52 protein-coding genes (2 of these 52 cut by a window edge) are annotated in these 56,743 nt (G+C 63.4%); 35 read left to right on the top strand and 17 right to left on the bottom strand.

The features are described from left to right. A protein-coding gene (locus MKD49_RS00935) for a helix-turn-helix domain-containing protein (RefSeq protein ID WP_039785071.1) crosses the window boundary here: on the top strand, positions 1–282 show its 3' portion. 54 nt of this gene lie to the left of the window's left edge; the window shows 282 of its 336 coding nt (coding positions 55–336); its start codon lies beyond the left edge, outside the window; the stop codon is at positions 280–282. 46 nt (positions 283–328) lie between these two features. Here the strand turns inward: MKD49_RS00935 and MKD49_RS00930 are convergent, their stop codons facing one another. Beyond that, positions 329–1,630: an MFS transporter gene (locus tag MKD49_RS00930; protein ID WP_252695184.1), complete on the bottom strand. Its 1,302-nt coding sequence runs from the start codon at positions 1,628–1,630 to the stop codon at positions 329–331. 281 nt (positions 1,631–1,911) lie between these two features. Between MKD49_RS00930 and MKD49_RS26395 the strand changes: the two genes are divergently transcribed. Next, entirely contained in the window at positions 1,912–2,037 is a 126-nt protein-coding gene (locus MKD49_RS26395; RefSeq protein ID WP_256497396.1) for a hypothetical protein, read from the top strand. Here MKD49_RS26395 and MKD49_RS00925 read toward each other — a convergent pair. Both MKD49_RS00925 and MKD49_RS00920 read right to left on the bottom strand, forming a co-directional pair. Further along, positions 2,027–3,241: an ABC transporter substrate-binding protein gene (locus MKD49_RS00925; RefSeq protein ID WP_252695183.1), complete on the bottom strand. Its 1,215-nt coding sequence runs from the start codon at positions 3,239–3,241 to the stop codon at positions 2,027–2,029. The genes MKD49_RS26395 and MKD49_RS00925 overlap by 11 nt on opposite strands. Positions 3,242–3,302: 61 nt before the next feature. After that, positions 3,303–4,604: a hydroxymethylglutaryl-CoA reductase, degradative gene (locus MKD49_RS00920; RefSeq protein ID WP_252695182.1), complete on the bottom strand. Its 1,302-nt coding sequence runs from the start codon at positions 4,602–4,604 to the stop codon at positions 3,303–3,305. 226 nt (positions 4,605–4,830) lie between these two features. Between MKD49_RS00920 and MKD49_RS00915 the strand changes: the two genes are divergently transcribed. Together MKD49_RS00915 and MKD49_RS00910 are read left to right on the top strand one after the other, a co-directional pair. Further along, positions 4,831–6,222 (top strand): PLP-dependent aminotransferase family protein, encoded by a 1,392-nt coding sequence (locus MKD49_RS00915; RefSeq protein ID WP_371925417.1) that lies wholly within the window; start codon positions 4,831–4,833, stop codon positions 6,220–6,222. 215 nt (positions 6,223–6,437) lie between these two features. Further along, entirely contained in the window at positions 6,438–8,048 is a 1,611-nt protein-coding gene (locus tag MKD49_RS00910; protein ID WP_204726672.1) for a methyl-accepting chemotaxis protein, read from the top strand. A 66-nt stretch (positions 8,049–8,114) separates the two neighbouring features. On the opposite strand, the gene MKD49_RS00905 is transcribed toward MKD49_RS00910, so the two are convergent. Both MKD49_RS00905 and MKD49_RS00900 read right to left on the bottom strand, forming a co-directional pair. Then, the gene (locus tag MKD49_RS00905; protein ID WP_252695181.1) at positions 8,115–9,746 is read right to left on the bottom strand and encodes an NAD(P)/FAD-dependent oxidoreductase; all 1,632 of its coding nucleotides are present in this window, start codon (positions 9,744–9,746) and stop codon (positions 8,115–8,117) included. Next, complete coding sequence (locus MKD49_RS00900; RefSeq protein ID WP_252695180.1) at positions 9,746–11,257, bottom strand: polyamine aminopropyltransferase; 1,512 nt, start codon at positions 11,255–11,257, stop codon at positions 9,746–9,748. The genes MKD49_RS00905 and MKD49_RS00900 overlap by 1 nt, the downstream gene beginning before the upstream one ends. Before the next feature lie 54 nt (positions 11,258–11,311). Here MKD49_RS00900 and MKD49_RS00895 point away from each other — a divergent pair, with 54 nt between their 5' ends. From MKD49_RS00895 to MKD49_RS00875, 5 genes are all read left to right on the top strand, one after another. After that, positions 11,312–11,698, top strand: coding sequence for a DUF350 domain-containing protein (locus MKD49_RS00895; RefSeq protein WP_039785084.1), 387 nt, complete (start codon positions 11,312–11,314; stop codon positions 11,696–11,698). Positions 11,699–11,737: 39 nt separating this feature from the next. After that, positions 11,738–12,775, top strand: a complete 1,038-nt coding sequence (locus MKD49_RS00890) for an SPFH domain-containing protein (RefSeq protein ID WP_204726669.1) — start codon at positions 11,738–11,740, stop codon at positions 12,773–12,775. A gap of 77 nt (positions 12,776–12,852) precedes the next feature. Next, complete coding sequence (locus MKD49_RS00885; protein ID WP_252695179.1) at positions 12,853–14,292, top strand: DUF4178 domain-containing protein; 1,440 nt, start codon at positions 12,853–12,855, stop codon at positions 14,290–14,292. Positions 14,293–14,449: 157 nt separating this feature from the next. Further along, on the top strand, positions 14,450–14,836 hold the full coding sequence (speD, locus tag MKD49_RS00880) for an adenosylmethionine decarboxylase (protein ID WP_121041987.1): 387 nt from the start codon (positions 14,450–14,452) through the stop codon (positions 14,834–14,836). Between the two features lie 151 nt (positions 14,837–14,987). Further along, entirely contained in the window at positions 14,988–15,989 is a 1,002-nt protein-coding gene (locus MKD49_RS00875; RefSeq protein ID WP_252695178.1) for a DUF4178 domain-containing protein, read from the top strand. Positions 15,990–16,000: 11 nt separating this feature from the next. On the opposite strand, the gene MKD49_RS00870 is transcribed toward MKD49_RS00875, so the two are convergent. Continuing rightward, entirely contained in the window at positions 16,001–16,909 is a 909-nt protein-coding gene (locus MKD49_RS00870; protein WP_204726667.1) for a LysR family transcriptional regulator, read from the bottom strand. A 252-nt stretch (positions 16,910–17,161) separates the two neighbouring features. On the opposite strand from MKD49_RS00870, the gene aceB reads away from it, so the two are divergent. Next, positions 17,162–18,748 (top strand): malate synthase A, encoded by a 1,587-nt coding sequence (gene aceB / locus MKD49_RS00865; RefSeq protein WP_039785093.1) that lies wholly within the window; start codon positions 17,162–17,164, stop codon positions 18,746–18,748. Positions 18,749–18,891: 143 nt separating this feature from the next. On the opposite strand, the gene MKD49_RS00860 is transcribed toward aceB, so the two are convergent. The 3 genes from MKD49_RS00860 to ispD all read right to left on the bottom strand — a co-directional run bounded on the left by MKD49_RS00860 (position 18,892) and on the right by ispD (position 20,655). Next, a complete protein-coding gene (locus MKD49_RS00860; RefSeq protein ID WP_006464465.1) occupies positions 18,892–19,098 on the bottom strand; it encodes a cold-shock protein in 207 nt (68 codons plus the stop codon). A gap of 316 nt (positions 19,099–19,414) precedes the next feature. Further along, the gene (ispF, locus tag MKD49_RS00855; protein ID WP_252695177.1) at positions 19,415–19,918 is read right to left on the bottom strand and encodes a 2-C-methyl-D-erythritol 2,4-cyclodiphosphate synthase; all 504 of its coding nucleotides are present in this window, start codon (positions 19,916–19,918) and stop codon (positions 19,415–19,417) included. After that, on the bottom strand, positions 19,915–20,655 hold the full coding sequence (ispD, locus tag MKD49_RS00850) for a 2-C-methyl-D-erythritol 4-phosphate cytidylyltransferase (protein ID WP_252695176.1): 741 nt from the start codon (positions 20,653–20,655) through the stop codon (positions 19,915–19,917). Before ispD ends, ispF begins: the two co-directional genes overlap by 4 nt. Before the next feature lie 197 nt (positions 20,656–20,852). On the opposite strand from ispD, the gene mfd reads away from it, so the two are divergent. The 12 genes from mfd to MKD49_RS00790 all read left to right on the top strand — a co-directional run bounded on the left by mfd (position 20,853) and on the right by MKD49_RS00790 (position 36,898). Then, entirely contained in the window at positions 20,853–24,290 is a 3,438-nt protein-coding gene (gene mfd / locus MKD49_RS00845) for a transcription-repair coupling factor (RefSeq protein ID WP_252695175.1), read from the top strand. A 40-nt stretch (positions 24,291–24,330) separates the two neighbouring features. After that, a complete protein-coding gene (serB, locus tag MKD49_RS00840) occupies positions 24,331–25,215 on the top strand; it encodes a phosphoserine phosphatase SerB (protein ID WP_134136032.1) in 885 nt (294 codons plus the stop codon). A gap of 37 nt (positions 25,216–25,252) precedes the next feature. Then, positions 25,253–25,615 carry a membrane protein gene (locus tag MKD49_RS00835; protein ID WP_034337781.1) on the top strand — a complete coding sequence of 121 codons (363 nt, stop codon included), beginning with the start codon at positions 25,253–25,255 and terminating at the stop codon, positions 25,613–25,615. A 257-nt stretch (positions 25,616–25,872) separates the two neighbouring features. Continuing rightward, positions 25,873–27,498, top strand: a complete 1,626-nt coding sequence (locus tag MKD49_RS00830; RefSeq protein WP_121041977.1) for a methyl-accepting chemotaxis protein — start codon at positions 25,873–25,875, stop codon at positions 27,496–27,498. 29 nt (positions 27,499–27,527) lie between these two features. After that, positions 27,528–27,995: a chemotaxis protein CheW gene (locus MKD49_RS00825; protein WP_039785106.1), complete on the top strand. Its 468-nt coding sequence runs from the start codon at positions 27,528–27,530 to the stop codon at positions 27,993–27,995. Then, positions 27,992–29,272 carry a protein-glutamate O-methyltransferase CheR gene (locus MKD49_RS00820; RefSeq protein ID WP_252695174.1) on the top strand — a complete coding sequence of 427 codons (1,281 nt, stop codon included), beginning with the start codon at positions 27,992–27,994 and terminating at the stop codon, positions 29,270–29,272. Before MKD49_RS00825 ends, MKD49_RS00820 begins: the two co-directional genes overlap by 4 nt. Further along, on the top strand, positions 29,265–29,933 hold the full coding sequence (locus MKD49_RS00815) for a chemotaxis protein CheW (protein WP_252695173.1): 669 nt from the start codon (positions 29,265–29,267) through the stop codon (positions 29,931–29,933). The genes MKD49_RS00820 and MKD49_RS00815 overlap by 8 nt, the downstream gene beginning before the upstream one ends. Beyond that, positions 29,930–32,242 (top strand): hybrid sensor histidine kinase/response regulator, encoded by a 2,313-nt coding sequence (locus tag MKD49_RS00810; RefSeq protein WP_252695172.1) that lies wholly within the window; start codon positions 29,930–29,932, stop codon positions 32,240–32,242. The genes MKD49_RS00815 and MKD49_RS00810 overlap by 4 nt, the downstream gene beginning before the upstream one ends. Further along, complete coding sequence (locus tag MKD49_RS00805; RefSeq protein ID WP_034331531.1) at positions 32,239–33,261, top strand: chemotaxis response regulator protein-glutamate methylesterase; 1,023 nt, start codon at positions 32,239–32,241, stop codon at positions 33,259–33,261. The genes MKD49_RS00810 and MKD49_RS00805 overlap by 4 nt, the downstream gene beginning before the upstream one ends. 25 nt (positions 33,262–33,286) lie before the next feature. After that, a complete protein-coding gene (locus MKD49_RS00800; RefSeq protein ID WP_305882113.1) occupies positions 33,287–34,315 on the top strand; it encodes a diguanylate cyclase in 1,029 nt (342 codons plus the stop codon). A 75-nt stretch (positions 34,316–34,390) separates the two neighbouring features. Continuing rightward, positions 34,391–34,846 (top strand): MaoC family dehydratase, encoded by a 456-nt coding sequence (locus tag MKD49_RS00795; RefSeq protein WP_252695171.1) that lies wholly within the window; start codon positions 34,391–34,393, stop codon positions 34,844–34,846. A gap of 213 nt (positions 34,847–35,059) precedes the next feature. Further along, positions 35,060–36,898 carry a sensor domain-containing diguanylate cyclase gene (locus MKD49_RS00790; RefSeq protein ID WP_199725072.1) on the top strand — a complete coding sequence of 613 codons (1,839 nt, stop codon included), beginning with the start codon at positions 35,060–35,062 and terminating at the stop codon, positions 36,896–36,898. A 47-nt stretch (positions 36,899–36,945) separates the two neighbouring features. On the opposite strand, the gene MKD49_RS00785 is transcribed toward MKD49_RS00790, so the two are convergent. The 5 genes from MKD49_RS00785 to MKD49_RS00765 form a co-directional block, all read right to left on the bottom strand. Continuing rightward, on the bottom strand, positions 36,946–37,638 hold the full coding sequence (locus tag MKD49_RS00785) for a glutathione binding-like protein (protein ID WP_252695170.1): 693 nt from the start codon (positions 37,636–37,638) through the stop codon (positions 36,946–36,948). Positions 37,639–37,718: 80 nt separating this feature from the next. Further along, the gene (locus tag MKD49_RS00780) at positions 37,719–38,876 is read right to left on the bottom strand and encodes a pyridoxal phosphate-dependent aminotransferase (RefSeq protein WP_252695169.1); all 1,158 of its coding nucleotides are present in this window, start codon (positions 38,874–38,876) and stop codon (positions 37,719–37,721) included. A 63-nt stretch (positions 38,877–38,939) separates the two neighbouring features. Next, positions 38,940–39,461, bottom strand: coding sequence for a putative toxin-antitoxin system toxin component, PIN family (locus MKD49_RS00775; protein WP_252695168.1), 522 nt, complete (start codon positions 39,459–39,461; stop codon positions 38,940–38,942). 11 nt (positions 39,462–39,472) lie between these two features. Then, the gene (locus MKD49_RS00770; RefSeq protein WP_039785276.1) at positions 39,473–39,757 is read right to left on the bottom strand and encodes a hypothetical protein; all 285 of its coding nucleotides are present in this window, start codon (positions 39,755–39,757) and stop codon (positions 39,473–39,475) included. A gap of 227 nt (positions 39,758–39,984) precedes the next feature. Continuing rightward, positions 39,985–41,736 (bottom strand): methyl-accepting chemotaxis protein, encoded by a 1,752-nt coding sequence (locus MKD49_RS00765; RefSeq protein WP_252695167.1) that lies wholly within the window; start codon positions 41,734–41,736, stop codon positions 39,985–39,987. A gap of 267 nt (positions 41,737–42,003) precedes the next feature. Here MKD49_RS00765 and yaaA point away from each other — a divergent pair, with 267 nt between their 5' ends. Beyond that, positions 42,004–42,780, top strand: a complete 777-nt coding sequence (yaaA, locus tag MKD49_RS00760) for a peroxide stress protein YaaA (RefSeq protein ID WP_121041951.1) — start codon at positions 42,004–42,006, stop codon at positions 42,778–42,780. A gap of 109 nt (positions 42,781–42,889) precedes the next feature. Here yaaA and MKD49_RS00755 read toward each other — a convergent pair whose 3' ends face one another. Next, positions 42,890–43,690: an outer membrane protein assembly factor BamD gene (locus MKD49_RS00755; RefSeq protein WP_134222791.1), complete on the bottom strand. Its 801-nt coding sequence runs from the start codon at positions 43,688–43,690 to the stop codon at positions 42,890–42,892. Between the two features lie 112 nt (positions 43,691–43,802). Between MKD49_RS00755 and MKD49_RS00750 the strand changes: the two genes are divergently transcribed. After that, on the top strand, positions 43,803–44,921 hold the full coding sequence (locus tag MKD49_RS00750; protein WP_252695166.1) for an RluA family pseudouridine synthase: 1,119 nt from the start codon (positions 43,803–43,805) through the stop codon (positions 44,919–44,921). Between the two features lie 12 nt (positions 44,922–44,933). After that, positions 44,934–45,680 (top strand): peptidoglycan editing factor PgeF, encoded by a 747-nt coding sequence (gene pgeF / locus MKD49_RS00745; RefSeq protein ID WP_252695165.1) that lies wholly within the window; start codon positions 44,934–44,936, stop codon positions 45,678–45,680. A 39-nt stretch (positions 45,681–45,719) separates the two neighbouring features. Here pgeF and MKD49_RS00740 read toward each other — a convergent pair whose 3' ends face one another. Beyond that, positions 45,720–46,613, bottom strand: a complete 894-nt coding sequence (locus MKD49_RS00740) for a LysR substrate-binding domain-containing protein (protein WP_121041943.1) — start codon at positions 46,611–46,613, stop codon at positions 45,720–45,722. A gap of 159 nt (positions 46,614–46,772) precedes the next feature. Here MKD49_RS00740 and MKD49_RS00735 point away from each other — a divergent pair, with 159 nt between their 5' ends. Continuing rightward, positions 46,773–47,558, top strand: coding sequence for a sulfite exporter TauE/SafE family protein (locus MKD49_RS00735; RefSeq protein ID WP_252695164.1), 786 nt, complete (start codon positions 46,773–46,775; stop codon positions 47,556–47,558). Continuing rightward, entirely contained in the window at positions 47,555–47,818 is a 264-nt protein-coding gene (locus MKD49_RS00730; protein ID WP_039785286.1) for a hypothetical protein, read from the top strand. The genes MKD49_RS00735 and MKD49_RS00730 overlap by 4 nt, the downstream gene beginning before the upstream one ends. A gap of 155 nt (positions 47,819–47,973) precedes the next feature. On the opposite strand, the gene MKD49_RS00725 is transcribed toward MKD49_RS00730, so the two are convergent. Further along, positions 47,974–48,243 carry a hypothetical protein gene (locus MKD49_RS00725; protein WP_252695163.1) on the bottom strand — a complete coding sequence of 90 codons (270 nt, stop codon included), beginning with the start codon at positions 48,241–48,243 and terminating at the stop codon, positions 47,974–47,976. A gap of 56 nt (positions 48,244–48,299) precedes the next feature. On the opposite strand from MKD49_RS00725, the gene phaC reads away from it, so the two are divergent. The 8 genes from phaC to flhC form a co-directional block, all read left to right on the top strand. Continuing rightward, positions 48,300–50,150, top strand: a complete 1,851-nt coding sequence (phaC, locus tag MKD49_RS00720; protein WP_252695162.1) for a class I poly(R)-hydroxyalkanoic acid synthase — start codon at positions 48,300–48,302, stop codon at positions 50,148–50,150. Positions 50,151–50,398: 248 nt separating this feature from the next. Continuing rightward, on the top strand, positions 50,399–51,139 hold the full coding sequence (locus tag MKD49_RS00715; protein WP_252695161.1) for a 3-ketoacyl-ACP reductase: 741 nt from the start codon (positions 50,399–50,401) through the stop codon (positions 51,137–51,139). A gap of 303 nt (positions 51,140–51,442) precedes the next feature. Further along, on the top strand, positions 51,443–52,009 hold the full coding sequence (gene phaR, locus MKD49_RS00710; RefSeq protein WP_008329998.1) for a polyhydroxyalkanoate synthesis repressor PhaR: 567 nt from the start codon (positions 51,443–51,445) through the stop codon (positions 52,007–52,009). A gap of 194 nt (positions 52,010–52,203) precedes the next feature. Further along, a complete protein-coding gene (rimO, locus tag MKD49_RS00705) occupies positions 52,204–53,580 on the top strand; it encodes a 30S ribosomal protein S12 methylthiotransferase RimO (protein ID WP_034334006.1) in 1,377 nt (458 codons plus the stop codon). Continuing rightward, the gene (locus MKD49_RS00700) at positions 53,580–53,990 is read left to right on the top strand and encodes a hypothetical protein (RefSeq protein ID WP_039785299.1); all 411 of its coding nucleotides are present in this window, start codon (positions 53,580–53,582) and stop codon (positions 53,988–53,990) included. The genes rimO and MKD49_RS00700 overlap by 1 nt, the downstream gene beginning before the upstream one ends. Before the next feature lie 193 nt (positions 53,991–54,183). Next, positions 54,184–55,380 (top strand): cystathionine beta-lyase, encoded by a 1,197-nt coding sequence (locus tag MKD49_RS00695; RefSeq protein WP_252695160.1) that lies wholly within the window; start codon positions 54,184–54,186, stop codon positions 55,378–55,380. Between the two features lie 672 nt (positions 55,381–56,052). Beyond that, entirely contained in the window at positions 56,053–56,370 is a 318-nt protein-coding gene (gene flhD / locus MKD49_RS00690; RefSeq protein WP_034334003.1) for a flagellar transcriptional regulator FlhD, read from the top strand. 177 nt (positions 56,371–56,547) lie between these two features. Next, positions 56,548–56,743 carry the start of a flagellar transcriptional regulator FlhC gene (gene flhC, locus MKD49_RS00685; RefSeq protein ID WP_034334002.1) on the top strand. The gene runs 419 nt beyond the window's last position, so 196 of the gene's 615 nt are visible here — the first part of the coding sequence; its start codon is at positions 56,548–56,550; the stop codon falls past the right edge of the window.

The raw sequence follows: 56,743 nt of genomic DNA, 5'->3' as shown, positions 1-56,743 counted from the left end.
CTGAGCCAGCGCGAGCTGGGTCAGCGCCTCAATACATCGACCGGCCACATCAGCTGGCTGGAAGCCGGCAAGGCCATGCCGGGCGGGGAGCTGCTGTTGCAGCTCTACCGCGAATTTGCGGTCGATCTCAACTGGCTGCTGACCGGCAGCGAGCCGGACGTCCTGCCGCAGGAAAGCGATTCGGACGTCAGGCTACTGGTCGACCATTACTGCCGCACGGATGTGCAAGGCCGCGAGATCATCCGCACACTGGCCAGTTACGCCGGCCGCACTGCAGCCTGAGCGATCTGCATGGCCGCTGCGCAGATACCCCCGCTCGGAGGGGCGGTCAGCGTCCCGCAGCGCTGGCCGGCGACGCCTGAGCTGCGGCCGCAAGGATGGCGGCGCGCGCCTGCACGTCGCGGTTGAGCCGCCAGACCAGTACCGAGGCCAGCAGCGTGGTACCGACAATGACGTAACCGACGACGTCGAAATGCTGCAACTGGCCATCCGCCCCCAGCGTGACGATATGTCCGGCCACGATCGAGGCCACACCCCCCGAGAGCTGCTGGATGGAGGCGCTGATGGCATTGAAGGAACCGCGCTGGGTAGTCGCCGGGACCGAAGAGACCAGGGCCTGGAATGGAATCATGCGCGAGAAGATGCCCAGGAACAGCACTGCATTGACCAGCACGATCATCGGTACCGTCACCGGTCCCAGATGCGTGTAGATCAGCACCATGATGATGGACAGTACGGCACCGAAGACGAAGACCCGGAACTTGCCCACCTTGTCGGCCGCGCGTCCGATCAGCGGACCGAAGGCGATGGTGCACAGGCCGGTGACCAGATAGACCGTCGGCAGGTGATGCAGGTCGATGCCCAGGTTGCCGACCAGATAGGCGCTGCTGAACGGCATGAGCATGAAGCCGCCCGTCATCAGCAGGGCCGTGGTGGCAAACGCGGTCAGGTAGCGCGGCTCCGCAATGGTGTGGTAGAGGTGCATCCACGCCGTGTGTTCCTGCTTGAGCTTGAGGTGGCCGTCCACCGGCTGCATCTTGAAGCTGACCACGATCCCGCCCACTGCGCCCAGCGCGGCCATGGCCAGGAAGGGGACATGCCAGTTCCAGGTATTGGAGAGATAAAGCCCGATCGGAATGCCCAGCACCTGGCTGGCCGCGAAGGCCGTCTGGATGATGCCCATGACGCGTCCCCGCAGCTGCGGCGCGAACAGATCGGTGGCGATGGCCAGCGTGATGGAACCGATCACGCCCCCGAACAGCCCCGTGACGATACGCGCGATCAGCAGACTTTCAAAACTCTGCGCCAGACCGCACCACACGGTCCCCAGCACGAAGCCGGAATAGAAGAACAGCAAGAGCCGCTTGCGGTCGAAGCGGTCGGCAAAACCGGCCGTGAGCAAGCCCGAGGCCCCGGCGCTGAAGGCATAGGCCGAGACCACCAGCCCGAACTGCTGCGGCGTGATCCGCATGGCGGGCATGATCACGGCACCCAGCGGCGACATCAGCATGAAATCGAGAATGACCGCAAATTGCAGGAAGGCGAGCAGACCGACGACGGTCTTCTGGTAGCGCGTGAATCCCGCCGGGGCGGGCGGACTGGCAGGCTGGCGGGGAGGATGCTGACTCAAAGGGACTCCTTGGCGGATGGTCTTGTTGGCTTGTTAAAATCTTGGCCGGCGAACCGGCTGCTGCGTCGCGCCCCGCCAGCGATGGCAGGGGAGCGTGTCTGCGCTGACGAATGCGTGGCCGCGATATTGTGCCATTCCCCGACGGGCTTACGGTTGAGCAATGCAGCGCTCCGGGCGGGCTGGGTTGCAAGAGTAGGCGCAAGACCCGGCCAAGGCAAGCCGGTGATGTGAAGACCGCACAACGGGTCAAGCGGGTGATCAGCTTTCCTGGCGGAGCCTCAATGAAGAAGGGCGAGACCCGCTCCGCCGGCCCCGCCCTCAAACTGCTCAATCTGCTGGCCGACAAGGGCCTGCAGGGGGTGCTCTGGACTTCAGGCCAGAAACTTCACCTGTCCCTTACTGCTTGAGCAGGCTGCACCGGGAATCCGCCACACTGGTGAAGGCTTGTTCACCTGGGATGGTTTCCAGCAGCTTAAGGTAATCCCAAGGCTTCTTCGACTCGGCCGGCGACTTGACCTGGTACAGATACATGTCGTGGATGTTGCGCCCGTCGGCGCGGATGTAACCCTTGTTGTAGAAGTCATCGATGCGCGTCTTCTTCAGTTGCGCCATCACCTTGGTGGCATCATCGGTGCCGATGGCCTCCACCGCCTTCAGGTAGGTCATGGTGGCCGAGTAGGCGGCCGCCTGGTGCGTGCTGGGCATTTTCTTCATCTTCTGGAAGAAGCGCTCGGCAAACTTGCGCGAGGGCTCGTCCTTGTCCCAGTACCAGCTGTCGGTCATCATCAGGCCCTCGGCATTGGCCAGTCCCAGCGCATGGATGTCGTTGATCACCATCAGCAGACCTACCAGTTTCATGGTCTTGGTCACCCCGAATTCCTTGGCGGCCTTGATCGAATTGACGGTATCTTCGCCCGCGTTGGCCAATCCCAGGATCTGCGCCTTGGACGCCTGCGCCTGCAGCAGGAAGGACGACAGGTCCGAGGATTGCGGCGGATGCTTGATCGACCCGACGACCGTGCCGCCATTGGCCTTGACCACGGCACTGGTGTCATTGGCCAGCGAATGGCCGAACGCATAGTCCGCCACCAGGAAGAACCAGGATTTGCCGCCCTGCTTGATCACCGCACTGGCCGTGCCCTTGGCCAGCGCCACCGTGTCGTACTCATAGTGCACGGTGTAGGGCGTGCATTCCTCGTTGGTCAGGCGGGCGGTCCCGGCGCCGATGTTGATGTAGACGCGCTTCTTCTCGGCCATCACCTTGTTCATCGACAAGGCCGTGGCCGAATTGACGCCGCCGATCAACATGTCCAGCCCGCGTTCGTCAGCCCATTCACGGGCGCGGGTGGCGGCGATGTCGGCCTTGTTCTGGTGGTCCGCCGAGAGTATCTCGACGGGTTTGCCCAGCACCTTGCCGCCATAGTCGGCGACCGCCATGCGGATGGCTTCCAGCCCGCCCAGTCCATCCGTATCGGCATAGGGGCCGGACATGTCGGTGATGAAGCCGATGCGTACCGCGTCATTGGATACCTGGGCCATGGCCGGCCCTGCAAAAACGCCTGTAATGGCACAGGCGGCTGCCAGCCTGCGCAGCGTGGTCGATGGGACCATGTGCTTGTCTCCTCGTTGTGATCGGCCGCTGGGCGGCTCGGGTCGTTCTGTTTTCCGTGCTTCAGCGGCGGCGTTCGGCCAGCAGCGATCTGGCGTAGTCCACCCGGACGTCGTGGCCAGCCACCATCTGCTGCACCAGCCAGTCCATCTCATGCGGTTCGGCCCCGGCGGCCAATGCGATGTTGCGCGCGTGCAGGGCCATGTGGCCGCGTTGTATGCCTTCAGTCGCCAGCGCGCGCAGGGCGGCCATGTTCTGCGCCAGCCCCACCGCCACGGCGACCTCGGCCAGCTCCTGTGCCGATTGCACGCCCAGGATCTTCAAGGCCGCCCGTGCCGCCGGATGGGTCTTGGTGGCACCACCCACCAGGCCCACCGGCATGGGGATTTCCAGCGTACCGACGAGGTCGCCATCGGCGGCAATTTCCCAGTGCGTCAGCGAAGTGTAGCGGCCATGGCGGCAGGCGTAGGCGTGAGCCCCGGCCTCCACCGCGCGCCAGTCATTGCCGGTGGCGACGATGACCGGATCGATGCCGTTCATGATGCCCTTGTTGTGGGTGGCGGCGCGGTAGGGATCGACGGCGGCAAATTCATACGCATCGACGATGCCATCGATGACTTCCTCGCCACTGTAAGCGCTGGTGGCCAGTACATCGGCAGAAACCTTCACCCTGGCCCGCGCAAGCCGCAGATCGGCCAGATTGGAGAGGATGCGCAGCCGCACCTTGCCGCCGGTGATTTCCTCGATATGTCCGGCCACCGCTTCGGCCATGGTGTTGACGGTATTGGCGCCCATTGCATCGCGCACGTCGACGATCAGGTGCGTGACCACCATGGCACCGCGCCGGGTGTCCGGGAAGACATGCACTTCGATGTCGCGGCAGCCGCCGCCCAGCTGGTTGAGCAGCTGGTCGCGGCTGTTGGCGATGTCGATGATGGCCTGGCGGTCCTTGAGGATGGCCAGCCGCGCGCCGTGCGGATCGGTCACCCCGAGCAGCTGGATCTGCGCCCGCATGAGCGGCGTGCTGCTGGAAGTCTGGAAGCCGCCGCAGGCGCGCACCAGCTTGGCCATGAAGGACGCTGCCGCCACCACCGAGGGCTCTTCGACCGCCATCGGTACCAGTACATCGCGGCCATTGAGCTGAAAATACCCGGCCACACCCAGCGGCAGCTGGAAAGTGCCGACCACGTTTTCAATCATGCCGTCGGCCGTGGCCAGCGGCAGGCCGCCGGGCTGGCCCAGCAGGATCTGCTCGGAATCGTTCAGCCCGGCCAGGCGCGCGACCTCAGCCAAGCGTTGCGGCGGGGTCAGGCTGCGGAATCCGGGCAGGCGCGAATCGGTCGCGGAGTGCTTGTCACTGTGCATGCGCTGGTCTCTCTTTTCGTCGTTATATGAAGATATGGAAGGGGCGGCAGGCTGCGCGCCCCTGTCCAGCGCTGGCAGAATAGCAAGGGTGTACCATTGCGCATGGGTACAGTTGCCGCCAACAGTACGGCAACTGTACCCAGGACAATCCCTTTGCATTGCAGCAAGTCCCGACGACGCGGGCCGGGCGAGCGAGCACCTGCCTGCTTTTTGGAGAGTCTTATCCGTGACCATTCCCCAGACACTCACCCAGACCCTGGTGCAGCTGATCCGCCGCCAGATCGCCGAGGGTGCCCTTGCTCCCGGCGGCCGGTTGCCGTCGATCCGCGAGCTGGCCGCCCGGCATGGCTGTGCCAAGAACACCATCGTCAACGTGTTCGAGGAATTGACGGCGCAGGGCGTGGTGGAGCCCCGGCGCGGGTCCGGCTTTTTCGTCTGCGCCGCGCCGCCGCGGCCGAAGGAAGAAGAAGAGGGCAGCCTGAGCCGCGCCATGGACGTGGTCTGGCTCATGCGCGAGCAGTTGAAGCACGACCCCGGCCATCTGCGCCTGGGCGATGGCTTCCCGCCGGTGGAATGGCTGCACGATGTGCGGCTGGACAAATTCCATCAGAAGGTGGTGCGCACCGGCATGGGTGCGCTGTTCGGCTACGGCAGCCGCTTTGGTTACCTGCCGCTGCGCCAGCACCTGGTGCAGAAGCTGGCACAGCATGGCATTGAGGCCGCTACCAGCCAGATCGTGCTGACCCACGGGGCCAACCAGGCGCTCGATATCGTGATCCGCAATTTCATCCGCCCCGGCGATCGCGTGCTGGTCGATGAACCGGGCTACTACATGTTGTACGGCAAACTCAAGCTGTCCGGTGCGCGCATCGTCGGCATCCCTCGCCATGCGGACGGGCCGGATATCGAGGTCCTGGAACGCGAATTGAAGCTGCCCGGCAAGCCGCCGCTGTTCTTCACCCAGTCGCTGGCGCACAATCCCACGGCCTCGGACACCTCTCCGCACAAGGCACACAAGATCCTGCAACTGGCTGACCGCCACGATGCCCTGATTGTCGAGAACGATGCCTTCGCCGACTTCAAGCCGGCCACCGCGCCGCGCATCGCCACGCTGGACCAGTTGCGCCGCACGCTCTACATCGGCAGCTTTTCAAAGTCGGTGTCGGCGGCACTGCGTGTGGGCTTCATTGCCTGCCACCGCGATCTGGCCAGTGACCTGGCCGACATCAAGATGCTGGTGCACATGAGCAGTTCCGAATACTGCGAACGCACGCTGGACGTGATCTTGTCCGATGGCCACTTCAGCCGGCACACGGCGCGTCTGCGCGAGCGTCTGGCGCACGCGACCGACGCCGCCTGTCACCAGTTGCAGCAACTGGGGGCAGAGTTGTTTTGCGCGCCACAGCAATCCATGTACCTGTGGGCCAGATTTCCCGCTTTTGCGGATGCCCGGCCACTGGCGCAGGCCCTGATGGCGCATCACGTGGTGCTGGCTCCGGGCAGCATCTTCCATGTCGACCCGGAACACAGCGTGCCGTGGTCCCGCTTCAATGTCGGACTGCTGTCGGACCCGCGATTTGCCGCCGCCATGGCCAGGTTGCTGGATCAACAAGCTTGAATTCCCGCATGCTGGGGCAATGCCGGCATGGTGTCCGCGCCGTCGGGAAGAGAACCACCATTGCCCGTCTGTTCCGGGCTTAGTTGTCTTGTTCCGCTTGCGCTCGCGTGCCATAGTGCTGAAGGACGGCAGTCGGGGACTGCCGTGCTGACAACAATAATCAAGATGACATTGCGGAGTCCTCGCCCGGAGGCTTCGCTAGGGACGGAAAAGACATGAATATCCTTGGCAACATGAATATCGGCAAGCGCCTGACCTTGGGCTTTGCCGTGATCCTCGCGTTTTCCGCCATCGTGGCGGGTATCAGCCTGTGGCGGCTGGAGCAGGTGTCGGCGGCCACGCGCGAGATGATGAACGATCCGCTCAAGACCGAACGCCTCATGGGCGACTGGTACACCAACCTGACCGCCGGCATTCGCCGCACCCTGGCCATCGCCAAGAGCAGTGATCCGTCGCTGGCAGCGTATTTCGCGGAGGAAGCGGCGGCCTCCACCAAGAGTTCCTCGGAGTACCAGAAGCAGGTCGAGGGCTTGCTGGTCACCCCCGAAGAAAAGGCGCTGTTCCAGAAGATCGGCGAGCAGCGCAAGGTGTACCTGTCGTCGCGTGACCAGATCGTCAAACTGAAGGCGGCAGGCAACGTGGAAGAGGCCATGCGCCTGCTGGACACCGTCTTCGTGCCCGCCGCCGCGACCTACCAGAAACTGATGCGCGAGATGGTCGACATCCAGCGCAAGGATATCGACGATACCGCCAAGGAAATCGACAACATCGCGGCCCAGAGCCGGATCCTGATCGTGGTGCTGGAGGGCCTGATCCTGTTGCTGGGCATCGTGCTGGCGCGCACCCTGACGCTGGGCATCACCAAGCCGCTGCAGACGGCGGTGGTGGTGTCGCGCAAGGTGGCCGAGGGCGACCTGGCGACCCAGGTGCAGGTGACCTCGCGCGACGAAACCGGCCAGCTGCTGCAATCGCTCAAGGACATGAATGACAGCCTGCGCGGCATCGTCGCCAATGTGCGCACCGGCACCGATACCATCAGCACGGCCTCGGCCGAGATCGCTGCCGGCAACCTCGACCTGTCCGGCCGCACCGAACAGCAGGCCAGTTCGCTGGAAGAAACCGCCTCTGCCATGGAAGAACTGATCTCCACCGTGCGCCAGAACGCCGACAATGCACGCCAGGCCAGCCAGCTGGCGCAATCGGCCTCCAGCGTGGCCGAGCAGGGCGGCGGCGTGGTCAGTCAGGTGGTCGATACCATGGGGGCCATCAATGCCTCCTCGCGCAAGATCGTGGACATCATCAGCGTGATCGACGGCATCGCCTTCCAGACCAATATCCTGGCACTCAACGCTGCCGTGGAAGCGGCGCGCGCCGGGGAACAGGGACGCGGCTTTGCGGTGGTGGCGTCCGAAGTGCGCTCGCTGGCCCAGCGTTCGGCCTCGGCGGCCAAGGAGATCAAGGAACTGATCAACGATTCAGTGGAGAAGGTCGGCGACGGCAGCCGCCTGGTCGAGCAGGCCGGCGTCACCATGCAGGAAGTGGTCAGCAGCGTGCGCCACGTGACCGACATCGTGGCCGAGATCAGCGCCGCCAGCGCCGAGCAGACCAGTGGCATCGAGCAGATCAACCTGGCCATCACGCAGATGGACCAGGTAACCCAGCAGAATGCAGCGCTGGTCGAGCAGGCTGCGGCCGCAGCGGCCTCGATGCAGAACCAGGCGGGACGGCTGGCGCAGATGGTCAGCGTGTTCCGGATCAATGAGGGCGAGACGCTGGTGCGCCGCGAGATCGACGTCACGCCGGCCGGGCCGACGCTGCCGCACTGAGTGGCTGCGGACCCATGACAAACGGCCCCTCGCGGGCCGTTTGTCATTCCAGCGACGGCTGCAGCGTCAGGTCTTCAGCGCTTTGAGCGCGGCCTGATAGCCCCACCAGCTGGCTTCTTCAAACAGCGAAAAACCGGACAGGTCGGCATGCGCGAAGAGGATCTTGCCGTCTGCCTGCTGCAATTTTTTCAGTCCCGCATTGCTGCGGAAACCGGGCGTGGGGATCGCCATCGCATGTGCCCGCAGCGTGATATCCACGCGCTCCACCGCAGCACCGAATTGCCAGCCATATGCCTGCTGCAAGTCTTCCATGGCCAGTGCCAGCAACTGGGCCGGCGTGGCCTGGTCCATCCAGCGCCGGGCCTGATCCGGGGCCAGATGCGTCAGCGCCACATAGGAGGTGAATACCGTCTGTTGCGGCGGATGGACGCGGATATCCTGATGGGTCGAAACGACATAGCCCAGGCCCGGTTCACGCTGGACCACGTTATCCCAGGACAGCGGTGCCTCGGGTTTTTCCTTGGGGAAGCGCTTGAGCAGGAAGTTGGCCACCAGCCACGGCGCGCGGGCCGGCAGGTGCTGCGCGGGATCGAAGCCCAGCGTGGCCATGGCCGGTGTGATGCGCGCCGCGACAAACAGCGGCATGGCGCAGACGGCCTTGCGCGCGCGCAGCAGGAAGCTGGTGGCCTGGCCATCGCGCAGGACCATGCAAAGCGCTTCGATTCCACGCGAAGTTTCTTGCAGCTGCAGCACCGTGCCGGGGCGGCGGCGCGGGCCGATGCGGCGCGCCAGTCCCTCGGCCAGCGGCTGCAAGCCCCCCGGCCAGGTCAGCCAGGCGCCGTCGGCGGCATTGGCCGCCTGGCCGCTGCGGCTGCAGAAATAATGCAGGCCGGCCCAGGCCGAGACTTGGTCGTAGCGTGCGCCGTAGTCGTCACGGCAACCGTAGTTGGCCAGCCAGTGCAGGGCAGGGGAGCGATAGCCTTCCTGCTCCAGCCATTGCCGCATGGTGATGCGGTCCAGCGCCAGCCAGCGCGGGTCGTCCGAGGCCTGCGCGGACGGCAGCATGAACGCGCGCCGGCCCCGGGCATCGCGGCTGGCGCGCAGGCTGTCCATGCTGCGGTTGAAACGATCCAGCTCTTCCTGTTCGCCCGGCTGCAAGGGCGGCAGCAGGCCTTCGTACCAGTGCCCCTCGACCAGCAGCCGTTCATCCGGCGCGTGCAGCAGATAACGTTCGTCGTAATAGGGGCGCTCGGCCTGGGCGTCGCGCAGGATCACGCCCAGGTCGGCGAGAATTTCGCGCACGTGCAGGCATTCCTGCGAGGGCAGCGGCAGATAGTGGGCCCCGGTCGGGCAGGCGTATTCACCGGCCTGGCCGTAGCGGGCCCCGGCGGCATTGCCGTCGGCTTCCGGGCCGTCGATCACGAGAAAATCCTGATGGCCCGAGCGTTCCAGCTTCCAGGCTGCGGTCAGGCCGGCTACGCCGGAGCCGAGGATGGCGATGTCGGTCTCGATGATCTCCGAAGGGACCGGCAGGCGGCCGGGATGCCTGGCCAGATCGCGCAGGAAGTGGCCTTCCGCGCGGCCCGGTGTGCGAATGCCGGGATCGACTTCCCGCCATTTCTGCAGGACGCCACCCGCGCCCAGCGTGGCCGCGCCCGCCGCCACCGCTGCGCCCAGAATGAAGCTGCGCCGCTGCATCAGCGCACCACCTGATGCCAGTCCTGCTCGAAGTAGCGCACCAGCGACTGGTTGTTGAGCCGGTTGGACTCGACCTCCACACGCGGCATGTCGGGCGGGAAGCGGAACATCTCGGCCGTGGTGGCCCCGTTGAGATAGCGCATCGGCTGCGCATAGGTGGTGGGTGGAACGTAATCTCGCTGCGGCGAGGCCAGGATGAAGCCCCATTCACCGAAGGATGGTACGTAGAGGTGATAGGGATAGGTCTTCCATTGCGCCTCGCGCAGCGTGGCGTCGATGGACCAGTAGGCATGCGGGGCGAAATAGGGCGAAGTCGCCTGCACCACGATCAGGCCATTGGCCGAGATGTGCTTCTTGAGCACGCCGTAGAACGGCACCGAGAACAGTTTGCCCAGCGCAAAACTGGAAGGATCGGGGAAGTCGACGATGGCCAGGTCGAAGGTCTGCGTACTGTTCTGCAACCACACGGCCGCATCGGCATTGATGATCTTCACGCGCGGATCGGACAACGCGCCCCTGTTCAGCGCCACCAGTTCCGGACGTTGCCGGAAGGCTTGCGTCATCGCCGGATCGAGATCCACCAGCGTCACCTTGCGGATACCGGGATGGCGCAGGATTTCGCGCAGGGCCAGTCCGTCGCCTCCGCCCAGCACCAGCACTGACCGCGCCCAGGGCAGGGTGGCCAGGGCCGGATGCACCAGGGCTTCGTGATAGCGGTATTCGTCACGTGAAGAAAACTGCAGATTGCCATTGATGTAGAGCCGCAGATCATCCTTCCAGCGGGTGATCACCAGGCGCTGGTAGGGGGTGCTGGTGGAATAGATGACTTCATCGCCGTACATGCCATGTTCGCCCCATTGCACCAGCCGGTCCGAGGCGGCAAAGCCGGTTCCCAGCAGGAACAGCACCAGGCAGGCCCGCAGCAACTGCCGCTGTGCCTGCTTCAGTTCGGCGCGGAAGACGTAGATGGTCCACAAGCCCACGGCCACATTGCTCATCCCGAACAGGAAGCCGGTGCGCGTGAGGCCCAGATGCGGCGCCAGTACCAGCGGAAACAGCAGCGACACGGCCAGTGCACCCAGATAGTCGAAGGTCAGCACCGTGCTCACCAGTTCGCGGAAGGCGGTCTGGCGGGCATTGAGGGCGCGCATGACCAGCGGCACTTCCATGCCCACCAGTGCGCCGATCAGGAACACCACGCTGTAGAGCAGGATGCGAAAAGGCGCTGCCGACCACGAGAAGGAGAGAAACAGCAGCGCCGCCGAGAGGCCGCCGATCAGTCCCACCATGATCTCGATGTCCACGAAGCGCGCCAGCACGTCTTCATCCTTGACGTATTTGGAGACATGCGCGCCCACCCCCATGGCAAACAGATAGCAGCCGATGATGGTGGAGAACTGCAGCACCGAGTCCCCCAGCAGGTAGCTCGACAGTGCGCCTGCAATCAGTTCGTAGGCGAGGCCGCACGAGGCGACCACGAAAATCGACAACACCAGTATTCTGTTGATCATGAATTTTTTTATGGCTTAATATGCAGGTCTTGATGCCACCACGCGAGAATCGTTTTGCCTGCCATCCTCAACTACGCGCTTCATCTCTTGCTGGCCGCTATTCTATTGGCGGTCTTTTTCAAGGTATATACCTGGGTCACTCCTTATGATGAAGTCTTGTTGATCCGACAAGGCAACCGTGCTGCGGCGATGTCGCTGGGAGGTGCCATGGGCGGCTTCTCGCTCACCATCGCCTCCTCCATCTTGCATACCAACGATTACCAGCAATTCTTTGCCTGGGCAGCCGGTGCGCTGGTGGTGCAACTGCTGGCTTATCTGGTGACCACGCGCGGACTGCGCATTTCACGCGAACATATCGAAACCGACAATGTCGCGTTCGGTGGCCTGATGGGCACGATCTCACTGTGCATCGGGGCCATCAATGCGGCCTGCATTTCCTGACCTCTTCGTTGTTCATCCTTCATCCCCCCGGAGTACCGCATGAATCTCGGATCATTCATCAAGAAGCAATTCATCGATGTCCTGCAATGGAATGAGGACCAGGAAGGCGTGCTGGCCTGGCGCTATCCGATGCAGGACTTTGAAATCCAGAATGGTGCCACCCTGACGGTGCGCGAATCGCAGCTGGCGGTCTTCGTCAACGAGGGCCAGGTTGCCGATATCTTCACCCCCGGCAATTACACGCTCACCACCCGCACCCTGCCGGTGCTGACCAACCTGAAGAATTGGGACAAGCTGTTCGAGTCTCCCTTCAAGTCGGATGTCTATTTCTTCAGTACCCGCCTGCAGACCGGTCGCAAGTGGGGCACGCCGCAGCCGATCACGATCCGCGACAAGGATTTCGACATGATCCGCGTGCGTGCCTTTGGCATGTACTCGTATGCCCTGTCGGATCCGCGCGTGTTCTTCTCGCGCATCAGCGGCACCCGCGAGGTGTACACCCGCGAAGACTTTGAAGACCAGCTGCAGGGCATCCTGCTCTCCACGCTGGCCAATTCCCTGGGCAATGCGCAGAGCGCCTTCCTCGACCTGGCGGCCAACCAGACGCTCATGGCCAACACGGTGCGCGACGCCATGGCCCTGAGTTTTGCGCAATACGGCCTGACGCTGGACCAGTTCAACATCGCCAGCTTCAATCTGCCGGATGACCTGCAAGTGGCGCTGGACCAGCGCATCGCGGCCGGCATGAAGGGCGGGCTGGATGCCGCCAAGGCCGCCGGATATGCGCGCGTCCAGGCGGCCGAGGCAATTCCGATTGCGGCCGGCAATGAAGGTGGCCTGGCAGGACTGGGGGCTGGATTGGCCACGGGCGTCTCGATGGGGCAGGTCATGGCCGATGCCCTGGGGACTGGCGCAGCGGGTGCTCAGGGCCACGCCGCCGCCGCTCCTGCGGCCGCCGCCGGCCCGACACCCGCGGAGCGGCTGGGCCAGTTGAAGCAGTTGCTGGATCAAGGCCTGATCAGCGCCGCCGATTACGATGCCGCCAAAGCCGAGATCCTGAAGAAACTGATCGGCTGAAGGTGCGCCTGCATTTTCCCCACATGCTTCCCGCCGGCAGGCGGGCCTGCGCCTGCCGGCGCTTCTCTGGTTGACTCATGCAGACAGCAAGCTGCCCCAATTGCGGGGCACCCACTGAATTCAAGTCGCTGGCCTCGGTCATGGCGGTGTGCAGCTATTGCCGCACCACCGTCTACAAGGACGGCTCGGCTGCCCACACGCTGGGGCAGGTCTCCGAGGTGCTCGACGATTATTCGCCCATCCAGATCGGCACCAGCGGATTCATCGAGGGCCAGGCGTTCACCGTGGTCGGACGCATCCAGCTGCAATATGACGGCGGCTTGTGGAACGAATGGGCCCTGCAGGTCGGCGACGGCCAGCAGGAATGGTGGCTCTCGGATGCCTCAGGGCTCTATACCGTGACCCGGCGCACCGCCGCCACGCAAACCTGGCCGCGTTTCGACGAACTCAAGCCGCTGACCCGCGTGGAGATCGGCGGCATCCCCCATGTGGTGGGCGATGTGCGGACCGCCCGTTGTACCGGCGGCCAGGGCGAACTGCCGCTGGGGCTGCGCGACGGATGGCAGGCGCGCGTAGCGGACCTGCATGTGGCGGATCGCTTCGTCACGCTGGATTTCTCCGATGAGGAAGTGCCGGTGCTGTACCAGGGCAAGAGCGTCACGCTGGAATCGCTTAAATGTGAATTCCTGCGCGACGACGATACCGTGCGCGCCGGGAGCTATCGCTATCAGGGCAAGCTGGGGTCGATGACCTGCCCCTCATGCGGCACCGCCATTCGCTTCCTGCCGCGCCAGACCGAACACCTGGTGTGCCAGTCCTGTCACAGCCAGATCGCACTGACCGGCGTCAAGGCCGAGGTGGTGGCCGCACAAGAGAAGATCGCGGCGGCCGCGCTGACGCTGGAACTGGGTACGCAGGCCACCATTTCCGGTGCCAGGTTCGAAGTCATCGGCGCCATGCGGCGTACCGATGATGACGAGCAGTGGACCGAATACCTCCTGCACAACGAACGGCGCGGCTTTCTCTGGCTGGTCGAAGCCGACGAGGGCTGGAGTACCGCGTCGGTGCTCCAGATCTGGCCGGACATGTCGGGTGCGGATGGTGTCACGCAGGGCCGCTTGCGCCTGCCCTTGCAATACGAATTCGAGGCACGGGTCACTTATGCGGTCGGTGCCTTCAACTGGAAGGTATCCGTGGACGACGTCACGCGCGTGCTCCAGTACGGCAAAGGGAGCAAGAGCATGACGCTGGAAGTGACGGCAGAGGAAGCCACCTGGTCCGAAGCCAAGCCGGTCTCGCCCGACCAGCTCAAGGCCTGGCTAGGCAAGGAAGTCGCGTCCGAGACTGCGCGCGCTGCACCGGGCATGTCCTTCATGACCCTGGCGCACGTGATGGCGGTCCTCTTCGTGATCCTGAATTGCATTCCTATCCTTGGCTACGATCATTTCTGGAGTGGCCTCATTACCTTGACCCTGATCTACGCCCCGGCCTACAAGCTCGACGGGAATGATTTCTGATGAAGATCCTCTTCGTGCTCTACGCCTTGTTCATCATCGCGATATCGACGCTGTACAACTGGGGCTCGACCAGCTTCTCCAGTTCGCGCTCGTCCTCCGGCAGCAGCTGGTCGTCCTCCAGTTCGGGCGGATCCTGGGGCGGCGGAGGTGGGCACAAGTGAGCGCCAACGCCTTCCCCGCCCGTGGCCAGCATCTGCTGGCCGATCTGGATGGCATCGACGCTGCGCGTCTGTGCGATCCCGTGGCGATCGAATCCCTCTTGCGGCAGGCGGCGGCTCATGCCGGGGCGACCGTGCTGCAGGGCCATTTTCATCACTTCGGGCCGCAGCAGGGCGTCACCGGCGTGCTGTTGCTGGCCGAATCCCACCTTTCCATTCATACCTGGCCGGAAGCGCGCTTTGCTGCGCTCGACATTTTCCTTTGCGGCGCATTGCAGGTGGAACAGGCCCTGGAGATCATCGTGGCGGGGCTTCAACCTGAACAGCTGCATCGCCAGCTGATCGAGCGTCAGGTACGCCTGCTGCCGATGGCGACGTGCGCCTGACATATCACGGGTATTGATCAGGGTTGCAGTAGTCACGCTGCAAACCAGGCTGGGCGCGGTTCCGGCGATGATCGACAAGGCCGGAATTTCGTTGGTCAGGCCATTTTCTTTGTCTTAAGATGCGCGCTTTTCTTTCTGCCAAGCGTGAATCATGTGGACTGTCACTTGCCCGTCCTGCGAGAAGTTCGTCGGATTCCACAGCCTGGCCTCGACCATGGCGGTGTGCGTGTACTGCCGCGCCGTGGTCGACAGGCGCAATCAGAAGACCCGTGGCGTCTCCAGGATGCCGGCCTTGGCAAAGGGTGCCGCTCCGCTGCCGATCGGCCGAACGGGCTGCTTCGAAGGGCGCGCCTTCAGCATCGTGGGACAACGCCAGTGGCGAGCTGGCGCGCGTGTCTGGAACCAGTGGTGGCTGAAGATGCAGGGCGACTCGCTGGAATGGCGCTTGCTGGAAGCCGGGGGACGCTACGCCATCGTCTCCCGGGTCGATCTTGAGCAAGCCTTGCCGAGATTCGATCAACTCAAGCCACGCATGCGCGTGAAGTTATTCGACCGAAGCTGGGTGGTCAGTGCGGTGCGCGATGTTGCTTGCAGCGGTGGCGAGGGCGAATGGGCCATGACCCGGTCTGCTCGGCAGCGCGCGCGCATGGTCGATCTGGAGGCGGGCGATGGCGTCCTGATGCTGGACTATTCGCTCGGCGATACGCCCGTGCTTTATCTGGGAAAGCGGATGGCGCTGGAGGCGCTGATCAGTCTGCCTGAACCCGCCGCACAACAGGAACCCGTTCCCTCGCACGGTGTGGCCACACATCCGTCGATCGAGGACATCGAACTGAGTCCGATGGGATGGGCGTATACGTTGGTGGTGTGCTACCTGGTGATGACCCTGAGCTTTTACTGGGCCAGCGATTTCATCTGGAGCATGCGCCAGACCTGGGTATTCCTGCTGACCTTGGCCGCGATGTATCTGCCTGCGCGCTTGCTGAAGGCGATGGGAGAAAAAGGGCAGGCCCAATCCGTGCTGCGAGGCTACGCGATCTATGCGGTCATCGTCACGTGCGTGGCCCTCGTCCATCAAATGATTCAGGCAGAGGAAGAGGACTACTCAGTCTCCTCAGGCAGTAGCTGGGGCGGCAGCGCGGGACACAAGTGAGCCGTCAGGGATCAGGGGCGCTGCTTCCAGTAGTCCGGCTGCGCATAGGCGTGCCGCAGAAAATCCACGAAGGCGCGAATGCGCAGCGGCAGGTGCCGACGCTGCGCAAACACCGCGTAGATGGAGGGGGCCGGGGCGGCGAATTTGTCCAGCACGGTCACCAGTTCGCCGGCTTCGATGGCCGCGCCGACTTCCCACATCGAACGCCAGGCCAGGCCGCGTCCGGCCAGCGCCCAGTTGTGCAGCACCTCGCCATCATTGCAGACCATGTTGCCGCCGACCTTGTAGACGCTGACCTTGCCCGATTGCTTGAGCGTCCAGCCGCGCTGGCTGCCTTCGCTGCTCATGGCCAGGCAGTTGTGGCGCACCAGCTCATCAGGGCTGGCCGGCGTGCCGTGACGGCGCAGGTAGGAGGGCGCAGCGACGATCACCCGATGGTTCTCGGCCAGCTTCACGCTCACCAGGTTGGAGTCGGTCAGGGTGGCGATGCGGATGGCGACGTCGATGCCTTCCCCGATGACGTCGGCGATGCGGTCGTTCAGGTTGAGCGTGAGGGTGACATCGCGGTGCTCGGCCAGGAAGGAGGGGACCAGCGGTGCCACGTGCTGGCGGCCGAATCCGGCCGGGGCCGAGATCAGCAGTTGCCCGCTGGCGCGCGCGCTGCGTTCGGACACCGCCGATTCGGCATCTTCCAGGTCGGCCAGGATACGCTGGCAGTCTTCCAGGAAGGCCGCGCCTTCGTTGGTCAGCACGATCTTGCGCGTGGTCCGCTGCAGCAGTTTCACGCCCAGGCGCTCCTCCAGCGCATCCAGCCTCCGGCCTATCATGGCCGGGGCGATGCCCTCGGCGCGGGCGGCCGCCGACAGGCTGCCCCGGGCGGCCACCTCGGCAAAGGTCGAAATCTGCTTGAACTGGTCCATGCCTGCACTCTCCAAACGCCTGAAAACAGGCGGCAAAGCCGCGCCGGAACTGGTGCGGCGGGTTGCAGCCATTATCGGCTCACTTGTGACTAAAACGCAAAGATAAATTGATAAAAGCTTTCACTCATATCGATTTGGTTTAAATATACTGCGTACATAAAGTGTCTGATGCGATGCAAAAAGCTGCACGGTCTCAGGCACAATCATGAAAACAAGATCACCCAGTCCATTTTTCTTTTTGAGGAGTCCAGCATGACGCAACTGAAGCTGCCCACCGGCATGGAAATCTCCGGCGAGATCAAGCCGGGTTACGAGAACGTCCTGACCTTTGAAGCCCTGTCGCTGGTCGCCAAGCTCTCGCGCGCCTTCGAAGGCCGTCGCCAGGAACTGCTGGCCGCCCGTGCCGAGCGCGTCAAGCGCCTGGACGCCGGCGAGCGCCCCGACTTCCTGAAGGAAACCGAATCCATCCGCAGCGGCGACTGGAAGATCGCCCCCATCCCCGAGGCCCTGAAGTGCCGCCGTGTGGAAATCACCGGCCCGGTCGAACGCAAAATGGTCATCAACGCCTTCAACTCGGGCGCCGACAGCTACATGACCGACTTCGAGGATTCCAACTCCCCGGTGTGGGACAACCAGATCAGCGGCCAGATCAATCTGTATGACGCGATCCGCCGCACCATCTCGCTGGAATCGAACGGCAAGAGCTACAAGCTCAACGACAAGATCGCCACCCTGGTGGTGCGTCCGCGCGGCTGGCACCTGGATGAAAAGCACGTCACCCTGGACGGCAAGCGCATTTCCGGCGGCATCTTCGACTTCGCCCTGTTCCTGTTCCACAACGCCAAGGAACAGCTGGCACGCGGTGCCGGCCCGTACTTCTACCTGCCCAAGATGGAGTCGCACCTGGAAGCGCGGCTGTGGAACGACATCTTCGTGATGGCGCAGAATGAAGTCGGCCTGCCGCAAGGCACCATCAAGGCCACCGTGCTGATCGAGACCATCACTGCCGCCTTCGAGATGGAAGAAATCCTGTACGAGCTGCGCGAGCACAGCGCGGGCCTGAACGCCGGCCGTTGGGACTACATCTTCTCCTGCATCAAGAAGTTCAAGAACGACAAGGACTTCTGCCTGGCCGATCGCGCCAAGGTCACCATGACTTCGCCCTTCATGCGCGCCTACGCCCTGCTGCTGCTGAAGACCTGCCACAAGCGCGGTGCCCCGGCCATCGGCGGCATGAGCGCGCTGATCCCGATCAAGAACGATCCGGAAAAGAACGCCATCGCCATGCAAGGCATCATCAACGACAAGCGCCGCGACGCCACCGACGGTTACGACGGCGGCTGGGTGGCGCACCCGGGCCTGGTCGAAGCTTCCATGAAGGAATTCGTGGCCGTGCTGGGCGACAAGCCCAACCAGTTCGAAAAGCAGCGTCCGGACGTCGAGGTCAAGGCGGCCGACCTGCTGAACTTCCAGCCCGAAACCCCGATCACCGAAGCCGGCCTGCGCTACAACATCAACGTCGGCATCCACTACCTGGGTGCCTGGCTGGCCGGCAACGGTTGCGTGCCCATCCACAACCTGATGGAAGATGCGGCCACCGCCGAAATCAGCCGTGCCCAGGTGTGGCAGTGGATCCGCAGCGCCAAGGGCAACCTGGAAGACGGCCGCAAGGTCACCGCCGACATGGTGCGCGCGATGATTCCGGAAGAGCTGGCCAAGGTGAAGCAAGTGGCAGGCGATGGTCCGACCTACGACCGCGCGGCCAAGATCTTTGAAGAAATGTCCACTTCCGAGACCTTCGCCGAGTTCCTGACGCTGCCGCTGTACGAAGAAATCTGATTCAGATCCGCTTCAGCGCAAATGAAAATCCCCGCCACTCGCAAGAGGGCGGGGATTTTTTTGATGCGCATCGCTTCACTTCATCAAAGTGAAGGACGAAAAAAATCCCCGACGAGTCGGGGATTTTTTATCAGCTTGAAAGCTTAAGCAGCCGGAACGATGTTCGAAGCTTGCTTGCCCTTCGGGCCGGTGGTCACTTCGAAGGAAACGCGTTGGTTTTCCTTCAGGGACTTGAAGCCATTCGACTGAATAGCCGAGAAGTGAGCGAACAGATCTTCGCCACCTTCATCGGGAGTGATGAAACCAAAACCCTTTGCATCGTTGAACCACTTGACGGTACCAGTTGCCATTACGGACTCCTAAATTTAATTGATTGGGGCTTGCGCCCGGCTCTTTATCGTTACTCGGGAGGAATGACAGCGAAGAACCGCACTACCAGCTCGAATCCTAACGACGCGACGATTATACTCATTAAATCGAGAATGCAAGCCATTTTCGGTACGAAACTTCCATTAAAAGTTTTAATGGCTGATTCTGGTGCTTTAGATTTCTTTCAGTGCCGGGAAATGGTGCGCAGAACCGGCTTCAATCCCTTGTCTGGTGCGGGTTTCGGCGTGTCAGTGAATGTCCTACGCGCGCCTGTCGGGAACTTTCTGACGCCGCTTTTCAGCCGTTTTGCCGGTGGATCAGCACAACCGCTTCGGTCGCAATCCCTTCTTCACGCCCCAAAAAGCCCATTTTTTCATTGGTTTTGGCCTTGATATTCACTTGCCCTTCAGAAATCCCGAGGTCGGCGGCGACGTTGGCCACCATGGACGGGATGTGCGGGGCCATCTTGGGCGCCTGGGCAATGATGGTGGCATCCACGTTGCCCACGGCATAGCCGGCGGTGGCGAGGCGCTTGGCGGCTTCGCGCAGCAGCACGCGCGAGTCGGCTCCCTTGAATTGCGGATCGGTATCGGGGAAATGGCGCCCGATGTCGCCCAGCGCCGCCGCACCGAAGAGCGCGTCGGTGATGGCGTGCAGCAGGGCGTCGGCATCCGAATGGCCCAGCAGGCCCTTTTTGTGCGGGATGGTGACGCCGCCCAGGATCAGCGGGCGGCCTTCCACCAGCGCGTGGCAGTCATAGCCCTGGCCGATGCGGAAAGGGAAGGGGGAAGAAGCGTTCATGCGTGCGGACCTTTCAGGAAGAATTCAGCCAGCGCGGCGTCCTGCGCCAGCGTGACCTTCAGATTGCGGGGGCTGCCCTCCACCAGGCGCGGACGCAAGCCCAGCATCTCGATGGCGCTGGCGTCGTCGGTGATCTCGCCCAAGCGGCCTTGTGCCTGCGCCTGCTGCAAGGCGCGCTGCAGCAGGGCATAGGGAAACATCTGCGGGGTCTGTGCCGCCCACAGGCCGGCGCGCGGCACAGTCTCCTGCGAGCGGGCAGGGGCGCCGCCATCGCCGCGCTTCAAGGTGTCGACGACCGGCACGGCCAGCAGGCCCCCGACTTCGTCGTCTGCCAGGGCATCCAGCAGGCGATCCAGCAGCGGCGCGTCCAAACCGGGGCGGGCGGCATCATGAACCAGCACCCGGTCGGCATCGGCCACCCGGTCACGGATGGCGTTGAGGCCATTGAAGACGCTGTCCTGGCGCGTCGGCCCGCCTACCCGCAGAATGCTCACGCGTTGCAACAAATCTGGCGTCATCAGGGAGTCAATCCAGCCATCCTCGGCACTGACCACCACGAAGGTATGGGCGATCCGTGGGTGGTCCGCGAAGGTCTGCAGCGCATGCAGCAGCATGGGTTTGCCTGCCAGCGGCATATATTGCTTGGGGATCTGGACGCCCATACGCGCGCCCACGCCTGCGGCGGGAATGAGCGCAAAGTGGCGGGGCGGGGAAGAAGCGGACTGCGAAGGGTTCATGCCATGCACCTAGCCCGACGCCCGCCTGGCGGCGGCTTGCGATGGGGCCTTCGTTTATAATGAGAGGCTGAATTCTAATGCCAATCCCTTGCAAGCGACCGGCATTTTGCGGCGCTGCCAGCATGGCCACCGCGGCCGGGCCTGCGCCGTTGCCTTGCTCGAATCAAGTCCAAACCAAGCCGATCCTCCCGATCCTGATGTCTTTTGACCCGAAAAAAAGCCTGCCCAAAGCAGGTGTGCGTTTCCAGCCTCCCGCCGTGCACGGTTCTGCCGATGCCTATCTGCTGGCCCAAGCCGCGCTGGCCCTCAAGGCCGAAGGCCGCATGCTGGCCGTGGTGGTGGCCGGGGCCACCGATGCCCAGCGCCTGCTGGCTGAAATCCCCTGGTTCCAGCCCAAGGAAGGCGAGCGCCTGCGTTGCCACCTGCTGCCGGACTGGGAAACGCTGCCCTATGACGCCTTCTCGCCGCACCAGGACCTGGTCTCCGAACGCCTGGCCACGCTCTATGAAGTGCAGTCCGGCCAGTGCGACCTGCTGATCGTGCCGGCCACCACAGCCTTGTTGCGCATGGCGCCGCCGCAGTTCCTGGCGGCCTATACCTTCTTCTTCAAGCAGGGCGAAAAGCTCGATGAGGGCAAGCTCAAGTCCCAGCTCACCCTGGCCGGTTACACCCACGTGGGCCAGGTCATGTCGCCGGGCGAATATTCAGTGCGCGGCGGGCTGATCGACATCTTCCCCATGGGCTCGGTGCTGCCCTATCGCCTGGACCTGTTCGGCGACACCATCGAGACCATCCGCACCTTCGACGCCGATACCCAGCGCTCGCTTTATCCGGTGCCCGAGGTACGCCTGCTGCCGGGCCGCGAATTCCCCATGGACGAGGCCTCGCGCCTGGCCTTCCGCAATCGCTGGCGTGAAGTGTTCGAGGGTGATCCGTCGCGCTCGGCCATCTACAAGGACATCGGCAACGGCATCGCCTCGGCGGGCATCGAATACTACCTGCCGCTGTTCTTCGAAGAGACGGCCACGCTGTTCCAGTACCTGCCGGCCAATGCCATGTTCGCCACCGTGGGCGACATCGAACAAGCCATCAAGCGCTTCTGGAGCGATACCCGCTCGCGTTGGACCTTCCTTCACGCCGACCGCGAGCGCCCGGTGCTGGAGCCGCGCGCCATCTACCTGGACGATGAAGATTTCTTCACCCTGCTGAAACCCCACGCCCGCTGGGTGCTCAAGACCGATGATGCGCCTTCGGCCATCTCGGCGCCGCTGCCCAACATCGCCGTGAACCGCCGCGCGGAAGACCCGCTGGTCAACCTGCGCAGCTTCCTGCTCAAGGGGGCCGAGCGCGTGCTGATCTGTGCCGAAAGCAATGGCCGGCGTGAAACCCTGCAGCAGTACTTTGCCGAATACGACCTGCATCCGGCGCTGTGCGATGACTGGAATGATTTCCTCTCCAGCAATGAGCCGCTGATGCTGGGTGTGGCCCCGCTGCACGCCGGCTTCGTCACCGCCGGCGGCCTGGCGCTGATTACCGAGACCGAGCTGTACGCCGGTAGCGGCCGCCGCGTGGGCAGCCGCAAGCAGCAGGCCGCCACCGATGTGGAATACATGGTGCGCGACCTGTCGGAATTGAAGATCGGCGACCCGGTGGTCCACAGCAGCCACGGCATCGGCCGCTACATGGGCCTGGTCAGCATGGACCTGGGGGAGGGAGAGACCGAGTTCCTGCATCTGGAATACGCCAAGGAGACCAAGCTCTACGTCCCGGTGTCGCAACTGCACGTGATCTCGCGCTACTCCGGCGCCTCGCCGGAAGACGCACCGCTGCACGCACTGGGCTCGGGCCAGTGGGAAAAGGCCAAGCGCAAGGCCGCCCAGCAGGTGCGCGATACGGCCGCCGAACTGCTGAACCTGTACGCCCGCCGCGCGCTGCGCCAGGGCCATGCCTTCCAGTATTCGGCACATGACTATGAAGCCTTCGCCGACAGTTTCGGTTTTGAGGAAACCGCCGACCAGGCCGCCGCCATCAATGCCGTCATCAAGGACATGACCGGCGGCAAGCCGATGGACCGCCTCATCTGCGGCGACGTCGGCTTCGGCAAGACCGAAGTGGCCCTGCGTGCCGCCTTCGTGGCGGTGATGGGCGGCAAGCAGGTCGCCATCCTGGCCCCGACCACGCTGCTGGCCGAACAGCATGCCGCCACCTTCGCCGACCGTTTCGCCAACTGGCCGGTCAAGATTGCCGAACTGTCGCGCTTCCGCACCGGCAAGGAAGTCACGCAAGCCATTAAGGGACTGGGCGATGGCACCATCGATATCGTCATCGGCACCCACAAGCTGCTCTCCGATGAAGTGAAGTTCTCGCGCCTGGGCCTGGTCATCATCGATGAAGAACACCGTTTCGGCGTACGCCAGAAGGAAGCCCTGAAATCGCTGCGCGCCGAGGTCGATGTGCTCACGCTGACCGCCACGCCGATCCCGCGTACGCTGGGCATGGCGCTGGAAGGCCTGCGCGATTTCTCGGTGATCGCCACCGCGCCGCAGAAGCGCCTGGCCATCAAGACCTTCGTGCGCGCCGAACAAGAATCGACCATCCGCGAAGCCTGCCTGCGCGAATTGAAACGCGGCGGCCAGGTCTACTTCCTGCACAACGAAGTGGAAACCATCGCCAACCGCAAGGCCGCGCTGGAGCAGCTTTTGCCGGAAGCGCGCATCGGCGTGGCGCACGGTCAGATGCACGAACGCGACCTGGAGAAGGTGATGCGCGACTTCGTGGCGCAGCGCTTCAACATCCTGCTCTGTACCACCATCATCGAGACCGGCATTGACGTGCCGACTGCCAACACCATCATCATGCATCGCGCCGACAAGTTCGGCCTGGCGCAGCTGCACCAATTGCGCGGCCGCGTCGGCCGTTCGCACCACCAGGCTTATGCCTACCTGCTGGTGCAGGATGTGCAGGGCTTGTCCAAGCAGGCGCAGCGCCGGCTGGAGGCGATCCAGCAGATGGAGGAACTGGGCAGCGGCTTCTATCTCGCCATGCATGACCTGGAAATTCGCGGTGCCGGCGAAGTGCTGGGCGACCATCAGTCGGGCGAGATCCACGAGATTGGTTTCCAGATGTATTCGGACATGTTGAACGAAGCCGTGCGCGCCCTGAAGGATGGACGCGAACCCGACCTTGCCGCACCGCTGTCGACCACCACCGAGATCAACCTGCATGCGCCCGCATTGCTGCCCAACGACTTTTGCGGCGATGTGCATGAGCGCCTGTCGCTCTACAAGCGCTTCGCCAACTGCGAGAAGGCCGACGCCATCGACGCCTTGCAGGAAGAACTGATCGATCGCTTCGGCAAGCTGCCCGATGCCGCCAAGGCCCTGATCGAAACGCACCGCCTGCGCATTGCCGCCAAGCCGCTGGGCATCATCAAGATCGATGCCCATTCCGAAGCGGCGCTGCTGCAGTTCGTTCCCAACCCGCCGATCGACGCCATGCGCATCATCGAGCTGGTGCAGAAGAATCGCCAGGTCAAACTGAATGGCCCCGACAAGCTGCGCATCACGGCCAACATGCCGGACCTGAATGCCCGCGTGCAGCAGGTCAAGGCGACCATGAAAGCACTCACCGGTTGAGTGCTTTTCTGGCCGCGCTACAACGAATCCCATCGCACCCATGAATCAACAGAACAACATGAACCTGATCCTGCAAGCCCCCAAGCAACACGCCGTGCCGTCTTCCGCCATCGAGTCCATCGCTGCCCTGGCCGGTGGCCGCGCCGAGCGCATTGCAGACGACCGCGTACCGGATGCCGATGCCTGGCGTGTGGCTGGCGTGAGCCAGAGCGATGCGCTCAAGGCCAGCATCGATGCGGCTTGCCTGCAGGCGCGCCTGGACTATGCCTTCATCGACGAGGGCCGCAAGCTGTCCGATTTCCGCCTGGTGGCCATGGACATGGATTCCACCCTCATCACCATCGAATGCATCGACGAGATCGCCGACATGCAGGGGTTGAAACCGCAGGTGGCCGAGATCACCGAAGCCGCCATGCGCGGCGAGATCGAGTTCAACGAAAGCCTGACCCGCCGTGTGGCATTGCTCAAGGGGCTGGACGCAGGTGCGTTGCAGCGTGTCTACGATGAGCGCCTGCAATTGTCGTTGGGCGCGGAAAACATGCTCAAGGCAGTGCAGGCCGCCGGCCTCAAGACACTGCTGGTCTCAGGCGGATTCACCTTCTTCACCGACCGCATGAAAGCACGCCTGAACCTGGACTACACCCACGCCAACACGCTGGAAGTGGCCGACGGCAAGCTCACCGGCAAGGTGGTCGGCGGCATCGTCAATGCCGACGAGAAGCGTGCAACGGTGGAGCGCATCTGCCGCGAGATCGGTGCCGAACCAAGCCAGGCCATCGTCATGGGCGATGGCGCCAATGACCTGCGCATGATGGGCATCTCGGGCCTGTCGGTGGCCTTCCGCGCCAAGCCGGTGGTGCGTGCCCAGGCCAGCGTGGGCTTGAATTTTGTGGGCTTGGACGGCATCTTGAACCTGCTGGCCTGACGTCGGGGCCGGCTTCCCCCTCATTTCAGGAGACGCGATGAACCAGGAACTGGTATTCGACCCACAGACCCAGACCGGCCGTGACCTCGTCTGGTGGCTCTACCTGGCGCATGCCGCCTGCCTGGTGTTTTCGCTGGGCATGCTGTCGTGGCTGCCCCTGATCGTCAATTACCTCAAGCGCGGCGACGTGCGCGATACCTTCCTTTACACCCACCATCGCTGGCAGATCCGTTCCTTCTGGTGGTACCTGTTCTGGCTGTTCGCCGGCGGCGTGCTGTGGGCCACGGTGATCGGAATCCCGGTGGCGATTCTGGTGTTCTCGCTGGCCTGGATCTGGAAAGCCTACCGCCTCATCAAGGGCTTCCTTGACCTGCAGGACAACAAGCCCATGCCGGTGTGATCCCGCCGATCGGCTGACGCACTCAAACGGCACCTGCGGGTGCCGTTTTTATTTCCTTCAGGCAAAGAATCATTGCGCAAGGGATAATAGTGATATTGAAAGATTTCAATGATAATCTCGAAGTATTACTAGGCCGCACTAATCCGCAACCGATCGCACTAGATGGCCCGGGTTAGCCACAGGCGAACTTTCGTTCATGCGCACCTCACGAAGGCGCGCCAGGGCGGGGTGCTCATTCCAAAGGGGGAAAACTGCGCATGAAGAACTGGACGATCAAGCAACGCATCCTCGGGAGCTTCGGGCTCATCCTGCTGCTGATGGCACTGATGGCCGGGATTTCGGCGGTCAACCTTGGCCACATCGAGAAGGGGGCGACGGCGCTGCGCAACGACTCCACCCCCGGTCTCTACTACAGCACCCAGATCAACGCTGCGTGGTACGAAAACCTGCTGATGACCCAGCAGATCATTCAGATCGATGCCAATGATGCCGAGCGCCAGGCTGACCTGGCACTGCTGCGCCGCAACGCCGAACGTCTCGACCGCTTGCAGGAAGATTACGACAAGACCATCTTCAGCGATGCTGACCGCAAGCTCTTCGAGCAATTCAAGGAGACGCGGCAGAAGTACCGTGCCGTCGTCAGCGAGGTGCTGAAGATGGACTTCAGCCAGCGCGCCCCGATCGACAAGATCGTCAACGAGCAGATTCGTCCGCAATGGCGTACCGGCTATCAACTGACGCAGCGCATGGTCGAGACCAACAAGGGCATCGCCGACGACGCCGCCCAGCGCATCGGCGATGCCGTCAACTCGGCCCAGTTCACCCTGATGAGCGCGCTGATGGCAGCGCTGCTGGTGGCGCTGGTGTGCGGTTTCTTCCTGATGCGCGCCATCAACGAGCCGCTGCAGAAGCTCATGGGCCTGCTCGACATCATGCGCTCGGGCGATTTCTCGCGTCGCGTGGCGCTGGACCGCAAGGATGAGTTTGGCGTGCTGGGCAACGGCTTCGACCGCATGACCGATGAGCTGACCGCGCTGGTTTCGCAGGCGCAGAAGTCCTCGGCACGCGTGGCGACGTCGGTCACCGAGATCGCCGCCACGGCCCGCCAGCAACAGGCCACCGCCGCCGAAACGGCTGCCACCACCACCGAGATCGGCGCGACCTCGCGCGAGATCCATGCAACCTCGCGTGACCTGGTGCGCACCATGAATGAAGTGTCGGTGGTTTCTGAACAGACTTCGGCGCTGGCCGGCAGCGGCCAGGCGGGCCTGACCCGCATGGGCGACACGATGCAGAATGTGATGGATGCGGCCGGGTCGGTCAGCGCCAAGCTGGCCATCCTCAACGAGAAGGCGGGCAACATCAACCAGGTCGTGACCACCATCACCAAGGTGGCCGACCAGACCAACCTGCTGTCGCTGAACGCCGCCATCGAGGCCGAGAAGGCCGGCGAGCATGGCCGCGGCTTCTCGGTGGTGGCCACCGAAATCCGCCGCCTGGCCGACCAGACTGCCGTGGCGACCTACGACATCGAAGTCATGGTCAAGGAAATCCAGTCGGCCGTGGCAGCCGGCGTCATGGGCATGGACAAGTTCTCCGACCAGGTACGGCGCGGCATGCAGGATGTGCAGACCGCCGGCAGCCAGTTGTCGCAGATCATTGCCCAGGTGCAGGCGCTCGCACCGCGCTTCCAGATCGTCAACGAAGGCATGCAGGCCCAGGCCAGCAGTGCCGAACAGATCAACCAGGCGCTGGTGCAGCTCTCCGAAGCGGCCCAGCAGACCGTGGAGTCGCTGCAGCAATCGAGCCAGGCCATCGACGAACTGAACGTGGTCTCCAACGAATTGCGCAATGGCGTCTCGCGCTTCAAGGTGACGGACTGAGCGCCGCACCGGTCCCGCCCAGCGTGCTCATGAGCCAATCCCTGCATCTGCTGTTTTCCTTGGGGGAAGAACGCTATGCCTTGCCCACCGCCGAGGTGGCGATGGTATTGCCGCTTTCCCCCTGCAAATCGCTGCCCGGCGCACCCGCATGGGTAGCCGGGCTGCTGCCGCATGGCAGCGGCCACGTGCCGGTGATCGACCTGTCCATGCTGGCGCTCGGTCATCCCGCTCCGGCGCGCGTGAGTACGCGCCTGGTGCTGGTGCATTACCGCCACGCGCAGGCGCTGCCGGTGCTGCTGGGCCTGATCCTGCCGCAAGCTACCGATACGCTGCGCCTTGATCCGGCCCACTTCACGCCGGCCGCCGTTCGCAATGAGGGAGCCCCCTACCTCGGGCCTGTCATGCCGTATCAGGGCGGACTGCTGCAGCGGGTGGAAGTGGGCGACCTGCTCGACCCGGCTACGCGCGCCTTGCTCTACCCGGAGGTGCCGGCATGAAGAGCCTGCCGCTGATCGCCGACAAGCTCAAGGCCGTCATGGGCCTGGACATGGCCACCGTCGGCAGCAGCCTCATCGAACGGGTAGTGCGCGAGCGCATGGCGGCGCTGGGCATCGCGGACGATGGCCACTATCTGGCACGGCTGCAGGGGTCGGCCGCCGAGTTGCAGGCCCTGATCGAACTGGCCGTGGTACCGGAGACCTGGTTCTTCCGCGACCGTGAAGCCATTTTCGCCGTGGCGCGGCTTGCGCGGGAGCGGCTGCTTGCGCAGCCCGATGTGCCGGTGCGTATTCTGAGCCTGCCATGCTCCACTGGCGAAGAACCGTATTCGGTCGCCATGGCCCTGCTGGAGGCGGGCGTCATGCCGTCGCAGTTCGTCATCGACGCTTACGATATTCGTACCCGCTCGCTGGAGATCGCGGCGGCCGGTGTCTATGGCCGCAATTCCTTCCGGGGACAGGCCCTGGGTTTTCGGGATCGCCATTTCATGACGGTGGAGCAGGGCTGGCAACTGGAGGAAGCGATCCGGCGCCAGGTGCGCTTTGCGCCCGGCAATCTGCTGGCACCGGATTTGCTGCGGCAGGCTGCGCCTTACGATTTCATCTTCTGCCGCAACGTGCTGATCTACTTCGAGCGCGAGGTGCAGCGCCAGGTGGTGAGCCTTCTGGAAAGCCTCATGAAACCGGATGCCGTGATCTTCGTCGGTCCGGCCGAAGGCGGCCTGCTGCTCAGTCCGCGTCTGGAGTCGGCCGGCATTGCACTGGCCTTCGGTTTCCGCAAGCGCGTGGCGGTGGAGAAACCGGCCTGGCGCGAGACGGTATTGGCAGCAGCGCAGCCGCTGTTGGCTGCGCCTGTTCCGGCACGCCGGGCGCGTCCGGCCGCGTCGGCGTTGGTCGCTGACTCAGGAATCAACGCCTTCGCTGCGCCCGTGCCAGCACCGCTGTCAGCTAGCAGCCAGCCCTTGCTGCAGCGTGCCCGCTCGCTGGCCGATGCAGGACAGTTCGCGCAAGCCGCTGCCTTGTGCGAACAAGCCATCGAAGAGCAGGGGCCGAGCGCCGACGCTTTCTATCTGCAGGGTCTGATTAACGATGCCGGCGGTGACGCCGGGCAGGCCCAGCGTTGCTACCGCAAGGTGCTGTATCTGGCACCGCAGCACCAGGCGGCTTTGCTGCAACTGGCCGCCCTGCTGCAGGCGCAAGGTGATAACGCCGGAGCCGAGCGCCTGCGCCAGCGCGCCAGCCGTGTGACGACGACCGAGGAGCCGCATCATGGCTGAGCCGACGCTGACCCCGCCGCACGCGCCCCTCGAGGATTGCTGGAACCGCATCGGCACCAAGGGCGACGGCAGCTGCCCCGAACTGGCGCATCACATCCGCTGCCTGAACTGCCCGACTTTCGCGCGTGCCGCCTTGCAGCAGCTCGATCGGGTGGAGGCATCCCGCGAGGTGGCGCAGCAGTGGGCGCGCGCCGGTGCGTCCGAGGAAGATCAGGAAGATCGCACCGTGCTGGCGTCGGCCCTGGTGGTGCGCATTGCCGGTGAGTGGCTGGCGATTGCCACGTCCGTGGTGCAGGAAGTCGCCGGGAACCGGCCCCTGCACAGCTTGCCGCACCAGCGCAACACCGCCATTGCGGGCGTTGTGAACATTCGCGGCAGCCTGCGCATCTGCGTCTCGCTGGCCCGGGTGTTCCAGCTGCCCGATGACACGCCGGCCCCGCATCTGCTGGTGGCGGCGCACGAAGGGCAGATCCTGGTGTTTCCGGTGGAAGAGGTGGCCGGAGTCCATCGCTATGCAGCCGACAGCCTGGCCCCGGTGCCGACCACGCTGGCCCAGGCGGCCATCCAGTACACGCGCGGCATGGTGGAGTGGCGCGGCCGTCCCATCGGCCTGCTCGACCACGAATTGCTGTTCTACGTACTCAACCGGAGCATGACATGAGTACGCCCGATCTGAGCCAGATGTCCATGCTGGACCTGTTCCGCTTCGAGGCGGAAAGCCAGATTGCCCAGCTCAATACCAGTCTGCTGGCGCTGGAGCAGCAACCGACGGCGGCCGAGCATCTGGAAGCCTGCATGCGTGCCGGCCATTCGCTCAAGGGCGCAGCCCGCATCGTCGGCCTGGAAACCGCCGTCAAGGTAGCCCACGTGCTGGAGGACTGCTTCGTCCTGGCGCAGCAGGGCAAGCTGCGGCTGGAGAAAAAACATATCGATGTGCTGCTGCGCGGGGCCGATCTGCTGGGACGGATCGCCTCGCCACCGGACGGCGACGAAACCTGGGTCGACCACGCCGGCAGCGCCGAGGTACAGGCTTTCCTGCAAGCCTTGCCGGCCGTAATGAGTGGTGCGGATGCCGATCCCTGGCCTGCGCCCTCCGCCGCACTGCAGGAGGCCTTCGCGGCCGAGGCGGCTCCGCAGCCACCAGCGCCGGCACCGTCGGCCGTAGTGACGGAGCCGCCACAATCCGGAGCAAGCGCGCCCATCGTCAACCAGACTGCTGCCGCGCGCGCCGTGCGCGTCAGTGCGGACAGCCTGGACCGGCTCCTGAGCCTGACCGGCGAATCGCTGGTGGAATCGCGCCGCCTGAAACCCTTCTCGGCCAGCATGCTGCGCATGAAGCGCGTACAGCGCGAGGCCGTGCAGGCACTGGACCTGCTGCAACAGAAGCTGGCCGCCAGCCAGCTCGACGAATTCGCCCAGACTACGCTGGCCGAATTGCGCGCGCTGATGCAAACCAACCAGCAACTGCTGGGTGAACAATTGATTGCGCTGGATGCCTTCGACCGGCGTTCGGTCAATCTCTCGCAACAACTGTATGACGAGGCGCTGGCCTGCCGCATGCGGCCCTTTGCCGATGGCACCGCCGGCTTTGCGCGCATGGTGCGCGACGTCGGCAATGCGCTGGGCAAATCGGTGCGGCTGGACATCAGCGGCACCGCCACCCAGATCGACCGCGATATTCTTGAAAAGCTGGAAGCACCGCTCGGCCATCTGCTGCGCAACGCGGTGGACCACGGCATTGAGGACGGCAGCACGCGCCGTGCGGCCGGCAAGCCGGAGCAGGGTGTGGTGCGGCTGGAGGCAAGGCACAGTGCGGGCATGCTGTTGATCGAGGTGGCCGATGATGGTGCCGGCATCGACCTGGACGCATTGCGCCGCACGGTGGTGGCGCGCGGCCTGGCGACCCAGGACATTGCCGAGCGCCTGTCGGACGCCGAATTGCTGGACTTTCTGCTCTTGCCCAGCTTCAGCCTGCGCGAGACCGTCACCGAGATTTCCGGACGCGGGGTCGGTCTTGATGTGGTGGCGGACATGCTCAAGCAGGTCCGCGGCACGATCCGCATCACCACGCGGCCGGGGCAGGGCAGCCGCTTCCTGCTGCAGTTGCCGCTGACGCTGTCGGTGATTCGCAGCCTGCTGGTGGAGATCGCCGGTGAACCTTATGCGTTTCCGCTGGCCTACGTAAATCGGACCTTGCGTTTGCCGGCCGAGGCCCTGCAGACCCTCGAAGGCTACCAGCACTTCAGCCACGGTGGCCGTCAGGTCGGCCTGGTCAGTGCGCACCAGGTGCTGCAACGTGGCCAGTGGCGCGTCCGGGACGGCAGTGTCTGCGTGGTGGTGATCGGCGAGGAGGAACACAGCTACGGCATCGCGGTCGATGCCTTCCTGGGCGAGCGCATGCTGGTGGTGCAACCGCTGGATGCACGCCTGGGCAAGATTCCCGACATCCTGGCCGGTGCGCTGATGGAAGATGGCGCGCCCTTGCTGATCCTGGACGTGGCCGACTTGCTGCGCACGGTGGAAAAGCTCACCGCCTCGGGACGGCTGCAGACGGTCGACGCGGATCCTGCCGGTGCGGCGGCCGTGGCGGTGCGCAAGAAAGTGCTGGTGGTGGACGATTCACTCACCGTGCGCGAACTGGAACGCAAGCTGCTGACCAACCGGGGCTATCAGGTCACGGTGGCAGTGGATGGCATGGATGGCTGGAATGCCGTGCGTGCCGAGCATTTCGACCTGGTCATCACCGATATCGACATGCCGCGCATGGATGGCATCGAGCTGGTCACCCTGATACGCGCCGCGCCGCAATTGCAGGCGCTGCCGGTGATGATCGTGTCGTACAAGGACCGTGAAGAGGATCGGCAGCGTGGCCTGGCAGCCGGGGCCGATCATTATTTCACCAAGAGCAGTTTCCATGATGAAAGCCTGTTGCAGGCCGTCATGGATTTGATTGGAGAGGCGACAACGTGAAGATCGGCATTGTCAACGACACCCCCATGATGGTGGAAGTGCTGCGCCGGGTGATTGCCGAGAGTGGCCGCCACGAATTGATCTGGATCGCCCGCGATGGCGAGCAGGCGGTGCAGATGTGCGCCTGGCAGTTGCCCGATGTGGTGCTGATGGACCTGCTCATGCCCAAGATGGATGGCGTGGAAGCCACCCGCCGCATCATGCAGGACACCCCGTGCCCGATCCTGGTGGTGACCTCCGACATGGATACCGGTGCTGCCAAGATCTACGAAGCCATGGGCTATGGCGCGCTCGATGCCACCCAGACCCCGGCACTCATCGGCGCGGCCGGCAAGCGCGATGCGGCGGCGTTGATCGAGAAGATCGACCAGCTCGGCTTGCTCAGCCCGGACGACATGGCCGCCCCGGTGCGCCTGCCGCTGCGTCCGCTGGCCCCGAATCTCCAGGGCGACCTGGCTCCGCTGGTGGCCATCGGGGCGTCGGCCGGCGGACCGGCCGCGCTGTCGACCCTGCTCAAGCAGGTACCGCGTGAATTCCCCGGCAGCATCGTGATCGTGCAGCACATCGATGCTGCCTTCGCGCCCGGCATGGCGCAGTGGCTGCAGCAGCAGTCGGTGCTGCGCGTGCGCCTGGCGGTCGAAGGCGATCTGCCGCGCCGGGGTGAAGTCCTGCTGGCGGGCAGCAATCATCATCTCGTCTTCAAGGAGGGCAGCCGTCTCGCGTATGTCGAGGGCGCGCCTACGGATGTCTACCGGCCATCGGTGGACGCGTTCTTCCATAGCATCGTACGCCACTGGGATGGCAAGGCCACCGGCGTGCTGCTGACCGGCATGGGCCGCGATGGCGCAGCGGGCCTGAAGGCCCTGCGCGACAACGGCTATCACACCCTGGCGCAGGATCAGAAGAGCTGCGCCGTCTACGGCATGCCCAAGGCCGCCGTAGCGCTCAACGCCGCCGTCGATGTGCTGCCGGTCAGTGCCATGGCGGCACGGCTGCAGGCGCTGCTGGCCGGGGCGTGACGCAACTGAAATGAAGGAAAGCATGATGAGTTCGGTGCAAGCAACCGACCCCCCGGGTGGCGGCCCCGTATTGCCCGCCGACGACTACAAGATCATGGTGTTGCTGGTGGATGACCAGGCCATGGTCGGGGAGGCGATCCGCCGCGCCCTGGCCAGGGAAGAGAACATCGACTTTCACTTCTGCACCCGCGCCGATGAAGCCCTGGCCGTGGCCGAGAAGACCCGTCCCACGGTGATCCTGCAGGACCTGGTGATGCCGGGCGTGGATGGCATGACCCTGGTGCGCCAGTACCGTGCCAGCGCGGTGCTGGCCAACGTGCCGATCATCGTGCTGTCCTCGCGCGACGATGCCGAAATCAAGCGCGATGCCTTCGCCGGCGGTGCCAACGATTACATGGTCAAGTTGCCCGATGTGATCGAACTGGTGGCGCGGCTGCGCTATCACTCGCGCTCCTACATCAACCTGCTGCAGCGCGATGCGGCCTACCGCGCGCTGCGCGAGAGCCAGCAGCAGCTGCAGAAGAGCAATTTCGAGCTGCAGCGCCTGACCAATACCGATGGCCTGACCGGCATCGCCAACCGCCGCTATTTCGACGACTACCTGGGCGCTGAATGGCGCCGCGCCCGGCGTGACGGACTGCACCTGTCACTGCTGCTGATCGACGTCGATTTCTTCAAGCTGTACAACGACAACTATGGTCACGTCGCCGGCGATGCGGTGCTGCGCCGGGTCGCGCAAACGCTCGATGAAAGCATCCAGCGTCCGGCCGACCTGTCAGCCCGTTTCGGCGGCGAGGAATTCGCCATGATCCTGCCGCGCACCCCGCTGGAAGGAGCGCAGGCCCTGGGCCAGAAGCTGTGCCAGCTGATCGAGGCGAACCAGGTCCCGCATGAGCGCTCCAAGGTGAGCGCCTGGCTGACCGTAAGCATCGGTGCGGCTACCATGGTACCGGCACCGGAGCAGGACATCCGCGAACTGATCGAGATGGCCGACCGCCGTCTCTACCTGGCCAAGCAGCAGGGCCGCAACCGGGTGGTCTGGCAGGATGGCTGAACGGACAAGACAAAAAAGGCAGCGTGCGTCACCTGCGCGCCGGCCACACGATAACGACAAGGGAAGGAAACCAGCATGCGCACCATCGCCAGCCTGGAAGAACTGAAATCGCTGGCAGGCCAGGAAGTGGCCACCAGCGAATGGATTGCCGTCACCCAAGAACAGGTGGACCGCTTTGCGGAGGCCACCGGCGACCATCAATGGATCCACGTCGACCCTGAACGCGCGGCCCGCGAGCTGCCCTACGGTGGCACGGTGGCGCACGGATTCCTGACACTGGCGCTGCTGCCGCGCCTGCTGTCGGAATCCATCAGCCTGGGGCCGGATGTACGCATGCTGCTCAATTACGGCTTGAATCGCGTACGCTTCCCGGCACCCCTGCCGGTGGGTCGAAAAGTGCGCGGCATCATCGGCCTGGAATCCACCGAGGACATCCCCGGTGGCGTGCAGCTGGCCTGGCGCATTACCGTGGAATGTGAAGGGTCCGACAAGCCCGTTTGCGTGGCGGAATTCCTGGTGCGCCGTTACTAGGCGAATCGCTCCACCTGACTGCGCGCAGTCCTGCGCGCATCCTCGCAGAAGCTCATGCAGAGTGTGGCCTGATGGCATCGTCCTTGCCTGCCAGCACGGTTATTCGTGCGGGGCTGGATGAGAAACTGTCACGTATTGTCATAAGGTGCTAATGTCCATCCATACGGCGGCGCATCCGGTGTCGCCGCTGCGTCCTTGCCGATCCTGTTTCTCATGATGTCAGAACGCCCGCCCGTACAGGTTGACGCCGATGCCGAGTTCTACCGGAAGGCGCTCGCCTTCAACAACCTGACGCTGTCCTACATTGCCCGGGGTGCGCCGCTGGAGCAATTGCTGGACCGCATCGCCAGCGGTTTTTCGGGCAGCTATCCGCAACGTGCGCTGGCCATCTTCCTGTTCGATCCCCCGGCCCGCCGCCTGCGCGTAGGTGCCGCGCCGCGCGTGGCGCCGGCTTTCCTGGCCGAGCTGACGGCGCTGGCGGTGGACGATCCCGACACCCCGCAGTTCTGGCATGCCCTGACGGCTCTGGCGGCACGCCACGAACGCTCCCTGCTGGAAATGCTGCCGCTGCGTTCCTTCGCCGGCGAGGTGGCCGGCATCCTGACCATCTGCGCCGCCAACGATGCGCCGGGCGACGCCTCCCATTTGGAGCAGGCGTACCGCGACACCGTGGGCGCGGCCGTGTCGATGGCCATGCTGGCGATCGAGCGCTCCCTGGTGCCGGTCCATGCGCGGGTCAAGAGCGATCCGCCCGGCGAGGCCGACGAGCGCATGGCGCTGGCCATCGAGGGTAGCGGTACCGGCATCTGGGACCGCAATGCCGTCACCGGCGAGATGTATTATTCGCGCGGCTGGAAAGCCATCCTGGGCTACGAGGACTGGGAGCTTTCCAGCCATCTGCAGGATGCCTACCAGCGCATTCACCCGGATGACCTGCCTTATGTGCAGGAGACCATTCGCCAGCATTTCGCCTCACGCTCCGATACTTACCAGGTCGAGCACCGCATCCGCTGCCGCGATGGCAGCTACAAGTGGATCAGCAGCCGCGGCAAGGTGGTGGCGCGCGATGCCGAGGGCAATGCGCTGCGCATGATCGGCACCACCACCGACATCACCGAGGTGCGGCGACTGACCGAGAAGCTGGCCAAGAGCAGCCGCATGCTCGATTACCTGACCAGTGAAATTCCCGGCATGGTGTTCCAGTTCCGCGTGCCCCCGGGCGAGCGGGGTTACTTTACCTACGTCAGCGAAGGCGCGCGCGAAACCTACGGGCTCACCCCCCAGCAGTTGCTGGAAACACCCGTCATCATCGATACCGTCATTCATCCTGAAGACATGCCGCTCTATGAAGCGGCGCGTCAGGCGGTGCTGGCCGGTGCTTCGCACTGGATGCTGGAGTTCCGCGTGATCACCCCCGGCAACGGTGTGCGCTGGCTGCGCGGCCAGGCACGGCCGCGCCGGCTGGAGGATGGCACGACGCTGTGGCATGGCTTCATCAGCGACATCAGCGAAAGCAAGGCCTTCGAACTGGAACTGCAGGAATTCGCCCTGACCGATTACCTCACCCAGCTGCCCAACCGCCGTTTCTTCATGCAACGCCTGCAGGAAGAGTACAACCGCCTCCAGCGCGGCGTGCTCGACACGGCCGCGGTACTGATGTGCGACCTGGATCATTTCAAGCGCATCAACGACAGCCTCGGTCACGCCGTCGGCGACCAGGTCCTGAAGCATTTTGCGCAAGTGCTCAGGAGCCAGCTGCGCAAGACCGACACCGCCGGACGGCTGGGGGGAGAGGAGTTCGCGGTGATCCTGGCCGGCGCCAATCTGCACGCCGCGGCCGAATTCGCCATGCGCCTGCAGGCCAGCTTTGCCAGCCAGCCGATGCTGCATGAGGGCAGGGAAGTGGAGGTGACGCTGTCGATCGGCATCGCCCTCATGCAGGGCGATTGCGCCGGCCAGGAGCAGGTGCTGCGTGCCAGCGACGATGCCCTTTATCGCGCCAAGGAAAAAGGGCGCAACCGTTTCGAGTTTGCGCCCTTTGCCTGTCCCTGATGCGGTTGCCGCAGGCGGGCCGGATAGCCGCCCGCGGCAATGTCCGATCAGCGTTTCTGGTACTGGCTTTTTCCGAACAGCAATTCCTTGGCCTTGTCATCGTGCAGCGGCTTGCGCTTGTCGGCCAGCACGGTCACGCCGCGCTGCACTGCCGGACGTGCGCTGATGGCATCGAACCAGCGCTTGACGTTGGGGAAGTCCGCCAGATCGATGCCCTGGTTCTTGTGCGAACGGGTCCACGGGAAGCAGGCGATATCGGCGATGGTGTAGTTCTCGCCGGCCAGGTAGGCGTGCTGGCCTAGCTGCTTGTCCATCACCTGGTACAGGCGGCGCGCTTCGTTGCTGTAGCGGTTCACGGCGTATTCGATCTGCTCCGGGGCATACAGGCGGAAGTGGTGCGCCTGGCCCAGCATCGGCCCCAGGCCACCCATCTGGAACATCACCCATTGCAGCACTTCATACTTCTCACGCACGGTCTCGCCGAGGAAGCGTCCGGTTTTACCAGCCAGGTAGATCAGGATGGCACCGGACTCGAACAGCGAGATCGGCGCACCGTCCGGACCATCGGGATCGACGATGGCGGGGATCTTGTTGTTGGGCGAGATCTTCAGGAATTCGGGCGTGAACTGGTCACCGGCACCGATATCGATGGCATGCGCGGTGTAGGGCAGTCCGCATTCTTCCAGCATGATGTGAACCTTGTGGCCGTTGGGCGTGGCCCAGCTGTAGACGTCGATCATGGCGTTCCTTTTTTGCGTGTCGTGTTGAGGGGGGAAGTCACGTTACGGAAAATATATAAACGATTTGCGCACCAGCCGTGTTACAGCTTGGCCAGCCGGTCCAGCGCCAGTTGCAGCGTCTCATCCTTCTTGGCGAAGCAGAAGCGCACGATGCCCGATTCCCTGGGCGTGTTGTAGAAGGCCGAGACCGGAATGGCGGCCACGCCGATTTCACTGGTGAGCCACTTGCAGAATTCGGCCTCGGACTGGTCCGAGATGGCGTCGTACTTCACGCACTGGAAATAAGTGCCTTGCGAGGGCAGCAGCTCGAAACGGGTGTTGGCCAGTCCCGCGCGGAAAAGGTCACGCTTCCTCTGGTAAAACGCCGGCAAATCCAGGTACGGTGCCGGGTTCTTCATATACTCGGCCAAGCCATACTGCACCGGCGTGTTGACGGTAAAGACGTTGAACTGGTGCACCTTGCGGAATTCGGCAGTCAGCGCAGCGGGGGCCGCCACATAGCCGACCTTCCAGCCGGTGACGTGATAGGTCTTGCCGAAGCTGGAATTGATGAAGCTGCGCTCGGCCAGCTCCGGATGGCGCGCCAGCGATTCATGCGGCTGGCCATCGAAGACCATGTGCTCATAGACTTCGTCGGAGAGAATCAGAATATCGGTGCCGCGCACGATGTCGGCCAGCGCGGCCACGTCGGATGCGCGCATGACGCTGCCGGTCGGGTTGTGCGGGGTGTTGACCATGATCATGCGGGTCTTGGGCGTGACCGCTGCGCGGACCTTGTCCCAGGGGATGCTGTAACCCGCCGCGCCCACTTCCATCTGCACGAACACCGGCACGCCACCGGCCAGCTCGATGGCCGGCACGTAGCAGTCATAGACCGGCTCGATCACGATCACTTCGTCACCCGGATGCACCGCGCACAGTACCGAAGTCAGGATGCCCTGGGTGGCACCGGCCGTGACGGTGATCTCGGAGACCGGATCATAGCGATGGCCGTAGAGCCGTTCCACCTTGTCGGCAATGGCTTCGCGCAGCGGCAGCACGCCGGCCATCGGCGGGTACTGGTTCAGGCCGTCCTGCATGGCGCGGGTGACCGCATCCACCAGGGCCGGGTCGCAATGGAAATCGGGGAAGCCCTGTCCCAGGTTGACCGCGCCTTTTTCGCTGGCCAATGCAGACATGACGGTGAAGATGGTAGTGCCCACCTTGGGCAGCTTGGTGACGATGTTGGGGGTGCTCATTGCAGCGGGCTCGTTCTTGTGATGATCGCAAGCCCGCTATTCTAGCCTCATTCGCGGCGACCTTCAGGTGGCCGCATCAAGGAAGGCGTCGGCACGCCAGAGCTGGGGCGGTACGATGGCAAACAGGCCGCGCTTGACGGTGCGCTTGCCGAGCTTCAGGACGGCCTTGTCCTTGCTCACCAGCACGTGGGCCTGGCATTGCAGCGCCAGTTCGAGGAATTTCTGGTCGTCGCGATCGGTGCAGATGGGCAGGCCGAAGGTGTTGACCTGGGCCAGCGGCAGACACCGCAGCAGGCGGTCGAATTCAGCGCAGATCGCGGGTTTGGTCTCGGCAGTGACCGGCAGATGCGGATAATCCAGCACGGCCAGCCACTCGCTGCGGCAATCCTCGCGGGTGTAGGCCTCCACGGTCCCTTGTTCCAGCGCGGACTGCAGCGCCGCCCAGCGCGGATCGCGGAAGACGAACAGGTCGAGGCAGACATTGGTGTCCAACACCACCCGCTGACGTCCGGCGGGGACGTCAGCGGGTGTGCCGGAGGGAAAGGACGGTGCAGGGGAGAGAGAGGGTGTTGCCTGGATGCTCATTGAATTGAAAACTAGTTGTCGATGCCACGTTGTCCGGGTAGCGGCGCTTCCTGCTTGCCGAAGAGCTCGCCACCGACTTCGAGCGCATCATACCCCTGATCGGTGACGCGCCAGAAATTGTGCATGTCGACCGCCGCCAGGCCGCGGTCATAGAGCAGGCGCAGATGATGCAGGATCACCTCCGGGGCCACCTGGCCGGGCAGGGCACTCTGGATCTTTTCCACGTCGCCGTAGAGGGTGCCGAAGGATGCCAGTTGCTTCAGGATTTCGCCCATGAGGGCTTTGTCGCGTTTCATGATGTCCTCCTTGCCGATGGCCGGCGGGATCAGGCGGGCAGCCTGTGCAATTCGTCTTGCTCGTTCACCATGGACAGCGAAATGCCGGCAAAGTGCCGACAGACTGCCCCTGCAAGAGCACCAGTTGACTGCAACAGTGCGCTCCTGACAGCTTGCATGCTGCCAGTCTTGTTGATTAACGGCAAGTCCGCTGCCCAACTTGAACAGGCCTCCATCTCCGGGCCGGCTCAGAATTGTTCCCAGTCTCCCTCCTCCGCAGACGGTGTCTTGGCCGACTTGCCTGCCTTGGGGGCAGGGGCGGCCAGCAGTGCCGGTGCCGGTGCCGCTGCGGCTTTGCGGACGGCTGGCTTGGGTTGCGGCCGCGGCTGCGGTTTGGGCGACTGTGCAGCAGACCGCGCAGCCACCGGGGCCGCCTGCGCAGCGGCATGGGCGCGCTCCAGCTTGAATACGCTCACCAGTTCCGACAGCCTGCCCGCCTGGTCCTGCAGCGAGCCGGCCGCTGCGGCGGCCTGTTCCACCAGCGCGGCGTTCTGCTGGGTCACCTCATCCATCTGGGTGATGGCCAGGTTGACCTGCTCGATGCCATTGCTTTGCTCGGAACTGGCGGCGGTGATCTCGCTGACGATGTCGGTGACGCGGCGCACGCTGGCGACCACTTCGGTCATGGTGCTGCCGGCTTGCTCCACCAGGCGGCTGCCGGTATCGACCTTGGCCACGGAATCATCGATGAGGGTCTTGATCTCCTTGGCGGCCGCCGCCGAGCGCTGCGCCAGCGAGCGCACTTCGGAAGCCACGACCGCGAATCCGCGGCCCTGCTCGCCCGCGCGGGCCGCTTCCACGGCGGCGTTCAGCGCGAGGATGTTGGTCTGGAAGGCAATGCCGTCGATGACGCTGATGATGTCCACGATCTTGCGCGACGAGGCATTGATCGCTCCCATGGTATCGACTACCTGCGACACCACGCTGCCGCCCTGGGTCGCCACATCGGAAGCCGAATGCGCCAGCTGGTTGGCCTGGCGGGCATTATCGGCATTCTGCTTGACGGTGGAGGTGATCTCTTCCATGGCCGAGGCGGTTTCCTCCAGAGAGCTGGCCTGCTGCTCGGTGCGGCTGGAGAGGTCGAGGTTGCCGCTGGCGATTTCGCGGGAAGCGGTATTGATGGTGTCTGTTCCTTCACGAACCTGCGTCACGATACGCAGCAGGCTGTCGTTCATGGCCTTCAGCGAGCCCATCAGGCGGCCGGTTTCGTCACGTCCGGCCGGCTGGATATGTACCGTCAGGTCGCCTTCGGCCACCCGCTCGGCCACGTGCATGGCTTCCTGCAAGGGGCGCGAGACGATCCGGGCCACCCAGGTCGCCAACAGCAGGCCCAAGCCGATGCAGGCGGCCAGCAGTACGCCGATCAGCAGGCGGGAATTTTCATAGCGGACCTGCGCCTCTTGGTCGGTCTTCTCGCTGGCGTCGATATTGATGGCCACGGCTTTGTCCATGTTGTCGAACAAGCGCAGGTAGACCGGCGTGATCTGTTTCATCAGCAGCTCGCGCGCCTGATCGATCTGTTGCCCGCGGACCAGTTTGGCCAGCTCCTGATGCTGTTTGGTGAAGACCGACAGGTCGCTCTTGATGGCCGAGAAATAGGTACGTTCGTCGGGCATGTTGACCAGCGGCTCGTACTTGTCGAGCGCCTTGTTGAGCCCGGCCAGCATGTCGCCGATGACCTTTTCATTGGCTTCCACGTTGGCCTCGTTGCCGGGCAGCAGGTGCTGCAGTTGCACGGTGCGAATGCGGGCCAGTGCCACCTTGGCTTCCAGCGGATAGCGCACGCTGGGCAGGGAATTGGTCGCAATCTCGGTGGACGCATCGTTGACGCGCGAGAGTTGCACGATGGAAAACACCCCCAGCACGCCAGTCAGCAGCAGGATGGTGGCGAAGGTCAGGAGCAGCTTGCGGGCGATGCGCAGATCGTAGAACCAGTTCATGGCGTTTCCTTGGCGTGGGATCAGATGGGATGCGGCGCGGCAATGCAGGCGGGGGCTCGGGCGCTGGATGGCGGGCAGAAGCGGATTGCCATTTACGTCCAATGCTTCAGTGTAGGAGCCGGGTGCCAGGGATCAAAGCCCCAACAGCCGGGCTTTTGTTGTCCAAATTTTCATATCGGCTCCAAACCACGCTACCGCACGCAAGCGCCGCGCTTTGGGTATCATGGCGGCCACCTTGTCCCAACCTGATCATTGGATGAACGCCTCATGCTGATTGTTTTGTCTCCCGCCAAATCGCTGGACTACGACACGCCGCCCACCACCGACCTCCACACCACACCGGCCTTCGTGCCGCGTTCGGCGGAACTGATCGAGGTCCTCAAGACCAAGTCGCCGGCCGAGATCGGCAGCCTCATGGGTATCTCCGACCAGCTGTCGGTGCTGAACGTGAACCGCTATGCCAGCTGGTCGCGCAAGTTCACCACCAAGAACGCCAAACAGGCGGTGCTGGCCTTCAACGGCGATGTCTACGAGGGGCTGGATGCGGGCTCGCTCAAGGCCAAGCAGCTCGACTACCTGCAGAACCACGTGCGCATCCTGTCGGGCCTGTACGGCATGCTGCGTCCGCTGGACCTGATGCAGCCGTATCGCCTGGAAATGGGTACCAAGCTGGCCAATCCAGGCGGCAAGGACCTCTATGCCTTCTGGGGCAACGAAATCACTGAAGCGCTCAATGATGAACTGGCGGCACAGAAGACACCGGTGCTGGTGAACCTGGCTTCGGAGGAATATTTCAAGGTGGTCAAGCCCAAGCTGCTCAAGGCGCAGGTGATCTCGCCCGTGTTCGAGGACTGGAAGGGCGGCAAGTACAAGATCATTTCCTTCTACGCCAAGCGGGCGCGCGGCCTGATGGCGCGCTATGCCGCCGAGAAGAACATCAGCCAGCCGGAAAAGCTGAAGGCCTTTGACGTCGAAGGCTATGCCTTCGCGCCGGAAGCCTCCAGCGAGAGCAGCTGGGTGTTCCGCCGCAAGCTGGAAGGCTGAGCGCGCTGTGGCAGAAAGCAGGCAAGCTGCCTGCCCTGGCCAATAAAAAACCCTCGCCATCTGCATGGCGAGGGTTTTTTATTGGAGCTTGTCGGTGAGGATGTCCGGATTACCAGACCTTCCACCACGGCTTGGCCTTCTGCTTGGGACCGCCGTTGTACCAGGGGCTGTTGGGGTAGGTGGCCTGGATGATGCGTTCGGTATCTTCCTTCAGCTTGGTCTGGCCCAGGGCTTCGTAGGAGCGCATCAGGATGAACAGCGCCTCTTCATTGGCCGGGGAGTCCGGATACTGCTTGATGGCCGCTTGCGCGCGGTTGGCGGCCGACACGTAGGCACCACGGCGGAAGTAGTAGTTGGCCACGTGGACGTCGTACTGGGACATGGCATTGACCAGGTATTTCATGCGGGCAATGGCGTCCGGGGTGTACTTGCTTTCCGGGAAACGTTCGGCCAGCAGCTTGAACGAATCGAAGGCGTCACGCATGGCCTTGGGATCGCGCTCGGTGTTGTCCTGGTCGGTGAAGGTGTCGAAGATGCTGGTGCGATCATTGAAGTTGATCAGGCCACGCAGGTAATACATGTAGTCGACATTGGGGTGGTTCGGGTGCAGCTTGATGAAGCGGTCCACCGCAGCCAGGCCTTGTGCCTGCTCGTTCTGGCGGTAGTAGGCGTAGGCGATGTCCATCTGCGCCTGCTGCGCGTAGGTGCCGAACGGGTAGCGCGATTCCAGCTTCTCGAAATACTTGATGGCCTTGTCGTAGCCGCCGGCATTCAGTTCATCCTTGGCTTCCGAGTATAATTTCGAGGCAGACCAGCCGACCGTCTCGTCTTTTTGTTCCGGCAAGAGGCCGCAGGCGGTGAGCGAGAGGGCAAAACCGATGATGAAGAACTTCAATAAGATTTTGTGCATGACTCTTGTGTGCTTGTCTGGGACTATCAGTTGTGCATGGCGCTGAGCGCCTACCCGAGCCGGCTGCATCGATACCCGAAATACAATCAACCCGATCCGGCGATTATAGCTGATGTCACGTAAGAAACCCCTTCCGATTACAAATGGCGATGAGCCTGTAAAGACCGACCTCCCGCTGGAGGACGATTTCGATGACGGCGAGCAAGCCGGCGACGAAAGCGTCTCCGGCCTGGAGCCCCTGAGTTTCCGCCTGGATGACGAGGTCATCGGCCAGCGGCTGGACAAGGTTCTGTCCGGCCTCATGCCCGAATTCTCGCGCAGCCGCATCCAGCAATGGATCGAAGACGGCCACGTCACCGTCGACGGCGCGCCCGCCAAGGGCAAGATGACCATGCTGGGCGACGAGCTGGTGGAGGTGGCACCGCAATCGGTGCCGGCCGACCAGCCCTATGCCCCTGAAGCCATGGCGCTGGACATCCTGCACGAGGACAAGTCCATCATCATCCTCAACAAGCCTGCTGGCCTGGTGGTGCATCCGGCGGCCGGCAACTGGAGCGGCACGCTGTTGAACGGCCTGCTGCATCATTGCCCGGGCCTGGCCAACGTGCCGCGCGCCGGCATCGTGCACCGGCTGGACAAGGAAACCAGCGGCCTGATGGTGGTGGCCAAGACCCTGGCCGCGCAGACCGACCTGGTGCGCCAGTTGCAGGCACGCAGCATGAAGCGCCAGTATCTGGCCCTGGTGTGGGGGCTGCCGCAGCTGTCCGGCACCATCAACGCGCCGATGGCACGCCATCCGCGCGACCGCATCAAGATGGCCGTGTCGCAAAGCATGCGCGCCAAGCCGGCGGTGACCCATTACCGGCGCCTGGCCACCGGCGAGATCGACCGCAAGCCGGTCAGCCTGGTGCATTGCCGCCTGGAAACCGGCCGTACCCACCAGATCCGCGTGCACCTGCAGTCGCTGGGTTTCGCGCTGGTGGGCGATGCGCTCTATGGCAAGCAGCACCTGGCCTCGGTCTTCCCGCGCCAGGCCCTGCTGGCCGGACGCCTGGGCCTGGTGCATCCGACCTCGGGCAAGTTCCGCCAGTGGGCCGCGCCTTTGCCGGCGGATATCGAAGCCCTGCTCAAGAGCGCCAACATCGATCCGGCCCTGGCGGTGATCCCCGAGATGAGCGAGGAAGCCGATCCGGTCCTGAGCGACTATGACGAAGACGATGACGACTATTGAGCGAGCCCGTCCATGGAATTGCTGATCCCCGACTGGGCTGCGCCTGCCAACATCGGTGCCCTGACCACGCTGCGTGCAGGCGGCTTCAGTCCCGCGCCGTATGGCGACGGCCAGGGCGGTGGCGGCCTGAACCTGGGCACGCATGTTGACGATGACCCGGCGCTGGTAGCGCGCAATCGTGCGCTGCTGCGCCGTTTGTTGCCGTCCGAACCGGCCTGGCTGACGCAGGTGCATGGCGTCGCCGTACTGGACGCCGCCGCATTGCCCGATCAGCCCACGGCAGATGCCTGCATCAGCAGCACGCCCGGCGCGGTGTGCGTGATGATGACGGCCGATTGCCTGCCAGTGCTGTTCTGCGATCGCGCCGGCACGGTGGTGGGTGCGGCCCATGCGGGTTGGCGCGGACTGGCCGGCGGCGTGCTCGAAGCCACCGTGGCCGCCATGCGCGCGCGTGGAGCGCAGGACATCATCGCCTGGCTGGGGCCGGCCATCGGGCCGGAACAGTTCGAGGTCGGTGCCGAAGTGCGCGAGGCCTTCATTACGCAGCAGGCAGCAGCGCAACATGCCTTCCGCGCTTATCCGGGCCGTCCCGGCAAGTACTTGGCCGACATCTATCAGTTGGCCCGCCAGCGGCTGGCCAGCATGGATGTGCATGATGTCAGCGGTGGCGGTCTGTGTACCGTGAGCGATCCGCGTTTCTATTCCTATCGGCGTGACAAGACGACCGGGCGCATGGGCTCGCTGGTCTGGCTCAAGTGACGATGGCGGCGCTGCGGAGCCGCCATTTTTCTTGATGCCTCACGGGTGGCGCTGCAAGGCATGGATCAGTTCGCGCGTAGGTCCCGGCAAGCCCTCCAATCCGCGTACGCAGATGAGCAGCTGGCGGCGGCTCCAGCCGTCGGTGAGCGGGATGGCGCGAATGTCCATGTGCGCCGCGCAGTCCTGAGCCGCCGTCGCCGGAATTACGGCCACGCCGACCTGATGCTCCACCATGCGGCAGATGCCGTCGAAGCTGCGCAGCCGCACGCGGTATTGCAAACGCCGCCCGGCACGCGTGGCATGGCCGGAGAGATGCTGCTGCAGGGCGCTGTCGCCCGACAGCCCGACGAAATCCTCTCCCAGCAATTCGCTGAAGGCCAGTGACTTGCGGCGCGCCAGCGCATGTTTCTTCGATAGCACCGCCACCAGATGATCCTGGCGGAAGGGATAGGTCTGCAGCGGCCCGCTATCGGTGGAGTCGGCGATGATGCCGACATCGGCCACCCCATCCACCACGGCCTGCACCACTTCATAGCTCAGTTTTTCTTCCAGTTCAATATCGGTGTGCGGATGGCGCGCGAGGAAGCGCGCCAGTACTTCCGGCAGGAACTCGGTCATGGCCGAGGTATTGCACAGCAGGCGGATATGGCCTTTCAGGCCTTGCGCATACTGGCCCAGTTCATCGCGCAGCTGTTCCATCTGCTGCGCCATCATGCGCGCGTGGTGGGCCAGCGCGCGGCCGGCATCGGTGGTCTGGACGCCGCGCCGGCCGCGCTCCAGCAAGGCGGTGCCCAGAGCATCTTCCATGTTGCGGATGCGCGCGCTGGCCGAGGCCAGCGCCATGTGGGCGCGTTCGGCCCCACCAGTGATGCTGCCGCTTTCCACGATGTGCAGGAAAAGACGCAGGTCGGAGAGTTCGAAGCGATGGCTCATCGGCGTACGGGGTCCGGAAAGGAGTGGTCGCGAGATATTGTGCCTTCGGCCAGGCCGAAGGCTGGCTAAGTGTATTCCACATTTCCAGCGCGAGCGAGGACTGGCAGACTGGGAATCCCTGATCTTCCGCTGCCTGCCATTCCCGGCCATTTTCCTGTCATGCCCAGCCTGCTTTCCCTCGTCGACATGAATGCCACCATGCTTGCCATGAGCCTGGCGGTATTCCTGCTGGCCGGTTTCGTCAAGGGCGTGATCGGTCTGGGCTTGCCGACGGTGGCGGTCGGATTGCTGAGCCTGGTGATGCCGCCGGTACAGGCGGCGGCCTTGCTGATCCTGCCGTCGATGGTCACCAATGGCTGGCAGCTGGCCACCGGGGGCGCGTTCCTGATGCTGGCAAAACGCCTGTGGACGCTGCTCGCCGGCGTAGTGACCGGCACGCTGGCCGGTGCCGGCTTCATGCGCGGCGATGGTGGGCGGCATGCCATCGTGGTGCTGGGCGTAGCACTGATGCTTTACGCGCTGGCCGGTCTGGCGGCGTGGACGCCCACGGTGCTGCCGCAGCGGGAACGCTGGTGGTCGCCCGTGATCGGTCTGGCCACCGGCTTGGTTACGGCAGCCACCGGCGTGTTCGTGATTCCGGTCGTGCCCTATTTGCAGGCGCTGGGTTTGCCGCGTGACCAGTTGATTCAGGCGCTGGGCTTGTCCTTTACGGTCTCCACGCTGGCCCTGGCCGTCAACCTGGGGCAGGGCGGAGCCTTCAGCGCAGGCGTAGGCTGGGCGTCATTGATCGTGCTGGTGCCAGCCTTGTTGGGCATGGCCATCGGTACCCGCGTGCGGGCCTGGGTGCGTCCCGCCACCTTCCGTCGCTGCTTCTTCATCGGCTTGCTGCTGCTGGGAGTGCACCTGGCCTGGCATCTGGTCGATCTGACGGGAGCAGCGCGATGAGTCTCGGCCCCCTCCATCCCTGCGGCTGGCAGATCGAAGGCCCCAAGCAACGCCAGGCCAACGAGGTCCATGTCTATGCGTGGCTCGATGGCAGCATGATCGCCATGCTTGATTGTGAGTTACGTGACAGCGGCGGGCTGAAGTTACGGATGGCCTATGTCTCGCCCCCCTGGCGCGGATCGGCCGTCTTGCGCGACATGCTTGCCGTACTGAAACCCCGCTATCGCCAGATTGCCCTGCGGCGGGTGGCGCGGCACTGAGGGGATGGTGGAGGTTTTGCTGAGTTTTGCTGAACGCTCCCCCGGCATGATGCAGTGCGCAAACCGGCGCGCTGCGCGGGCTGCGGACTCACGATGATGGTGCGCGATGATCCCGTTTTCTAAGTTTTTGGAAGAGCCCCTGGATGCGCCCCGGGTCATGCAGCTGGATCGCGCGGAGCCTCGTCCTTGATGACAGGCTCGCGTTTAACGGAACTGTCATCTTTGATTTCTTCCTTGCGCTCGGCTGTCAATTTCTTCATCTTTTGACGATTCCGCTTGCGTTGCGGCGTACCCATCAGGTATAAAACGATGGTCAGGGGAATTATCCCGTACAGCAGGAAAGTGGCGACGCCAGCGACCGCCGACTGTTCGGTGATCGACATCATGAAGACGACGTAGAGCCATGCGATAGCGACGATGACCATGGTGAAATGCGCGTCGAGACAAACCGTAACGATACGCGAAAATTGCAGATCCGAGCATGAACAAGCAGAATCCGCAGCAACCTTCTCCCGATGTATCCGCGTGGCTGGCACAGATGTCCGATCCGAAGTTCTGGACCTCGCTGCAGTCCCAATTCCAATCCCAGTTCGAGCAATTCAAGTCGCATTTGCCGCCCATGCCCGCGATGGCGGGGATGCCGCAGATGTCGGGCTTCCCCGGCGGCACCATGCCGCCCGGTGCGGGACAGATCGATCCAACGGTTCTGCTCAAGCAGCTCGGCGAGCACGGCGCGACGCTCGATCCCGCCGATCTGGTCCGCCTGCAGCAAGACTACACCCGCGAATTCGGCGAGCTGTGGCAATCCGTGCTGGCTGCGAAGACGCCCGCCATCACTGATCGCCGTCTTTCCGCGCCGGCCTGGCAGGAACATCCTTACTTCGCGTTCCAGGCGGCTGCCTATCAATTGAATTCGCGCTTCCTGCTGGCGCTCGCCGATGCGGTCAAGGGCACCGAGAAGGTGCGCCACAAACTGCGTTTTGCGGTGCAGCAGATGATCGATGCGATGTCGCCTGCGAACTTCCTCGCCACCAACCCGGTGGCCCAGCAGAAGATCCTGGAAACGCGCGGCGAGAGCCTGACGCAAGGCATCGCCCAGTTGCTGGCCGACCTGCAGAAGGGCCATATCTCGCAGACCGATGAGACCGCGTTCGAAGTGGGTCGCGACGTCGGGGCCAGCGCCGGTTCGGTGATCTTCGAGAACGAACTGTTCCAGCTGATCCAGTACGCCCCGCTGACCAAGACCGTGCACGCGGTACCGCTGCTGATCGTCCCGCCCTGCATCAACAAGTTCTACATCCTCGACCTGCAGCCGCAGAATTCGCTGGTGCGCTATACGGTAGAGCAGGGGCACACGGTGTTCCTGATTTCCTGGCGCAATGCCGATGCCGCCGTCGAGACCGCCACCTGGGATAACTACGTGGATGACGCCGTGGTGCGCGCCATCCACATCGTCCAGGAAATCAGCAAACAGCCGCAGATCAATGCCCTCGGCTTCTGCGTCGGCGGCACCATCCTGTCCTGCGCGCTGGCGCTGCTGGCTGCGCGTGGTGAAGATCCGATCGCCAGCCTGACATTGCTGACGACCTTCCTCGATTTCTCCGATACCGGTGCCATCGATGTCTACATCGACGACATGCAGCTGGCCCTGCGCGAGCAGATGATTGGCAAGCGCGGCCTGATGGCCGGGCGCGATTTCGCCAGCGCCTTCTCCAGCCTGCGTCCCAACGACCTGCTGTGGAACTACGTCGAATCGAATTACCTGAAGGGTGAGAAGCCCAGCGCCTTCGACCTGCTGTACTGGAATGCCGACAGCACCAACCTGCCGGGTCCGATGTTCTGCTACTACCTGCGGCACATGTACCTGGAAAATGCGCTCAAGGAGCCGGGCCGCCTGACGGTGGGCGGCGAGAAGATCGACCTGCGCAAGATCAGCGCGCCGGCCTTCATCTACGCCTCGCGCGATGACCACATCGTGCCCTGGAAATCGGCCTACGCCTCGCTGGACCTGATCAATGCCGGCAAGCGCAGCAACAACCGCTTCGTGCTGGGCGCCTCGGGCCACATTGCCGGGGTCATCAATCCGGCTTCCAAGAACAAGCGCAATTACTGGGTCAACGACAAGGCCAAGGCCGGCAGCGATGCCGATGCCTGGATGGCTGGCGCGACCGAGCATCCCGGCAGCTGGTGGGGCGAGTGGGCGACGTTCCTGGCCAAGCAGGGCGGGCGCAAGGTGGCCGCACCCAAGGCGCCGGGGTCGACGCGCTACAAGGCCATCGAACCGGCGCCGGGCCGCTATGTGAAGGCCAAGGCTGACCAGCTGGTGGGCTGACGTGAATCTGCCAGCCGGCCAGGAAAGACCACAGAAGCCGGCGGCATTGATGAAAAGAGGGCGGGGACCCTGACGGGCCCGCCGACAGAGAGAGACGGCCGGCAGCGCATCCGCGGCGTTGCCGGGCCTGACAAGACAAAGGAGCGTTCTTCGCAGGAAGGACTTCCACCAATGCGGCGCACAGCAGACGCGAAAGAGGGGGGCAGGGCTTACCCCAATAAATCACCATCCCTATAGGAGGCAACATAATGAGCAAGCGTATCGCATATGTGACCGGCGGCATGGGCGGCATCGGAACCGCCATCTGCACCCGTCTGTGCAAGGACGGCTACACCGTGGTGGCCGGCTGCGGCCCCAATTCCACCCGCAAGGACACCTGGCTGGCGACCATGCGCGCCCACGGCTATGACATCCACGCATCCGAAGGCAACGTCTCGGACTGGGAGTCCACCAAGGCCGCGTTCGAGAAGGTGCGCGCCGAGATCGGCGAAGTGGACGTGCTCGTCAACAACGCCGGCATCACCCGCGACGGCCAGTTCCGCAAGATGAGCAAGGGTGACTGGGACGCCGTCATCGACACCAACCTGAACTCGCTGTTCAACGTGACCAAGCAGGTCATCGAGGGCATGTGCGAGCGTGGTTTCGGCCGCATCATCAACATCTCCTCGGTCAACGGCCAGAAGGGGCAGTTCGGCCAGACCAACTACTCCACCGCCAAGGCCGGCATCCACGGCTTCACCATGGCGCTGGCGCAGGAAGTGGCGACCAAGGGCGTGACTGTGAACACCGTCTCGCCGGGCTACATCGGTACCGACATGGTGCGCGCCATCCGTCCGGAAGTGCTGGAGAAGATCGTCTCCGGCATCCCCGTCAAGCGCCTGGGCGAGCCGGAGGAAATCGCCTCCATCGTCGCCTGGATCGCTTCGGTTGAAGGCGGTTACGCCACCGGTTCGGACTTCTCGCTCAACGGCGGCCTGTACATGGGCTGATGCCGTCCTCGACGGCCACGCGCGCGGCAGTGCCGCAAGCGTGGCCGTTTTTACGTGTGCCGCAGGCTGGGATTTTGTCAGTCTGGCACGTCAGGGCTCCCCTTTTGCCGCTCTTCACCCCTATAATGGCTTGCGTTGCTGCCCTGCAAAACGCAGGCGGCAGACAGCAGAAGAGTGAAGAAGCAAGGAGAGGACAGCGCAATGTCCCGGACGCCCGCGGGTGAGGACTGCATCGAAGCCTCCCGCACCGCTGCAAACCAAGGCCGGCAAGACGGCTGCAATGAGAGAGAGACTGGACTTCAGATGACTACTGCAAAAAATTCGGCAGATCGCTTGATCAAGAAATACCCCAACCGCCGTCTTTACGATACCCAGACCAGTTCCTACATCACGCTGACCGACGTCAAGCAACTGGTGCTGGACAATGAGGAATTCACCGTGGTCGACGCCAAGAGCGGCGATGACCTGACCCGCAGCATCCTGCTGCAGATCATTCTGGAAGAAGAGTCGCACGGTGTGCCGATGTTCTCCAGTGGCGCGCTGTCGCAGATCATCCGCTACTACGGCCATGCCATGCAGGGCATGATGGGCAACTACCTGGAAAAGAACATCCAGACCTTCATCGACATCCAGAACAAGCTGGCCGAAAATTCCAAGGGCTTCTACGAAGGCAAGCCTTTCAGTCCCGAGATGTGGACCCAGTTCATGAACGTGCAAGGTCCGATGATGCAGGGCATGATGAGCAACTACATCGAACAGAGCAAGAACCTGTTCATCCAGATGCAGGAGCAGATGCAGAGCCAGACCAAGAACATGTTCGGCACCTTCCCCTTTGGCGCGCCCGGCACGCCGCCGGATCAGAAGAAGTAAGCGGCCTCCCGGCCCTTTCAGCAAACGGCCCCGCGCGGGCCGTTTTGCTTTTGTGGCGCCGCCGCCCGTCTGGACCAGCCAAAATCGGGCGCAAGCGGGCGGACGATGTACAATAGCGCCCTGATTTTTAAAGCATTTTTCGCTGTTTCCCGTATTTTCGGCCGTTTGCGGCCCGTCTCACTGAGCCTTCTGCCATGTCCAACCCGTCTTCTCCCGCCACCCCGGCCCTGCCCAAGGTCGGCTTCGTCTCCCTCGGCTGCCCAAAGGCACTGGTCGATTCCGAACAGATCCTGACCCAGCTGCGTGCCGAAGGCTACGATACCGCCAAGTCCTATGACGGTGCCGACCTGGTGATCGTCAATACCTGCGGCTTCATCGATGCCGCCGTGCAGGAGTCGCTGGACGCCATCGGCGAAGCCCTGAACGAAAACGGCAAGGTCATCGTCACTGGCTGCCTGGGTGCCAAGAAGGATGCCGACGGCGACGACATCATCCAGAAGATCCACCCCAAGGTCCTCGAAGTGACCGGCCCGCATGCCGTGGGCGAGGTCATGCAGGCGGTGCACAAGCACCTGCCCAAGCCGCATGCGCCCTTCATCGACCTGGTGCCGCCGCAGGGCGTCAAGCTGACCCCAAAGCATTTTGCCTATCTGAAGATTTCGGAAGGCTGCAACCATCGCTGCAGCTTCTGCATCATCCCCTCCATGCGCGGCGACCTGGTCTCGCGTCCCATCGCCGATGTCATGCTGGAAGCCGAGAACCTCTTCAAGGCCGGTGTGAAGGAATTGCTGGTGATCTCCCAGGACACCAGCGCCTATGGTGTGGATGTGAAGTTCCGTACCGGTTTCTGGAACGGCAAGCCGATCAAGACCCACATGACCCAGCTGGTCGGTGCCCTGGGCGAACTGGCCCAGCAGTACGGCGCCTGGGTGCGCCTGCACTATGTGTATCCGTACCCGCACGTGGACCAGATCATCCCGCTGATGGCCGAAGGCAAGATCCTGCCCTACCTGGACGTGCCGCTGCAGCATGCCCACCCGGATGTGCTCAAGCGCATGAAGCGCCCCGCCAATGGCGAGAAGAACATCGAGCGCATCCAGGCCTGGCGCGCGCTGTGCCCGGACATCACGATCCGCTCCACCTTCATCGCCGGCTTCCCCGGCGAGACCGAGGCCGAGTTCGAGTACCTGCTGGACTTCCTGAAGGAAGCCGAGATCGACCGCCTGGGCTGCTTCGCCTATTCCCCGGTGGAAGGCGCGACCGCCAACGAGATCGCCAACCCGGTGCCGGAAGAAGTGCGCGAAGAACGCCGTGGCCGCGTCATGCAGCTGCAGGAAGAGATTTCCAAGAAGCGCCTGCAAGCCAAGGTCGGCAAGACCCTGCGCGTGCTCATCGATGAAGTGGACCGCAATGGCGGTACCGGCCGCACCTATTCGGATGCGCCCGAGATCGATGGCGTGGTCTATGTGAAACCGCCTTTCGAGCCGCACCGCAAGCTGGAAGTGGGCCAGTTCGTCGATGTGCGCATCACCGCCGCCGACGCCCACGACCTGTGGGGCGCGGCCGAGTGATGCGTGCGCTCTTGATGGCGCTGGTGCTGTGCAGTGCCAGCGGACTCATGCCAGCGTGGGCCGCTGCGTCCGGCCCCGCCGCCAATGCGCCTGAAGGCTCGCTGCAGCAGACCCTGATGACGCACGCCTTGGTGCTGCGTGGCCAGATCGACGGGCGCGACATCCAGCTCTCGCTGCAGCCCAAGAAAAATGAAGATGGCCTGGAAGGGCGCTATTTCTTCTTCGGCGGTTCGCCCGAGATCCTGGTAGCGGGCGAGGTCGATGGCGATGACCTCCTGATGGAAGAATCGGTCAACGGCAAGGATGTCTCCGGTCAATGGGAAGGGCACCGCCAGGGCCAGTCCATCACCGGGACCTGGTCCAGCGCCGATGGCAGCATCAGCAAGCCCTTTGCCTTGCAGTTGCCCTGACGCTTGCCCGGCAGCGTAGGCCAGACTGCGGCGCTGTACGGGCGATATGAAGCTGTGTTCACGCTGTTCTGCCATGCCCGCCATTTCTCGGTTTTTCCGGCCGCTTCTGTTGCTTTCGATGTGAACAAGCTGCGCGTATAGTGAGACCTTTGCGCCCCGTTCCTGGGGCGCGATCGTTTCCAGAGGCAGACCCGTGTCCGATTCCAACGCTACGTCCCCCGCATCTTCTCTCCCGCTTGATCCCCAGACCGCCCTCGTCCACAGCAGCTACCGCGCTCCGGACGGTTTTGAGGCCTTCCCGGTCGGCATCCATCACGCCTCCACCGTGCTGTTCCCCAACGTGGCCGCCATGCGTTCACGCGACTGGCGCGAAAAGCTGGGCTATACCTACGGCCTGCACGGCACCCCGACCAGCTTCGTGCTGGAAGCGCGGCTGGCCGAGATCGAGGGCGGCTCCTATTGCCGTGTCACCCCCAGCGGCCTGGCGGCCATCGCGATGGTCAACTTCGCCTTCCTGAAGACGGGCGACGACGTGCTGCTGCCGGATAACGTCTACGGCCCCAGCAAGGACCTGGGGCAGTGGCTGGAGCGTGATTTCGGGATCACCGCGCGCTTCTACGACCCCATGATCGGCGCCGGCCTGGCCGAGCTGATCCAGCCCAATACACGCCTGGTGTGGACCGAAGCACCCGGTTCGGTCTCGATGGAAGTGCCTGACATCCCGGCCCTGTGCCGTGCCGCGCATGAAAAGGGCGTGCTGGTGGCCATCGACAATACCTGGGCGGCCGGCATCGCCTTCAAGGCCTTCGAGCACGGCGTGGACATCGTCATGCAAGCGGTCACCAAGTACCAGTCCGGCGGCTCGGATGTCCTCATGGGCGCGGTCATCGTGCGCGACCAGGCGCTCAACGAGAAACTGGAACTGGCCCACATGCGCCTGGGCTTCGGCGTGGGCATGGACGACGTCTACATGGTCCTGCGCAGCCTGTCCTCGATGCGCCTGCGTTTCGAGGCGCACGATGCGGCCGCGCGCAAGGTCGCGGCCTGGTTCAAGCAGCGCCCGGAAATCGTGGCGGTGCTGCACCCCGCCTTCGAGGATTGCCCCGGACACGCCCACTGGAAGCGCGATTTCACCGGGGCAGGGGGGCTGTTCTCGGTGATCTTCGATCCGCGCTACAGAGAGGAGCAGACCGACCGCTTCGTCGACAGCCTCCAGCTCTTCAAGATCGGCTACAGCTGGGGCGGTGCCCACAGCCTCTGCGTGCCCTACCGCATGCGTGGCATGCGCCACCAGTGGCAGCGAGAAGGTGTGCTGGTGCGTTTCAACATCGGGCTGGAAGCCCCCGCCGACCTCATTGCCGATATCGAGCAGGCCTTGAGCAAGCTCTGACTGGCCAGCCCTGCTCGGCTGCCGGTGTCGGCAGCGGGGCAGGGCGCGTCTGATGGCCGCCACGGTTCAGTTTGCACAAAAGAAATTGAATAAAGGTAAATGCTGCATCTGTTTATCGTTTTGCCGCACTTGGCAGCGTCATAAAATGGTAGCAATTCTCGATACGGTGGCTTCCCCACGGTCTTTGACGTTGCGCAAAAATCATCAAAGCGGGTAAATATATGCAAGTTTTCTGGGTGTTCTTGCTGAAGCCATCTACAGTGAACTGCCCAAAAAACTGGATGAGCTAGTCGTCCCCAAGCAACAAGACGGCGTTTGGCATCGAATATTTACAACTTATTTTGTTGCTCGGAAGACAATTTTCTTTTGTCATTTCAACCAGGAAACCTTTTGATCAGGAAATTCCTGATTGGCGCGCAAAGTCACGAGCCTCCTCGCTCTTTGGCTGCCTGAATGGAAATCTTCACCAATATCCCGCAGTCGTGTAAGACGGATACCTACAAGATGCTCGGGCTTCTCTCCGTCTAAAAATACCGACCAAGTCTAATTTCCCGCCTGTCCTGCCCCCCTCAGAATTGGCTTGCAGTCAAGTAAATGTAAGCGATTGTAAGCAGCTCGATGCAGCGTTCAGCCGCGTGAGCCGTAGGAAGTACTTACCGAGGTGGGGTGCAAATGAATACCAACGACATGATGGCGGAGATCCGCGATGCCAACCTGAGCTATCTCATGCTGGCGCAGCAAATGATCCGTTCGGACAAACCGACCGCAATCTTCCGTTTGGGTATCAGCGCCGAGATTGCCGATCTGATCGAAGGCTTGTCCAACGTGCAGATCATGAAGCTGGCGGCGACCAACATGATGTTGACCCGTTTCCGTTTCGACGACGGCGCCATCCTCGGCATGCTGACCAACTACAACAAGGACAAGAGCCTGGCGCAGTCACACGCAGCCATCCTGATGGCCTGCCAGCCCGGCGAGCAAATTTCGTAAAACAACAAGACAAAAAGCATGGCCGGCGCGGCCAGGGACAGTCAACGCGCCGGAGGGGAAGACGTTCTACAGAGTTATTCAGTTTCAGTCTTGCATTCATGCCTGAAAGTTCGCCCGCCCGGGGCCGGCGAATTGGGGTCAGGCAGTTTTATTACGAAATCACCGGGGGGTTGCACCATGGCTAAAAAGAGCGTTGTGACAGAGGCGCAGGAAATTCAGTTGGCCATTGAACTGATCAATCTGGGGGCACGCCTCCAGTTGCTGGAATCGGAAACCTCGCTGTCGCGCGAGCGACTGCTGAAGCTGTACAAGGAATTGAAGGGTGTCTCGCCACCCAAGGGCATGCTGCCGTTCTCGACGGACTGGTTCATCA

It is taken from the genome of Herbaspirillum sp. WGmk3, assembly GCF_023952535.1.
In the GTDB taxonomy this organism is placed as follows: Bacteria; Pseudomonadota; Gammaproteobacteria; order Burkholderiales; family Burkholderiaceae_D; genus Herbaspirillum; species Herbaspirillum huttiense.
The sequence above is the reverse complement of the archived record's forward strand: the minus strand, read 5'-3'. Positions and strand labels throughout refer to the sequence as shown.

Excerpts from the sequence above, each read along its gene's own strand:
- MKD49_RS26395 (WP_256497396.1), top strand. The coding sequence starts at position 1,912 with ATGAAGAAGGGCGAGACCCGCTCCGCCGGCCCCGCCCTCAAACTGCTC.
- MKD49_RS00925 (WP_252695183.1), bottom strand. The coding sequence starts at position 3,241 with ATGGTCCCATCGACCACGCTGCGCAGGCTGGCAGCCGCCTGTGCCATT.
- MKD49_RS00920 (WP_252695182.1), bottom strand. The coding sequence starts at position 4,604 with ATGCACAGTGACAAGCACTCCGCGACCGATTCGCGCCTGCCCGGATTC.
- MKD49_RS00910 (WP_204726672.1), top strand. The coding sequence starts at position 6,438 with ATGAATATCCTTGGCAACATGAATATCGGCAAGCGCCTGACCTTGGGC.
- MKD49_RS00905 (WP_252695181.1), bottom strand. The coding sequence starts at position 9,746 with ATGCAGCGGCGCAGCTTCATTCTGGGCGCAGCGGTGGCGGCGGGCGCG.
- MKD49_RS00900 (WP_252695180.1), bottom strand. The coding sequence starts at position 11,257 with ATGATCAACAGAATACTGGTGTTGTCGATTTTCGTGGTCGCCTCGTGC.
- MKD49_RS00890 (WP_204726669.1), top strand. The coding sequence starts at position 11,738 with ATGAATCTCGGATCATTCATCAAGAAGCAATTCATCGATGTCCTGCAA.
- MKD49_RS00885 (WP_252695179.1), top strand. The coding sequence starts at position 12,853 with ATGCAGACAGCAAGCTGCCCCAATTGCGGGGCACCCACTGAATTCAAG.
- MKD49_RS00875 (WP_252695178.1), top strand. The coding sequence starts at position 14,988 with ATGTGGACTGTCACTTGCCCGTCCTGCGAGAAGTTCGTCGGATTCCAC.
- MKD49_RS00870 (WP_204726667.1), bottom strand. The coding sequence starts at position 16,909 with ATGGACCAGTTCAAGCAGATTTCGACCTTTGCCGAGGTGGCCGCCCGG.
- aceB (WP_039785093.1), top strand. The coding sequence starts at position 17,162 with ATGACGCAACTGAAGCTGCCCACCGGCATGGAAATCTCCGGCGAGATC.
- MKD49_RS00860 (WP_006464465.1), bottom strand. The coding sequence starts at position 19,098 with ATGGCAACTGGTACCGTCAAGTGGTTCAACGATGCAAAGGGTTTTGGT.
- ispF (WP_252695177.1), bottom strand. The coding sequence starts at position 19,918 with ATGAACGCTTCTTCCCCCTTCCCTTTCCGCATCGGCCAGGGCTATGAC.
- ispD (WP_252695176.1), bottom strand. The coding sequence starts at position 20,655 with ATGAACCCTTCGCAGTCCGCTTCTTCCCCGCCCCGCCACTTTGCGCTC.
- mfd (WP_252695175.1), top strand. The coding sequence starts at position 20,853 with ATGTCTTTTGACCCGAAAAAAAGCCTGCCCAAAGCAGGTGTGCGTTTC.
- serB (WP_134136032.1), top strand. The coding sequence starts at position 24,331 with ATGAATCAACAGAACAACATGAACCTGATCCTGCAAGCCCCCAAGCAA.
- MKD49_RS00835 (WP_034337781.1), top strand. The coding sequence starts at position 25,253 with ATGAACCAGGAACTGGTATTCGACCCACAGACCCAGACCGGCCGTGAC.
- MKD49_RS00830 (WP_121041977.1), top strand. The coding sequence starts at position 25,873 with ATGAAGAACTGGACGATCAAGCAACGCATCCTCGGGAGCTTCGGGCTC.
- MKD49_RS00825 (WP_039785106.1), top strand. The coding sequence starts at position 27,528 with ATGAGCCAATCCCTGCATCTGCTGTTTTCCTTGGGGGAAGAACGCTAT.
- MKD49_RS00820 (WP_252695174.1), top strand. The coding sequence starts at position 27,992 with ATGAAGAGCCTGCCGCTGATCGCCGACAAGCTCAAGGCCGTCATGGGC.
- MKD49_RS00815 (WP_252695173.1), top strand. The coding sequence starts at position 29,265 with ATGGCTGAGCCGACGCTGACCCCGCCGCACGCGCCCCTCGAGGATTGC.
- MKD49_RS00810 (WP_252695172.1), top strand. The coding sequence starts at position 29,930 with ATGAGTACGCCCGATCTGAGCCAGATGTCCATGCTGGACCTGTTCCGC.
- MKD49_RS00800 (WP_305882113.1), top strand. The coding sequence starts at position 33,287 with ATGAGTTCGGTGCAAGCAACCGACCCCCCGGGTGGCGGCCCCGTATTG.
- MKD49_RS00795 (WP_252695171.1), top strand. The coding sequence starts at position 34,391 with ATGCGCACCATCGCCAGCCTGGAAGAACTGAAATCGCTGGCAGGCCAG.
- MKD49_RS00790 (WP_199725072.1), top strand. The coding sequence starts at position 35,060 with ATGATGTCAGAACGCCCGCCCGTACAGGTTGACGCCGATGCCGAGTTC.
- MKD49_RS00785 (WP_252695170.1), bottom strand. The coding sequence starts at position 37,638 with ATGATCGACGTCTACAGCTGGGCCACGCCCAACGGCCACAAGGTTCAC.
- MKD49_RS00780 (WP_252695169.1), bottom strand. The coding sequence starts at position 38,876 with ATGAGCACCCCCAACATCGTCACCAAGCTGCCCAAGGTGGGCACTACC.
- MKD49_RS00775 (WP_252695168.1), bottom strand. The coding sequence starts at position 39,461 with ATGAGCATCCAGGCAACACCCTCTCTCTCCCCTGCACCGTCCTTTCCC.
- MKD49_RS00770 (WP_039785276.1), bottom strand. The coding sequence starts at position 39,757 with ATGAAACGCGACAAAGCCCTCATGGGCGAAATCCTGAAGCAACTGGCA.
- MKD49_RS00765 (WP_252695167.1), bottom strand. The coding sequence starts at position 41,736 with ATGAACTGGTTCTACGATCTGCGCATCGCCCGCAAGCTGCTCCTGACC.
- yaaA (WP_121041951.1), top strand. The coding sequence starts at position 42,004 with ATGCTGATTGTTTTGTCTCCCGCCAAATCGCTGGACTACGACACGCCG.
- MKD49_RS00755 (WP_134222791.1), bottom strand. The coding sequence starts at position 43,690 with ATGCACAAAATCTTATTGAAGTTCTTCATCATCGGTTTTGCCCTCTCG.
- MKD49_RS00750 (WP_252695166.1), top strand. The coding sequence starts at position 43,803 with ATGTCACGTAAGAAACCCCTTCCGATTACAAATGGCGATGAGCCTGTA.
- pgeF (WP_252695165.1), top strand. The coding sequence starts at position 44,934 with ATGGAATTGCTGATCCCCGACTGGGCTGCGCCTGCCAACATCGGTGCC.
- MKD49_RS00740 (WP_121041943.1), bottom strand. The coding sequence starts at position 46,613 with ATGAGCCATCGCTTCGAACTCTCCGACCTGCGTCTTTTCCTGCACATC.
- MKD49_RS00735 (WP_252695164.1), top strand. The coding sequence starts at position 46,773 with ATGCCCAGCCTGCTTTCCCTCGTCGACATGAATGCCACCATGCTTGCC.
- MKD49_RS00730 (WP_039785286.1), top strand. The coding sequence starts at position 47,555 with ATGAGTCTCGGCCCCCTCCATCCCTGCGGCTGGCAGATCGAAGGCCCC.
- MKD49_RS00725 (WP_252695163.1), bottom strand. The coding sequence starts at position 48,243 with ATGGTCATCGTCGCTATCGCATGGCTCTACGTCGTCTTCATGATGTCG.
- phaC (WP_252695162.1), top strand. The coding sequence starts at position 48,300 with ATGAACAAGCAGAATCCGCAGCAACCTTCTCCCGATGTATCCGCGTGG.
- MKD49_RS00715 (WP_252695161.1), top strand. The coding sequence starts at position 50,399 with ATGAGCAAGCGTATCGCATATGTGACCGGCGGCATGGGCGGCATCGGA.
- phaR (WP_008329998.1), top strand. The coding sequence starts at position 51,443 with ATGACTACTGCAAAAAATTCGGCAGATCGCTTGATCAAGAAATACCCC.
- rimO (WP_034334006.1), top strand. The coding sequence starts at position 52,204 with ATGTCCAACCCGTCTTCTCCCGCCACCCCGGCCCTGCCCAAGGTCGGC.
- MKD49_RS00700 (WP_039785299.1), top strand. The coding sequence starts at position 53,580 with ATGCGTGCGCTCTTGATGGCGCTGGTGCTGTGCAGTGCCAGCGGACTC.
- flhD (WP_034334003.1), top strand. The coding sequence starts at position 56,053 with ATGAATACCAACGACATGATGGCGGAGATCCGCGATGCCAACCTGAGC.